Annotated in this window: 54 protein-coding genes, 2 pseudogenes and 1 riboswitch (1 of these 57 running past the window's edge); of the genes and pseudogenes, 31 read left to right on the top strand and 25 right to left on the bottom strand. The window is 63.8% G+C overall.

Annotation, left to right across the window (positions count from 1 at the left end; translation table 11 throughout):
- A protein-coding gene (locus HMPREF9006_RS10650) for a hypothetical protein (RefSeq protein WP_156794404.1) crosses the window boundary here: on the bottom strand, window positions 1–246 show its start. It extends 1,062 nt beyond the left edge of the window; the window shows 246 of its 1,308 coding nt (coding positions 1–246); it begins with the start codon at window positions 244–246; its stop codon lies beyond the left edge, outside the window.
- A 554-nt stretch (window positions 247–800) separates the two neighbouring features.
- Here HMPREF9006_RS10650 and HMPREF9006_RS07090 point away from each other — a divergent pair.
- From HMPREF9006_RS07090 to HMPREF9006_RS10905, 3 genes are all read left to right on the top strand, one after another.
- The gene (locus HMPREF9006_RS07090) at window positions 801–1,154 is read left to right on the top strand and encodes a hypothetical protein (RefSeq protein WP_009212910.1); all 354 of its coding nucleotides are present in this window, start codon (window positions 801–803) and stop codon (window positions 1,152–1,154) included.
- Between the two features lie 450 nt (window positions 1,155–1,604).
- A complete protein-coding gene (locus HMPREF9006_RS10910; RefSeq protein WP_009212909.1) occupies window positions 1,605–1,916 on the top strand; it encodes a hypothetical protein in 312 nt (103 codons plus the stop codon).
- A gap of 56 nt (window positions 1,917–1,972) precedes the next feature.
- Window positions 1,973–2,518: a hypothetical protein gene (locus HMPREF9006_RS10905; RefSeq protein WP_009212908.1), complete on the top strand. Its 546-nt coding sequence runs from the start codon at window positions 1,973–1,975 to the stop codon at window positions 2,516–2,518.
- A gap of 132 nt (window positions 2,519–2,650) precedes the next feature.
- Here HMPREF9006_RS10905 and HMPREF9006_RS07075 read toward each other — a convergent pair.
- Window positions 2,651–3,244 (bottom strand): annotated as a pseudogene (locus HMPREF9006_RS07075) (ISL3 family transposase); the annotation flags it as partial.
- Window positions 3,245–3,320: 76 nt separating this feature from the next.
- Here HMPREF9006_RS07075 and HMPREF9006_RS07070 point away from each other — a divergent pair.
- From HMPREF9006_RS07070 to HMPREF9006_RS07035, 8 genes are all read left to right on the top strand, one after another.
- A complete protein-coding gene (locus tag HMPREF9006_RS07070; protein WP_009212906.1) occupies window positions 3,321–3,824 on the top strand; it encodes an Imm61 family immunity protein in 504 nt (167 codons plus the stop codon).
- A 152-nt stretch (window positions 3,825–3,976) separates the two neighbouring features.
- Window positions 3,977–4,444, top strand: coding sequence for a hypothetical protein (locus HMPREF9006_RS07065; RefSeq protein WP_009212905.1), 468 nt, complete (start codon window positions 3,977–3,979; stop codon window positions 4,442–4,444).
- 152 nt (window positions 4,445–4,596) lie between these two features.
- On the top strand, window positions 4,597–5,043 hold the full coding sequence (locus HMPREF9006_RS07060; protein ID WP_009212904.1) for a hypothetical protein: 447 nt from the start codon (window positions 4,597–4,599) through the stop codon (window positions 5,041–5,043).
- A 69-nt stretch (window positions 5,044–5,112) separates the two neighbouring features.
- A complete protein-coding gene (locus HMPREF9006_RS07055) occupies window positions 5,113–5,559 on the top strand; it encodes a hypothetical protein (protein WP_009212903.1) in 447 nt (148 codons plus the stop codon).
- Between the two features lie 69 nt (window positions 5,560–5,628).
- Complete coding sequence (locus tag HMPREF9006_RS07050; RefSeq protein WP_009212902.1) at window positions 5,629–6,087, top strand: hypothetical protein; 459 nt, start codon at window positions 5,629–5,631, stop codon at window positions 6,085–6,087.
- 45 nt (window positions 6,088–6,132) lie between these two features.
- Window positions 6,133–6,636, top strand: a complete 504-nt coding sequence (locus HMPREF9006_RS07045; protein ID WP_009212901.1) for an Imm61 family immunity protein — start codon at window positions 6,133–6,135, stop codon at window positions 6,634–6,636.
- A 262-nt stretch (window positions 6,637–6,898) separates the two neighbouring features.
- A complete protein-coding gene (locus tag HMPREF9006_RS07040) occupies window positions 6,899–7,450 on the top strand; it encodes a hypothetical protein (RefSeq protein ID WP_009212900.1) in 552 nt (183 codons plus the stop codon).
- Complete coding sequence (locus HMPREF9006_RS07035) at window positions 7,447–7,776, top strand: DUF2185 domain-containing protein (protein ID WP_009212899.1); 330 nt, start codon at window positions 7,447–7,449, stop codon at window positions 7,774–7,776. The genes HMPREF9006_RS07040 and HMPREF9006_RS07035 overlap by 4 nt, the downstream gene beginning before the upstream one ends.
- A 20-nt stretch (window positions 7,777–7,796) precedes the next feature.
- Here HMPREF9006_RS07035 and HMPREF9006_RS07030 read toward each other — a convergent pair whose 3' ends face one another.
- From HMPREF9006_RS07030 to HMPREF9006_RS07005, 6 genes are all read right to left on the bottom strand, one after another.
- Window positions 7,797–8,651: a class I SAM-dependent methyltransferase gene (locus HMPREF9006_RS07030; protein ID WP_034231390.1), complete on the bottom strand. Its 855-nt coding sequence runs from the start codon at window positions 8,649–8,651 to the stop codon at window positions 7,797–7,799.
- Complete coding sequence (locus tag HMPREF9006_RS07025; RefSeq protein ID WP_009212897.1) at window positions 8,648–10,150, bottom strand: phospholipase D-like domain-containing protein; 1,503 nt, start codon at window positions 10,148–10,150, stop codon at window positions 8,648–8,650. The genes HMPREF9006_RS07030 and HMPREF9006_RS07025 overlap by 4 nt, the downstream gene beginning before the upstream one ends.
- Before the next feature lie 4 nt (window positions 10,151–10,154).
- Window positions 10,155–10,763: a 4-amino-4-deoxychorismate synthase gene (locus HMPREF9006_RS07020; protein WP_009212896.1), complete on the bottom strand. Its 609-nt coding sequence runs from the start codon at window positions 10,761–10,763 to the stop codon at window positions 10,155–10,157.
- Complete coding sequence (locus HMPREF9006_RS07015) at window positions 10,760–13,207, bottom strand: ATP-binding cassette domain-containing protein (protein ID WP_009212895.1); 2,448 nt, start codon at window positions 13,205–13,207, stop codon at window positions 10,760–10,762. The genes HMPREF9006_RS07020 and HMPREF9006_RS07015 overlap by 4 nt, the downstream gene beginning before the upstream one ends.
- Window positions 13,167–13,763 carry an ECF transporter S component gene (locus HMPREF9006_RS07010; protein WP_034232264.1) on the bottom strand — a complete coding sequence of 199 codons (597 nt, stop codon included), beginning with the start codon at window positions 13,761–13,763 and terminating at the stop codon, window positions 13,167–13,169. Before HMPREF9006_RS07010 ends, HMPREF9006_RS07015 begins: the two co-directional genes overlap by 41 nt.
- A gap of 31 nt (window positions 13,764–13,794) precedes the next feature.
- Window positions 13,795–13,896: riboswitch (TPP riboswitch) on the bottom strand.
- A gap of 28 nt (window positions 13,897–13,924) precedes the next feature.
- The gene (locus HMPREF9006_RS07005; protein ID WP_009212893.1) at window positions 13,925–15,397 is read right to left on the bottom strand and encodes an amino acid permease; all 1,473 of its coding nucleotides are present in this window, start codon (window positions 15,395–15,397) and stop codon (window positions 13,925–13,927) included.
- A gap of 207 nt (window positions 15,398–15,604) precedes the next feature.
- Between HMPREF9006_RS07005 and HMPREF9006_RS07000 the strand changes: the two genes are divergently transcribed.
- Window positions 15,605–16,087: a DUF2218 domain-containing protein gene (locus tag HMPREF9006_RS07000; RefSeq protein WP_009212892.1), complete on the top strand. Its 483-nt coding sequence runs from the start codon at window positions 15,605–15,607 to the stop codon at window positions 16,085–16,087.
- An 87-nt stretch (window positions 16,088–16,174) separates the two neighbouring features.
- On the opposite strand, the gene HMPREF9006_RS06995 is transcribed toward HMPREF9006_RS07000, so the two are convergent.
- The 6 genes from HMPREF9006_RS06995 to HMPREF9006_RS06970 form a co-directional block, all read right to left on the bottom strand.
- Window positions 16,175–16,654: a toxin gene (locus tag HMPREF9006_RS06995; RefSeq protein WP_009212891.1), complete on the bottom strand. Its 480-nt coding sequence runs from the start codon at window positions 16,652–16,654 to the stop codon at window positions 16,175–16,177.
- A 136-nt stretch (window positions 16,655–16,790) separates the two neighbouring features.
- A complete protein-coding gene (locus HMPREF9006_RS06990) occupies window positions 16,791–17,231 on the bottom strand; it encodes a DUF2249 domain-containing protein (RefSeq protein ID WP_009212890.1) in 441 nt (146 codons plus the stop codon).
- Window positions 17,232–17,336: 105 nt separating this feature from the next.
- Entirely contained in the window at window positions 17,337–17,792 is a 456-nt protein-coding gene (locus HMPREF9006_RS06985; RefSeq protein WP_009212889.1) for a RidA family protein, read from the bottom strand.
- Between the two features lie 191 nt (window positions 17,793–17,983).
- The gene (locus HMPREF9006_RS06980) at window positions 17,984–19,918 is read right to left on the bottom strand and encodes a carbohydrate-binding domain-containing protein (RefSeq protein ID WP_009212888.1); all 1,935 of its coding nucleotides are present in this window, start codon (window positions 19,916–19,918) and stop codon (window positions 17,984–17,986) included.
- Window positions 19,919–20,014: 96 nt separating this feature from the next.
- Complete coding sequence (locus HMPREF9006_RS06975) at window positions 20,015–20,836, bottom strand: polyphosphate polymerase domain-containing protein (RefSeq protein WP_009212887.1); 822 nt, start codon at window positions 20,834–20,836, stop codon at window positions 20,015–20,017.
- Between the two features lie 57 nt (window positions 20,837–20,893).
- On the bottom strand, window positions 20,894–21,436 hold the full coding sequence (locus HMPREF9006_RS06970; protein WP_009212886.1) for a DUF4956 domain-containing protein: 543 nt from the start codon (window positions 21,434–21,436) through the stop codon (window positions 20,894–20,896).
- A gap of 145 nt (window positions 21,437–21,581) precedes the next feature.
- On the opposite strand from HMPREF9006_RS06970, the gene HMPREF9006_RS06965 reads away from it, so the two are divergent.
- The 11 genes from HMPREF9006_RS06965 to HMPREF9006_RS10740 all read left to right on the top strand — a co-directional run bounded on the left by HMPREF9006_RS06965 (window position 21,582) and on the right by HMPREF9006_RS10740 (window position 29,758).
- Window positions 21,582–23,186, top strand: coding sequence for an MFS transporter (locus tag HMPREF9006_RS06965; RefSeq protein ID WP_034231385.1), 1,605 nt, complete (start codon window positions 21,582–21,584; stop codon window positions 23,184–23,186).
- Window positions 23,187–23,884: 698 nt separating this feature from the next.
- The gene (locus tag HMPREF9006_RS06960; protein WP_009212884.1) at window positions 23,885–24,640 is read left to right on the top strand and encodes a hypothetical protein; all 756 of its coding nucleotides are present in this window, start codon (window positions 23,885–23,887) and stop codon (window positions 24,638–24,640) included.
- Between the two features lie 9 nt (window positions 24,641–24,649).
- Entirely contained in the window at window positions 24,650–24,799 is a 150-nt protein-coding gene (locus HMPREF9006_RS10745) for a hypothetical protein (RefSeq protein WP_009212883.1), read from the top strand.
- Between the two features lie 131 nt (window positions 24,800–24,930).
- Entirely contained in the window at window positions 24,931–25,824 is an 894-nt protein-coding gene (locus HMPREF9006_RS06955) for an SDR family oxidoreductase (protein WP_034231382.1), read from the top strand.
- A gap of 244 nt (window positions 25,825–26,068) precedes the next feature.
- Window positions 26,069–26,260 (top strand): SAV_915 family protein, encoded by a 192-nt coding sequence (locus tag HMPREF9006_RS11035; RefSeq protein ID WP_083806954.1) that lies wholly within the window; start codon window positions 26,069–26,071, stop codon window positions 26,258–26,260.
- Window positions 26,257–26,550: a hypothetical protein gene (locus HMPREF9006_RS06950; RefSeq protein ID WP_009212880.1), complete on the top strand. Its 294-nt coding sequence runs from the start codon at window positions 26,257–26,259 to the stop codon at window positions 26,548–26,550. Before HMPREF9006_RS11035 ends, HMPREF9006_RS06950 begins: the two co-directional genes overlap by 4 nt.
- Complete coding sequence (locus HMPREF9006_RS10635) at window positions 26,550–27,734, top strand: WXG100 family type VII secretion target (RefSeq protein ID WP_009212879.1); 1,185 nt, start codon at window positions 26,550–26,552, stop codon at window positions 27,732–27,734. The genes HMPREF9006_RS06950 and HMPREF9006_RS10635 overlap by 1 nt, the downstream gene beginning before the upstream one ends.
- Before the next feature lie 2 nt (window positions 27,735–27,736).
- Window positions 27,737–28,633: a hypothetical protein gene (locus tag HMPREF9006_RS06945; protein ID WP_232209857.1), complete on the top strand. Its 897-nt coding sequence runs from the start codon at window positions 27,737–27,739 to the stop codon at window positions 28,631–28,633.
- Window positions 28,630–28,761 (top strand): hypothetical protein, encoded by a 132-nt coding sequence (locus HMPREF9006_RS11005; protein WP_009212877.1) that lies wholly within the window; start codon window positions 28,630–28,632, stop codon window positions 28,759–28,761. Before HMPREF9006_RS06945 ends, HMPREF9006_RS11005 begins: the two co-directional genes overlap by 4 nt.
- A 59-nt stretch (window positions 28,762–28,820) precedes the next feature.
- Window positions 28,821–29,612 carry a hypothetical protein gene (locus tag HMPREF9006_RS06940; RefSeq protein WP_009212876.1) on the top strand — a complete coding sequence of 264 codons (792 nt, stop codon included), beginning with the start codon at window positions 28,821–28,823 and terminating at the stop codon, window positions 29,610–29,612.
- Complete coding sequence (locus tag HMPREF9006_RS10740) at window positions 29,609–29,758, top strand: hypothetical protein (protein WP_009212875.1); 150 nt, start codon at window positions 29,609–29,611, stop codon at window positions 29,756–29,758. The genes HMPREF9006_RS06940 and HMPREF9006_RS10740 overlap by 4 nt, the downstream gene beginning before the upstream one ends.
- 18 nt (window positions 29,759–29,776) lie before the next feature.
- Here HMPREF9006_RS10740 and HMPREF9006_RS06935 read toward each other — a convergent pair whose 3' ends face one another.
- Entirely contained in the window at window positions 29,777–31,099 is a 1,323-nt protein-coding gene (locus HMPREF9006_RS06935) for an ROK family transcriptional regulator (RefSeq protein WP_009212874.1), read from the bottom strand.
- 406 nt (window positions 31,100–31,505) lie between these two features.
- Here HMPREF9006_RS06935 and HMPREF9006_RS10395 point away from each other — a divergent pair, with 406 nt between their 5' ends.
- The 5 genes from HMPREF9006_RS10395 (at window position 31,506) to nhaC (ending at window position 38,094) form a co-directional block, all read left to right on the top strand.
- Window positions 31,506–32,525 (top strand): endonuclease domain-containing protein, encoded by a 1,020-nt coding sequence (locus HMPREF9006_RS10395; protein ID WP_009212873.1) that lies wholly within the window; start codon window positions 31,506–31,508, stop codon window positions 32,523–32,525.
- A 261-nt stretch (window positions 32,526–32,786) separates the two neighbouring features.
- Entirely contained in the window at window positions 32,787–33,959 is a 1,173-nt protein-coding gene (xylA, locus tag HMPREF9006_RS06925; RefSeq protein WP_034232261.1) for a xylose isomerase, read from the top strand.
- Between the two features lie 28 nt (window positions 33,960–33,987).
- A complete protein-coding gene (locus tag HMPREF9006_RS06920) occupies window positions 33,988–35,415 on the top strand; it encodes a xylulokinase (protein WP_009212871.1) in 1,428 nt (475 codons plus the stop codon).
- On the top strand, window positions 35,408–36,589 hold the full coding sequence (locus HMPREF9006_RS06915; RefSeq protein WP_009212870.1) for a MalY/PatB family protein: 1,182 nt from the start codon (window positions 35,408–35,410) through the stop codon (window positions 36,587–36,589). Before HMPREF9006_RS06920 ends, HMPREF9006_RS06915 begins: the two co-directional genes overlap by 8 nt.
- 47 nt (window positions 36,590–36,636) lie before the next feature.
- Window positions 36,637–38,094 carry a Na+/H+ antiporter NhaC gene (nhaC, locus tag HMPREF9006_RS06910; RefSeq protein ID WP_009212869.1) on the top strand — a complete coding sequence of 486 codons (1,458 nt, stop codon included), beginning with the start codon at window positions 36,637–36,639 and terminating at the stop codon, window positions 38,092–38,094.
- 238 nt (window positions 38,095–38,332) lie between these two features.
- Here nhaC and HMPREF9006_RS06905 read toward each other — a convergent pair whose 3' ends face one another.
- The 6 genes from HMPREF9006_RS06905 to HMPREF9006_RS06880 form a co-directional block, all read right to left on the bottom strand.
- Window positions 38,333–39,025 (bottom strand): DAK2 domain-containing protein, encoded by a 693-nt coding sequence (locus HMPREF9006_RS06905; RefSeq protein WP_009212868.1) that lies wholly within the window; start codon window positions 39,023–39,025, stop codon window positions 38,333–38,335.
- Window positions 39,026–39,027: 2 nt separating this feature from the next.
- Window positions 39,028–40,029, bottom strand: coding sequence for a dihydroxyacetone kinase subunit DhaK (locus HMPREF9006_RS06900; RefSeq protein ID WP_232209856.1), 1,002 nt, complete (start codon window positions 40,027–40,029; stop codon window positions 39,028–39,030).
- Between the two features lie 2 nt (window positions 40,030–40,031).
- Window positions 40,032–41,126: an ABC transporter permease gene (locus HMPREF9006_RS06895; RefSeq protein WP_232209855.1), complete on the bottom strand. Its 1,095-nt coding sequence runs from the start codon at window positions 41,124–41,126 to the stop codon at window positions 40,032–40,034.
- Between the two features lie 5 nt (window positions 41,127–41,131).
- Window positions 41,132–42,196 carry an ABC transporter permease gene (locus HMPREF9006_RS06890; protein WP_232209854.1) on the bottom strand — a complete coding sequence of 355 codons (1,065 nt, stop codon included), beginning with the start codon at window positions 42,194–42,196 and terminating at the stop codon, window positions 41,132–41,134.
- Between the two features lie 2 nt (window positions 42,197–42,198).
- Window positions 42,199–43,743: a sugar ABC transporter ATP-binding protein gene (locus HMPREF9006_RS06885; protein ID WP_009212864.1), complete on the bottom strand. Its 1,545-nt coding sequence runs from the start codon at window positions 43,741–43,743 to the stop codon at window positions 42,199–42,201.
- A gap of 90 nt (window positions 43,744–43,833) precedes the next feature.
- A complete protein-coding gene (locus HMPREF9006_RS06880; protein WP_009212863.1) occupies window positions 43,834–44,880 on the bottom strand; it encodes a substrate-binding domain-containing protein in 1,047 nt (348 codons plus the stop codon).
- 392 nt (window positions 44,881–45,272) lie between these two features.
- Between HMPREF9006_RS06880 and HMPREF9006_RS06875 the strand changes: the two genes are divergently transcribed.
- The 3 genes from HMPREF9006_RS06875 to HMPREF9006_RS10630 all read left to right on the top strand — a co-directional run bounded on the left by HMPREF9006_RS06875 (window position 45,273) and on the right by HMPREF9006_RS10630 (window position 52,119).
- Window positions 45,273–46,022, top strand: a complete 750-nt coding sequence (locus tag HMPREF9006_RS06875; protein ID WP_009212862.1) for a DeoR/GlpR family DNA-binding transcription regulator — start codon at window positions 45,273–45,275, stop codon at window positions 46,020–46,022.
- A gap of 170 nt (window positions 46,023–46,192) precedes the next feature.
- A complete protein-coding gene (locus HMPREF9006_RS06870) occupies window positions 46,193–51,292 on the top strand; it encodes a DEAD/DEAH box helicase (protein WP_009212861.1) in 5,100 nt (1,699 codons plus the stop codon).
- Window positions 51,293–51,294: 2 nt separating this feature from the next.
- Window positions 51,295–52,119 (top strand): hypothetical protein, encoded by an 825-nt coding sequence (locus HMPREF9006_RS10630; protein ID WP_156794403.1) that lies wholly within the window; start codon window positions 51,295–51,297, stop codon window positions 52,117–52,119.
- Between the two features lie 231 nt (window positions 52,120–52,350).
- Here HMPREF9006_RS10630 and HMPREF9006_RS10390 read toward each other — a convergent pair.
- The 4 genes and pseudogenes from HMPREF9006_RS10390 to HMPREF9006_RS10385 all read right to left on the bottom strand — a co-directional run.
- Window positions 52,351–53,561 (bottom strand): annotated as a pseudogene (locus HMPREF9006_RS10390) (transposase).
- Window positions 53,562–53,810: 249 nt separating this feature from the next.
- On the bottom strand, window positions 53,811–54,737 hold the full coding sequence (locus HMPREF9006_RS06860) for a hypothetical protein (protein ID WP_198002547.1): 927 nt from the start codon (window positions 54,735–54,737) through the stop codon (window positions 53,811–53,813).
- 16 nt (window positions 54,738–54,753) lie between these two features.
- Window positions 54,754–55,779, bottom strand: a complete 1,026-nt coding sequence (locus HMPREF9006_RS06855; protein ID WP_083806953.1) for a ParB/RepB/Spo0J family partition protein — start codon at window positions 55,777–55,779, stop codon at window positions 54,754–54,756.
- Window positions 55,763–56,353 (bottom strand): DNA adenine methylase (locus tag HMPREF9006_RS10385; RefSeq protein WP_232209853.1); only part of this gene is annotated, 591 nt, incomplete at its 5' end. The genes HMPREF9006_RS06855 and HMPREF9006_RS10385, both read right to left, overlap by 17 nt.

Below are 56,353 nucleotides of genomic sequence, written 5' to 3'. Positions count from 1 at the left end.
AGCGAGACCACCAAGAAGGACGCCGACCCGAAGTCGAAGGACCACTCCGCCAACGACAAGGCAGACGACGCCGACGATTCGGCGCGCCGCAGCGACAAGTCCGAGACCGACAAGGCCGAGGCAGATAAGCCCACCTCGGACAAGTCTCACCAGGCAGACGACGCCGCACACCACGACGACGCCGAGCACCCCAAGGACACCGACGGCGACGCCAAGTCCGACAAGGACGCCGACAACTCGAAGCACTCCAAGGAAGAGAACACACCCAAGCACGACAAGGACGCGGACCAGCAGAAGGGTACCGACTCAACAGCAGACAAGCATGCCCGCAACGGGCGGTCCGACGACGCTGCGGATGCCAGGCCGCACCGCGACAAGGAAGAGACAGGTTCATCTACCAAAGACCCCGACAGCGAGCATCCCGATGATTCTTCTCGAAAGAACAGCGAGTCCGAGTCCGCTGACGGCGACTCCGGCGATTCATCGCGCGATGAGCACGGCACGGAGCACGGAGATCGTGACGCCGACGGCGATTCGGGCGAGCACGAAAGCTCTGCGAGTGACGAAGGTGAGGAGAAAAAGGAGTACGAGGATCTGCACGATCACTCACACGATGGCGAGGTAGATCCCTCGTACGACCCCAGCACTGATCCTCACACCAAGTGCGACGAGGACTATGACACCCCACCAGACCCGTCCATCGACCAGACTGTCGGCTTCCCCGAGGGCGTCGACCCCTACACCACGCCCCCCGGACGCGCCGCCAGCTTCAGGAGGCGCTGGAGGCCTGGCCGGAATACATGCAGAAAGAACTCCCACAAGACGCAAAGGAATGGCACACGGGCAGGTTCGGCTTCGATGACATGGTCAATCCCGAGCGTGCCCTGGGCTTCAATCCCGACGGTTCTCCACGGTCGATGAAGGACTTCATGGATACCTTCTTCGACAAGGAGAAGGGCCAACCCGTGTGGCCATTCGATGTCGCTGGTAAACGAAAGAATGGCGCGCTCCTCAATGCGGGCTACCATGAGTACGACTCGATTCAACCTTTCATTGACAAGCACGGGTCAGACCTGTGCCGACTCGGAGACCCCGAGGGCAAGTTCGCGGCCGCAATGCACAAGGACGGCACGCTTCCATCGTTTGGCGAGTGAGGATTGTTCCAGCCCTTCTCGCTGGGCGCACCGGATATGCGCGCACGCCTGACCGGAGAACTTCCCGAGGGACACATCGTCAAATACGGCCAGGTCGCCCCCGCTTTTGGCCAACCCGGAGGAGCTATACAGTTACAAATTTGGGGTCCAGACTTGGAAACGGGTACAATTAGAGAGTTGAAACTGAAAGAGTGGGAAACGCGAGGTATCATTCGCTATGTTAAGAGAGATTGACGAAGATGAGTTCATCCGCACTTTCGTTGCCTTGCTTAAGCGAGAGCCTTTTGTCGTCAGTGAGGATCACGTGTAGTTTTCGACCAATGATCCCGCCATCATGACCCACGTGTGGCGCAGAGGCGACTTCTACTTGGGCGGATCAAGCGAACGCACCCCTGACCCCGGCACCTACGTGCGGTCAGGCTCTCTTACCCCGGTGAAGCAGTGCTCGTCATGGACAACTTCGACCTACTACGGATCCGCCTTGGCCTCAAGGACTTTGGTATCACTTATCGGCACGTGCTGATCGCACCGAACTGGTCCCACAGGCCCGGCCCCAATCAATACTCCCTTGAGCTGTGCCACAACGATCAACCCACCGGCACCATCGTTGGCAAATGGTCCGACGAAGCCACCAAGCTGACCTGGTTCCTCAACCACACGCCCGAACGCCTCCTCGACATCGCCCACATCGAGGACGTCGAGGAGGCCTGCCAGGCCCTCTTCGGAACCACACACATCCCCTACAGCAAAAAATACGACTAAGACACGGCAGACCTGCTACCTATTCAGAGAAGCAGACGCCCCCGGGACCATTGACTATGACGAACACAATTGCGGACGATGAGTTTATCAAGACCCTCGTCCCCTTGCTTGACCGAGAAATTTACGTTGTCAGCGAGGATCACGTGTGGTTTCGGAGCAACGATCTTAATGTCATGATCCACGCGTGGTACGAGGACGGTTTCTACTCGGGCGGGTCAAGCGAACGCCTCTCTCCCCCTGGCACCAGCATGTGGGCAGATTCTCTTACCCCCGTGAAGCAGTGGCTGCTCATGTACAACTTTGATCTACTGCGCTATTGCCTCGGCCTCGAGTATTTTGACATCAGGTTTCGGGAGCTGCTGATCGCGCCGAACTGGTCCCACAGGCCCGGCCCGAATCAATACTCCCTTGAGCTGTGCCACAACGATCAACCCACCGGCGTCTTCGCAGGCAAATGGTCTGACGAAGCCACCAACCTGACATGGTTCCTGAACCACACGCCCGAGCGCCTCCTCGAGATAGCCCACATCGAGGACGTCGAGGAGGCCTGCCAGGCCCTCTTCGGAACCACACACATCCCCTTCAACAAAGAAGACGACTGACACCGGATAGCCCTGCTATCTATTCAGAGAAGCAGACGCCCCCGGGACCATTGATCATGACGAACACGATTAGCAAAGATGAGTTCATCCGGACCCTCATTGCCTTGCTTAAGCGAGAGCTCTTTGGGCTCTTCATAATTGGGGGTGTAGTTGGGTTCTGAATCCTCCTGTTTCGAGGAGTGCTCGGGTGATGTAGTGGGTGAGGTTTCGAAATCCGAGGGCGGATCCGCGTAGGTGTTCGAGGCGGCCTTTGATGGCTTCGGTGGGTCCATTGCTGGTGTCGGGGTGGTCGAAGTAGGCCAGGATGTCCCTGGCTCGGCGTTTGAGTGTCCTGCCCAAGGTGGTGAGCTCCGTGAGGGAGCGAGGGACGCCCGCGTCGCTGAGACGGTCTATTTCGGCTTGCATCAGGGCCTTACCCGCACTCGTGTCGGGCGCCCGGTAGGCGTCGATGATGTTCTGGTAGACGCTCCAGGTGACTTCGAGTGCGACGTGGCAATCGCTGGCGAACAGGTCGAGTATCTGGTGTTGCTGGAGCGGCGTGAGCAGGCATGAGCGGGTGTATAACATCCTGCGAGCCTTATACAGGGGATCCGTGGCACGCCCGCGCCGATGGTGAAGTTCTTGCCCGGTAGGTTTGCAGCACTCATCGAGAGCATCACCGGCGAGGTGTACGACGTGGAAGGGGTCCATGACCGCGGTTGCATCTGGGAGCTCGTCAGCGGCTGCGTTTCCCGCCCAGGATTCACCAGGGCAGTAGAATCGAGGCAGTCGATACCTCGCCTCGAGGAGGAGCAACCGTCACATGAACGAAGAACTCGCCGCATACATCACGCGTCTGTGCGAACTCTCCGGGCACACAACGCGGATCGATGATGATTTGATCCTGGTCGAGCCGGGTGAAGACTTTATCTACGACGCATTCACCATGGTCAAGGAGTACTACGCCTACGGCGAGGTCGATAAATACTCATTCGGCGGGTCACGCTTCGGCTCCGCGTCCTTCGAGATCTTCAAGAAGTTCGCGGTCATGCACTTCGCCGCAGACATTCGCGCAGCACACCAGCTCCCACCCCTGAGTGTCCCAGCAGTGACCGACGTTCACCCCAGCTTTTCCATCGAATTCCTCGAACCAATCGCGTACCTGCTAACAAGCAAAGCCTCCCCCATTCCCACGACATACACAAGCTTCTCGCCAACTGCGCTGCTCTCATTGTCATACCTGATGGGCACGCCAAGCGACGACCTGCTCTCCCTCGTCTTCGAACCGTCGGGCGCCGGATACGCCGCGCTGTACCAGCAGAGCTAACACTCCCCGCTCCCGGTGCTAGCTCACGGAGCACAGGACGAGAGCGTCGGTCACACCTCCTCCCCTCGTACGACGGGAGGAGGTGTACCATTTCGCGCTCGCCCGTCAGTTGCGATGTCCGCAGAGGCAATGACCCGAAGGAGTGAGTGCCCATGCTGAAAGAATTCGACGATCTCATATCCACGCTCTGCGCGAACTCTTCAGTCGTGCGCAAGGAACGAGACGGCAGACTGTTCTTCACTGTCGATGGAATTCTCTTTGATTCTTTCTGGTACTCGACAGACAACTACCGCTTCGGCACGAGCGAACGCCCAAGCCGCGTCGGCGCAACGCTGCGAACCCCGAGTTCGACAGTTGCGAGATATGAGTTGGTGCGCCTTCTGGGCGGCTACAACCGATGGTCGCATGGGCGGCAGGCAGTCGAGCTAGCGGCTGACCCGGATTCCCTCCAAGCAAGCTGGACGATAAGCCCCGGACAACTGTTCGGCGAGCAGATCCTGTCAATGCGCAGTTGCCCCGACGTAGAGTTCACCTCGTTCGACGAACAACGCGCGTACAAGCTCGCACATCTCATGCAGTATCCCTTTGAGGACGCACTACAGCTGTATCTGGGTGAGTAGAACCAACGCACCTAACAGGGGCTGCGTGCGCGGCTTCGTAGTCGATCGCTCTCGCGACCACCGCTTCAGCACACCGCACGTAGGTAGGATTGGGGAAGCCTGCCTCGATGGCACAATCGGCGCACGCCCCAACCTAGCGAAGGGAGCCAGTCATGTGGGAAGAGTTTCGTAGCCTCGCGCTCCCACTCCTCGGCGAGCACTTTCCCCCGAATCTCGTCAAAGATAACGGTGACCGTCTCGTCTTTATCGATAGGCGTAGTCTGGCAAGCTTTTTCGTCACCGAGAACGCACGAGGACTTACCATCGGCCGCTACGAAGAACGCAATACCGTCGGTACGTTCTTCACGAGCCCTTCCATTGAGTTGGCGACCATAGCACTGACACTCCTCGCACGCGAGGGGCTGGGCAAGCTCGTCGATATGCACTATCCTACGGACGAGCTTCTAGGCCCCGTGCCGGGCACCGACTACAGCATCGCTGATGAAGGTACCGATGGTTATTATCTGACGCACAAAACTGACAGCACACTGAGCGCAGATTGCGACTATTTTACATACGCCCGCGCAATTGCACTCGCAGCTTCGGCACGCGGTGCGTAGGTAGGATGGGGGTGGCCTGCCTCGATGACGCAATCGGCGCAGGCCCCAACCTAGCGAAGGGAGCCAGTCATGTGGGAAGAGTTTCGTAGCCTCGCGCTCCCACTCCTCGGCGAGCACTTTCCCCCTGAACTCATCGAAGACAACGGTGACAGTCTCACCTTCGTTGATAGACGAGAACGTCTACGTTTTTTTCTCACCGAGAGCGCACAAGGAATTACGATCGGTGACTACGAAGAACGCAATACCGTCGGTACGTTCTTCACGAGCCCTTCCATTGAGTTGGCGACCATAGCACTGACGCTCCTCGTACGCGAGGGGCTCGGCGAGCTCGTCGATATGGACTATCCTCCGGACGAGCTTCTAGGCCCCGTGCCGGGCACCGACTACAGCATCACGGAAGACAGATCCAGCGGATTTCACCTCACCCACAAAACTGACAGCACACTACGCGCATACTGCGACTATTTTACATACGCGCGCGCAATTGCAGTCGCTGCTTCAGCACGCGGCACCTAGGTAGGATGGGGATAGCCTGCCTCGATGACGCAATCGGCGCAGGCCCCAACCTAGCGAAGGGAGCCAGTCATGTGGGAAGAGTTTCGCAGCCACGCACTTGCGCTTCTCGGCGAGCACTTTCCCCCGGAGCTCATCGAAGACAACGGTGACAGCATCTCCTTCACCAGCAGGCGTGACTTCAGAAGCTACGTTCTCACCGAGACTGAGAGGGGAATCATCATTGCCTACGAGGGTGAACGAAACACCGTGGTCCCGTTCTGCATAACCAAATCTCCCGAACTCGCCACCACGTGTCTCACTCTGCTCGCACGCGACGGGATAGCCACGCTCACGGACATGTCGTACACGCCTCGGGATCTCTTAGGACCCATCCCGCACACGGCATTCACCATTTCGAAGAAGTTCCCACCGTTCTTCGATCTCAACTCGACTATCGATCCCGCGGTATCCGCGAAATGCCGATCATTCGCATGCGCTCGAGCTATCGCCGAGGCCTCGGCCCCCTCCCCGGACTCACCGCGGCCGTAGAATCAAGACAGCCGATAGCGCACGCCGAGGAAGAGAAGCCGTCACATGAATGAAGAACTCGCTGCATACATCACTCGCCTGTGTGAGCTATCCGGACACACAACGTGGATCGAGGATGATTCGATCCGCATCGAGCCGGGTGAAGACTTTATCTACGACGCATTCACCATGGTCGAGGAATACTACGCCTACGGTACGATCGATAAGTACTCATTCAGCGGGGAACGCTTCGGAACCGCGTCCTTCGAGATCTTCAAGAAGTTCGCGGTCATGCACTTCGCCGCCGACATTCGCACAGCACACCAGCTCCCACCCCTCACCCTCCCGCCAGTGACCGACATTCACCCCAGCTTTTCCATCGAATTCCTCGAACCGATCGCGTACCTGCTGACAAGCAAAGCCTCCCCCATTCCCACGACATACACAAACGTCTCGCCAGCTGCGCTGCTCTCGTTGTCATATCTGATGGGCACATCAAGCGACGACCTGCTCTCCCTCGTCCTCGAACCCTCCGGCACCGGATACGCCGCGCTGTACCAGCAGAGCTGACACTCCTCTCTCCCGGCGCTAGCTCACGGAACACGAGACGAGAGCGTCGGTCACACCTCCTCGCCTCGTAGGACGGGAGGAGGTGTGCCATTTCGCGCTCGCCCGTCAGTTACGATGTCCGCAGAGGCAACGACCCGAAGGAATGAGTGCCCATGCTGGAAGAATTCAACGATCTCATATCCAGGTGGCGGCAACACCCGGTCGCCCACACTCAACACGGAAGAGCCACGAACCGCAGCCACAAGTACGAAGGCCTCGACAAATGAACATCTTTCTCACGGCGAACATGAAGACATACGATGAGTTTGCCGCTCTCTACTCCGAGGGGGACGAAAAGCGCGTGCGGTGGGGCAAGAGCCTCTTCATCGAGGCGCTCAGCAACACCGATCCCGCGCAGCGTTACCCGATGTGCGACTTCCTGCTAGACCGCGATTGCGTTCTCGATGCCGGTACCACGGACGGAACGAACCCGTTCCATATTCTCTTCGCGCAAGGCGCGCGCGACGTCGACCGGGACGTCGCGCTATGCCGCCGCCTCCTGGATCGACGCGTAGCGCTCGGTCAACCGGACAAGAACGGGTGTATCCCCCTCGTCCACCTGATCTCCACGCAGGAGTACTCCGACGAAGAGCTCACCCCCCTGTACGACCTCGTCTTCGCGTCTCCCGACCCCGGTTTCGACATCGAGCTGACGGGCTCACACGACACCATGTACGACGTCGCTCGCCGTTGGCCCCATCGCCAGGCCTTGGCTGATCGCATTGCACGCTACCTCGCGGCCGGAAGCGAGAAACACACAAAGGAACACGCATGACCACATTCATTAACAACGCCGGCGCCGCCATCGTTTCGCGCAAAATTGTCGAACGAACCGGCAACATCAAGTGGCTGACCCGCGAGGAACCCTTCGCCCCTCAGGACTCCGGCTGGCGCGTGCTATCCGACCGCGACACCGCCGAGTACCTGGACGATCCAAAAAATATGACCGTCGTTGACTTCAACGATCTGTGCGACATTGAGCCCGCCTGCATCGGCATCTACGACCTGCCGATCGGCTCCGACATTCAACTCGTCGTCGAGCCTGACGGCCGCCGACGCTGGTTCGATAACAAGACCGAAAAAGAGATTTCCTTCCGCTGACTGAAGCAGCGGCCCCGCCTTCACAGGTGAGTGAGCCACACGAGCGTCGCGTACGGGATGGTGACCTGCTCCCCCGGCGCATACCCGAGGTGGTCGTACAGGTACCAGCGCAGGTTCTCCTGCATGCGCGCCCTCCCCGCCTCCGACGAACGGATATACGAGGAGCGGGTCGTTCCCAGGGTAAGGATCTCCTCGGGGGTCATACGGTCCTCCCACGCGACCTGCGTGAGGGTCATCGGCGCGAAGTTGCCACCGGGCGTGGGCGGCCTGTCGGGGCGGTGCACGTCGCCCGAGCGCATGATGCGGGTCAGGCGATGCACCCACGGAATCGACACAGCCATCTGATTCCACACGATCCCAAGCACCCCTCCGGGCGCCAGGATTCGGGCCGCCTCGAGGCCCGCACGCTCGGGATCCATCCAGTGCCAGGACTGTGCAAACACGACGATGTCATACAGGCCGTTCGGTAACCCAGTGTCTTCCGCGACACCGTCGTGCCACCTCACACCTTCGACAGACGAGGCCTGGGAGCGCATCGCATCGGAGGGTTCGACCGCGTCCACGAGGAGACCGCCGCGAACCAGGAGCTCGCTCATCTTGCCGGTGCCCGCACCGATGTCGGCGGCGCGCAGTGGGCCATCCCGACCTGGAGCGTTCACGCCCCGCCCGCTCCGCGCGGCGTCGATCAACGCGGCCACGGCCTCGTCCGGGTAGGCCGGGCGCACGGAGTTGTAGGCACCGCCCTCCCCGACGAAAGGATTCGCGTCGAGGGAACCGGACATGCTGTTCGGCATCGTGTCACGATCCCCGTACTGAGGCCACGAATGAGTGGTAGCCGCACGCCCGGCCACGGCCTCGTTATTGGGCGCGCTCACAGGAGCGAGCTCCCCAGTCGGCACACGTTGTCGACGTAGTGGACGTACCACGGCTGGCCGCGCCACTCCTCGTAGGTCAGCTCGCGAGAGCGCTCGCGCGTGCGCTCATCGTTGGCGAGCAGCAGCTCAACCAGACGGGAGCTGTCGGCGACCAGCGTGATCTCGTAGTTGAGGCCGAAGGAGCGCACGTCCATGTTCGACGAGCCGATCGCGCACAGGCTCCCATCAACGACGACGTACTTGGAGTGCAGCATCGTGGGCTTGCGGTACAGGTGGACGCGCACGCCCGCCTTCAGGAGGGGCCCGTAGTAGGAGCGCTGCGCGTGCCCCACGAGGAACTGGTCGAACTGCTCGGAGACGAAGAGATCGACCGTGACGCCGGATAGGGCCGCGTTCGTCAGGGCGGCCATGAGGGCCTCGTCGGGGATGAAGTAGGGGCTCGTGATGGACACGTGGGTGCGCGCCGAGGACACCATGGCCACGAAGGCGCGCAGGTTGGGCTCGCCCCTGTAGGCCGGCCCCGACGGGACGATCTGCATCGACGAGGCCTCGATCTCCTCCCGCCGGGCCTCGGCCCGCGTCTCCGGAGGGTTCAGGAGGGCGGGCGTCAAGACCTCCTTGCACGCGTAGTACCAGTCGACGGCGAAGACCGCCTGAATCTGGGCCACGATCGCTCCCGTGACGGCCACGCTCGTGTCCTCATACGTGATGCCCGCCCGCGCGAAGGCGGGCGTGTCGTAGTCCGGCGCGACCAGGTTGTGGGAGCCGACGTAGGCCTCGCGCCCATCGACCACGAGGAGCTTGCGGTGATTACGCAGGTCGGGGCGGCGTATCTGCCCGCGCAGAGGCGCGAAGGGCAGCATCTCGTGCCACTCGATGCCCGCCTCGGCGAGGCGCCGACGGAAGTCCCGATGCCCGGGGATCGTGCGCATGCCGTGGTGGTCGACCAGGAGGCGCACCGTGACCCCGCGCCCCGCGGCGCGCGCGAGGGCCTCGTAGAAGGGAGCCGTGTACTCGTCCCACGAGGTCTGGTAGTACAGGGCGTTGACGTGGTGGGTGGCGCCGTCGACGCTGGCGGCCATCGCACGGAAGGTCTGTGCCGTGTCGTTGTAGAGGCGGGTGACGCGGCCGCTGGAGGCCGGGAAGCCGCTGAGCTCACCCGTCATGCGCATGAGGGCGCTGGCCGGGCCCTCGACGCCGGGCGACGCCTCGTCGGACTCGGGTTCGGGGGGAACCGAGGCGGCGAGGATGCTATCGACGAGGGAGCGGGCCTCGGGATCGTCGTCGAGGCGACGCCCCATCGCCCACCACGAGCCGAACACGACGTAGAGGGGAACGCCCACGAAGGGCATCAGGAAGATGAGGAGCAGCCACGCCGTCGACGTGGCGGCGCGCCGGTGCTTCGGCACGACACCGAGGGCGACGACGCGGATGGCAAACTCGACGGCCCCGAGGAGGAGCCACGCCCACAGCGGCGGTTCGGGGGGTGGCGCAAACATGTGTCTATGGTACAAAGCGCGCCAGGTCCTGGGCCGCCCAGCGCTGCCAGTGCGGCGCGTAGGTCGCGCCATCCCGGGCCAGTGCCCGGCGGCGGCGCTCGGCCTCGCCGGGGTCGGCCAGCCAGATCATCAGGTCCGCGTCCGCCTCGACGGCGCCGCAGCCCTCGATGATCGTGGGCCTGGCCGGGACCCTCCTTGTTCGCCCCACCGCGTCCGCCTCCCAGTCCCATGCGACGTACGAGGAATCCCTGCCCGCGCGCAGGTCGGCCGCGATGGCGCGGGCGACGCGCGCGCCGGCGTCCAGGCCGTCCCAGCCGGGGTACCAGTCGTCCATGTGGAGAACCTGCCACGTCGAGTCGGCGGCGGCAAGGGCTCGGGCGAGGGTGCTCTTGCCCGAGCCCGAGTATCCGTCGACCGTGACGACGGGGACGCGCGTCACGGGCCCGGACCCGCCCGCAGGCTGCTTTTGCGCGACCTGGGCGCCGAATCGGCGACGGAGCGCGCGCAGGAGCGGGGCGAGGCGGCGCGAGGCCTCCTCGGGTGCGACACCCACCGGGATGGTGATGGCGCGCCTGCCGTCGGTGCGCGAGCTCGTCCACGCCTGAGGTGTCATCGGCCTACCGGGGCGAAGGTGCCCGTCCAGATGCTCACGCCGAGCGCGATCACGGGAATGGCGAGGGCGACGACCATGAGGACCGCGTCGGCGCCGCGCATGCGGGAGGGGCGCGCCCACGTGCGCGCGCCCGCCGCGCCGAAGCCTCGGGCCTCCATGGTGGTGGCGAGCTTGCCGGAGCGGCGCAGCGCAAAGACCAGGAGCGAGAACGCTCCCCTGAGGAAGGAGCGGACGCGGGAGGCGTCCCCGACGCCGCGGGCGCGCCGCGCACGCTCGAGGGCCTTCCAGTCGGCGGCCATGAGGGAGGTCATGCGCGCACCCGCGAGGGCGGCGAGCACGGGCCGGGCGGGCAGGTGGAGGATCTGCGCCAGCCCGTCACCCATGTCGGTCGGGTCGATGCGGTCGAGAAGCCCGATCGCGGGAACAACCATGGCGCACATGCGCAGCGCGATACCCAGGGCCAGCCAGGCGGAGTGCTCGGAGACCACGGCGGGCCCACACTCCCAGAACACCCGTCCTCCCGGCGCCCCATACAGGAGCATGGAGAGGGCCGCGAGGGGCGCGGCCACCAGGAGCGGCGTGGCCTTGAGAGCGAAGCTGCGCAACGAGACCCCCGACAGGGGGAGCAGGACAAGCTCAAGGGCAAGGGCGACGCCCGCGCTGACCGGGTCGATCGAGGCGAGCAGGGGCGTCGTCGCAACCAGGAGGGCGAGCACGCGGGCCACGGGGTTCGTGTGACGCAGCAAGCCACGAAGCCCGCTCCGCCGAGTCTTCGCCGATTCTGCGCGCCCACCACGGGCGTTGTCGGCGCGGGAGGCATCGGCCTCGTCCCCGGAATCCTTGGACGCGCCACGGCGTCCCAGTTCACCCAGGTCAATGACTCGGTCACCCATGGCCGCCACGAACGCGGGATCGTGGGTGATGGACACCAGGGTGACCCCGCGGGCGAGGGCTCCGCGCAGCAGGCGGACGAGGCCCAGCCACGTTCCCCGGTCCTGCCCGAAGGTGGGCTCATCCAGGATGAGCAGCTCGGGGGCGCTGATGAGCGCGGTTGCCACGGAGAGGCGCCGCTTCTCGCCTCCCGACAGGGTCATGGGGTTGGCGCGGGCCAGGGCGGATAGGCCCAGGGCCTCCAGATGTTCCTCGACGAGGGGGCCGATCTCCTCCTCGTTGAGGCCCGCCGCGCGAGGCCCGATCGCGAGCTCGTCGGCGACCGTGGAGGCCAGGAACTGGTACTCGGGCTCCTGAAAGACCATGGAGACACGCCCGAGGAGGCGGCGGCTGGTCCACGCGTGCGGGTCGCCGCGCTCTCCGTCAGCGGTTGCTATCTCGACGGCGCCCGCGATGGGGGGCAGCAGGCCGGCGAGGGTCAGGGCGAACGTCGACTTTCCCGCGCCGTTCGCGCCGACGATGCAGGTCGACACCCCGCGTTCAATCGACACGTCGATCCCGCGGCGCACGGGGGCGGCAGGGTCGTATCCGATCGTCAGATCGTTCGCGCGCGCAATCGTGCGTGCGGCCGCGGACGGCGGGGGCGCCTCCCGATCCCTCGATTCCGGGGAGGGCAGCGGCCCGGCCTGGGCGGCGACGTCATCGCCGGGAAGCCAGATGCCGCAATCGCGCAGCTCCCGACCGCGCTGCTTGAGGACCTCGTCCAGGGGTCCGTCGGCCGCGATCGCACCGTCCGCGACCACGATGACACGATCCACGAGGGATGCCCACACGTCGACCCGGTGTTCGACGACGACCAGGGTCGCGCCCGTGCGCTCCACGACCGACTCGACGGCGCGGCGAACCTCCGCAACGCCCACCGGGTCGAGGTTCGCGGTCGGCTCATCCAAGAGGAGGAGGCCCGGCCCCATCGCCAGGATGGACGCCAGCGCGAGGCGCTGCTTCTGGCCCCCCGACAGCTGCGTCGTCGGATGGTCGAGGGCGACATCCAGGCCGACGGCGTCCAGCGCGTCGCTCACGCGCGGCCAGATGTCGGCGCGAGCCACCCCCAAGTTCTCCATGCCGAAGGCCACGTCGTCGCCGACACGGGCCAGGACCACCTGGGCCTCGGGGTCCTGCATGAGCAGGCCGACGCGTCCGCGCGCACGCTCCGGAGCGACGCCGTCGACGGTGAGCGTGCCGGTGGCCTCGCCCTCCTCGGCGCCCCCCAGGAGCCCGGCCAGGCCCCCCATGAGGGTCGACTTTCCCGACCCGGACGGTCCCAGCACGAGGACGCGCTCGCCGGGCGCAATGTCGAGGTCGACGCCCGATAGCGCGGCCCGCTTGCGCCCCGCGTGACGCCACCCCCAGCCGCGTGCGCGCACGCGCGCGCCCTCCCCGGGCGCGGCCGACGCGTCGAGGGAGGAAAGGCGCTGGGCGGAGGCGTCCACGGCCTCGTCCCCGGGCCGAGTGTCAGACAAGCTCGCGCGTCCCCCGACCGGAGGCAAAGGCATTGAGTGCCCCCGTGGCAGCCAGCGCCCTCGTCAGCGCCCAGGCGAGAACCCCGGCGAGGAAGACGCCGGAGACAACTCCGCACGCCAGGTAGGAGGCGTTGTAGAGGGCGCCCTTGGCGAGGTGCCCGGCGGTGAAAAGCTCGAGGACCCACTCCAGCGCGAAGGACGCAGCGCCGGCACCGGCCACGACCCCCACGTTGTAGCGGCGGTAGGCGACCAGGGCGAAGACGATCTCGGCGCCCAGGCCCTGCGCGATGCCCGAATACAGGGTCTCCACCGCCCACTGGGAGCCCAGCCCCATGGACACGGTGGCGGCGAGCACCTCGACGAAGAAGGCGGCGCCCGGCTTGCGGATGATGTAACCGCCGAGGGTTCCGCCCAGCAGCCAGATACCGGTGAGGAGACCGCCCAGGCCGGGGGCGATGGCCTTGAGGAACTCGTAGCCCGCGTAACCCACCTGGTTCCAGGCGACGAAGATGAGGCCGCACGCGACGCCGAGGACGGCGGCGGTGACGATGTCGATAACCCTCCAGCGGAAGGAGGTGGTGGTAGCCATGCGAATGTCGTTCCCTTCGTGTTGCACAGCGGCCACGAGGAAAGAGCCTTCCTACGCCGGTACGACCCGGATCAGGTTCTACGGTCGGGGCCTATCCCCTCTCAGCTCCCGCGGAGCTCCCGTGGCACGAACGCGAGCATAGTCACTCGCCATGTGTTCCGCTACTCATGCAGGTGAGGGCCGGTATGGGGACCCTCGCCCGTGCCGCCGTCGCCGAGAATACCGCGGGATGCGCGACGCAGGAGGTAGTGACGATTCGCGAACGCCGCGCCGACGATGAAGACAATCCAGATGATGGAGTAGATCAGGCCGGGCCGGGTGTCGTCCCAGGCCGCCAGGATGACGCCCATGGCTCCCATGAAGGCCAGGACCACCCAGGCGCTCAGCGCGCCGCCGGGTGCCTTGAAGTGCGACGTCGCGTGCAGCTGGGGACGCTTGCGCAGGTACACCAGATAGGACACGACGATGACGACCCACACGCCCATGAAGAGGGTGGCGGACACGGAAGTCACCAGGGTGAAGGCCCCCGAGATCGATCCGCCCATCCCCATGATGACGATGCCCGACAGGAGGCACACGCAGGACAGGAACAGGGCGTTGAGGGGGACGTGATGCTTGGACAGACGCGAGAACACGCCCGGGGCCTGCTCCTGGCGGGCAAGGCCGTAGAGCATGCGCGAGGTCGAATAGATGCCCGAGTTCGCGCTGGAGGCCGCCGAGGACAGCACCACCAGGTTCACGATCGTCGCGGCGGCGCCGAGGCCGGTCAGGGAGAACATCGTGACGAAGGGGGAGGACTCGGGACTCACCTGGTCCCAGGGGGTCACCATCATGATCGCGGCCAGGGCGGCGACGTAGAAGAGCATGATGCGCACGGGAATCGAGTTGACGGCCTTGGGGAGCGTGCGGTCCGGGTCGTCGGTCTCGGCGACCGTGGTGCCCACCATCTCGATCCCGATGAAGGCGAAGAGGGCGATCTGGAAGCCTCCGAGGAATCCCGTGAAACCCTGGGGGAAGAACCCGCCGTGGGACCACAGGTTCGAGACGGCCGCGCTGGTGCCCGCCTCGTCAACGGTGCCCATGGCGACCATCGTGAAGCCGACAATCACGAGGGCGACAATGGCGACGATCTTGATGAGGGCGAACCAGAACTCCGTCTCCCCGAAGGCCTTGACGGTCATCGCGTTGAGGCCAAAGAGGAGCAGCGTCGTGGCGCAGATGGGGATCCAGGCGGGCAGGTGCGGCCACCAGAAGCGCGCGTAGCCCGTGATCGCGACCATGTCGGCGACGCCGGTGACGACCCAGCACGCCCAGTACGTCCACCCCGTGACGAACCCCGCCCACGGGCCGATCAGGTCGCGCGCGATGTCCGCGAAGGTCGCGTACTTGCGGTCGGAGAGCAGGAGCTCGCCGAGGGTGCGCATGAAGAGGAAGAGGACGACGCCGATGATCGTGTAGACCAGCAGGATGGAGGGACCCGCGACGGAGATCGTCTTACCCGATCCCATGAAGAGACCCGTGCCGATCGCGCCGCCGATGGCGATCAGCTGAATGTGGCGGTTCTTCAGCGTGCGCTGAAGCTTCTCCCCGCCGCCCCTGTCGGTATCGCTGTGCTCGACGTGCTCACCAGTCATCGTTTCCCTTTCCGCCAGGTTCCACCCACCGGGGGTGTTTTGCGCGGCCTTTGCGCGCTCTCGCGAAGTGTTTGACCCTCCAACGCTACCCTACCGGTCCGGGCGGGACCGTATCTGCCACCCCATAAGACGCGCCACTGCCCCGCCCTGTGCGGCGAGCGCGGACCTCGCGTGGCACTCCCCGACCATTCAGGTTAGGTTGACCTTATGACACGAGATCGAAAGCTCGCCACCACCGAGGAGGCCTCCGCCTCCTTCCCCCTCATCTCGACGGCGACGGTTCCCACTGCGCGCCCCACCCGCTACGGCAAGCAGCTCGTGACCCACATGGCTCACAAGATCACGGGAGCATGGGACGAGGCGTCCTCCACCGGTTACCTGCTCTTCGACCGGGAGGGACCCGCGGTGGGACGCGTCGATGTTTCGTGCTCTCCGGACTCGCTGCTCTTGCGCCTGGCTTCGACGAGCGAGCGGGCGCAACACCTCGAGCACGTCGTCGGGATTCACCTGGCTCGCTTCGGCGCGCGCGACTCCCTGGCCGTCTCGTGGCAGCGGATCGACGGTGGAGAGGGGACCCACCAGGGGCCCCTCACACTCGAGGAGGTCGAGGCGCACGCCCGCGCGCGAAAGGCCGCACGCCGGGCGCCGGATGGGATGCCCGAGCGGTCCGCGGGCTCGGAAAGCAACTAGGGCGAGGCGCACAGACCCCCGCGACGTCGCGGCCGCGAGGGTCTCATTCCGGCGGGGATTCCCGCGGGAACTGGCGCGGGGGGAGGGCTAGCGTCCCTCCAGGTAGTTCTTGGCGGCGACGAGGACCTGGTCCCACATGCCGATCGCGTCGTCGTACGCCTGGGAGGCCACGGCCTCGTCGTCGGACACCGACGCAAGCCCAGACTCCTCGACGTGGATGCCCACGCCGCCTCGCTCGTCCGACAGGGACACCTCGACGCGCGTCGCGTGCTCCTCCGGCAGCTCGTCGTCGGCCAGCGGATACCAGCGGAAGGCCACCACGTCCATGGGGTCCTCCTCGGCCTTTTCGATCAGCCAATCCCCCGCGTCAGGGTCGCTCACTCGGTACAGGCCGTCGTCCCCGAGGCTCACCTCGTGGTCGCCGAGAGGCCCTTCATTGACCCACCAGCCCGGCTCCGACACGAGCGCCCACGCGGCCTCGATGTCGCAGTTCACGACCACGTCGGCCTCGACGCGATCCCGGTCGTCCTCTACGTCGGCGTCGGACGTCACACCAAAGATGCTCATGCATCAACGGTACCTTTTTGTGCGCTCCCCGTCACGCGAACAACGCGGGGAAAACCACCTCACGCCACGCGGAGCGCGCGAGGCCGCGGCCGACCCAAGGGAGGGGAATGCTGGCCGCGGCCTCGCGTGAGAAGGGTCAGGCAAGCCGCGTGATGCGGTAGCGCCAGTCGACGGGGCCCACCTCGAGGGTCTCCACGCGGTAGTGCTGCTCGGAGTCCTGCAGGTGAGCGAACAGTGGCTCAGGCTGGTGGGGCGCGCAGATCTGCAGGTTCTCACCCACGGGCAGCGCGTCAACCGCCGCGAAGAGGACGGCGTGCCGCACGACGCGGGGGATCGAGTGGATGACCAGCTCGTCGGCTCCGGGGGCATGGATCACTCCGGCTCCGCCCGGGTGCGCGTTGCCCTCGGCGTGTCCGCCCCCGCCGCAGCCGCAGCTTCCCGCCGTGGAGGCGATGGGTTCCGCGGCCATCTCGTGGGCGCGCTTGCCGTGCCCGTGGCCGTGGCCGCCACAGCCGCAGCCTCCCTCGGTGGGAGTAGTGTTCGCGTCTACCAGTTTGAACGTCTGGCGGTCAGTCATGTCTCTTCCTTCGCTCGTGCGGCCCCCGCGAGGCCATGTGGGTAAACCTCACCCAGTGTAGGGTCGCCTCATGGGCGGGCGCATGTTCTTTCCCGCGGCGCACGGTCACCTGATGAGGAACTCAGCCTCCACCTCGACGCTGACGTTGAGCGGCAGGGCAGCAACGCCGACGGCGCTGCGCGCGTGCTGGCTGCCGAAGACCTCTCCGAAGAGCTCGGAGGCGCCGTTGATGACTCCGGCCTGCCCGTAGAAGTCGGGGCGCGAGGACACGAAGCCGACGACCTTCACGACGCCGGCGAGGTTGTCAACCCCTCCCGCGACCGCCGCCGCCGCGGCAAGGGCGTTGAGCGCGCAGACGCGCGCCGCGTCCTTGGCGTCCTCGGGATCAGCCCCGTCCTCGCCGACCGCGCCGATGCACACGGGTTCGCCGTCCACGACGGGAATCTGGCCGGATGTGCGCACGACGCCGCGGTCGATGACGGCGGGAACGTAGGCGGCGACGGGCGTGGCGACGGCGGGCAGCTCGATGCCGAGTTCGGCGAGCTTCTCGGAGGGGAGCATGGAGGTCCTTTCGTTGTCCGTGACGAGGCTCGGGCCTCGTCCGTTGCATCCAGTGTAGGTGCGCTCTTCCCGGGGGGGGCGATCAACTGGGGTGCGGGCGTGAGATCACGGAGCGGGCCTCGTCGGTGAGGACTCACCGCGCGTGCCCCGCGTGTCGACAATCACGCGGGGCGCACTCTATTCAGGAGGCTTCAGCCCTGGGGTGCGGCCGGGGGTTGACCACCCTGACCCGGACCGCCCGCCGGGGGCTGTCCGCCTGCCGGGGGCTGTCCGCCTGCCGGGGGCTGTCCGCCCGCCGGGGGCTGTCCGCCCATCCCCATGCCGCCCTGGCCTGCGGTCGCCTCGGTGGCGTTTCCATCGACGCTCACCGTGTAGGTGGCACCGTTGGTCATGCCCGAGGTCGAGTAGATGACGTTACCGAAGGCCTTGAGCGAGGTGTACGCGCCGAGCGTTGTGCCCGACGAGTCGGTGATCGTCACCGTGGATCCTGCGGAGCCGGTCGCGGACGCGGAGACCCACCCCTGGCCGTCGGTCGTGGTTGGCATCTCAACCATCTCATTGGTGGCGAAGGCGATGACCGTGCCACCCGTGATGCTCATGGTGCCGTTGCTGTCGAGGCTGGAGTTCGCGCCGGATGCCGGACCGTACACGGTGGTCTCTCCGCCGCTGATGGTCAGCGACCCGTTGGAGTCCAGGCCGTCCCCGTTCGCGTTGACGGTGATGGTGCCGCCGGTGATGGTCAGCTGCTCGCCGGTATCCTCCATGGTTCCGCCGCCGTCACCCATGCCACCGGGGCCCGCCTGTGCGGCCGCGTCGCCCGAGGTCGTGGCCTCGCTCGTCTCCGCGCTCGCCGTGTCCGAGGCGGTCTCGGCCGTTGCGGCCAGTCCCTCCTCGACCGTGATCGAACCCGAGGCGTTGATGCCGTCGTCTGTGGAGGTCAGGTCGATCGTGCCGCCCGCGATCGTGATGAGTCCACCTTCGAGGGCCTCGTTCGACTGCGTGACGGTGACATCCGCGCCGTCCAGGACAGCGGCGACCTCGGTGTGGACGCCGTCGTCTCCGGAGGCGGCAGTGATCGTGCCGGAGCTGAGGCGCAGGGCTCCGTTGGAGTGAATGGCGTCGTCCCCGGAGTCCACGTCAATGGTGCCTCCGTCGACGATGACGTACGTTGACGCCTTGATGCCCTTGGTCGAGCCCGTGGACGGCTTGCCGCTCGCCGCTCCCCCGCCCGAGGTGATCGACAGGGTTCCGCCGGTCACGATGGCGTCGGTGGAGGCGTCGATGCCGTCGCCTCCCGAGGTCAGGGTGAGCACCCCGCCCGAGATGTTCACGTAGCCCTTGGTGTCGTCGTTGTCCTGGTCGGACTTGAGGGCGTCGCCACCGGAGGTGACCGCGACGGTGCCGCCCGCGACCGTCAGAGAGTCCTTGCCGCGCAGGCCATCATCCGAGGCGGTCGCGTTGATCGTCCCACTCAGGACATAGAGGTCGTCCTTGGAGGTGACCGCGTCCGAGGCGCCGGAGGTCACGTTCAGGGTGCCGCTGCCGGTGATCGTCAGGTCCATGTCCGCGTAGATCGCGGCATTGGCATCCTCCGTACCGTCGTAGCTTCCGTCGGTGACCGTCGAGGTTCCCTCCAGGGCCAGGACAAGGTCGTCGCCGCTGGTCGTCTCGATCGCCGCGCCCGTGGAGGAGGTGATGGTCGCATTGTCCAGGATCAGGACAACCCGGTCCTTGGAGCCCGCGGCGACGACGACCTTTCCGTCGAAGGACCCGCTCAGGCGGTAGACGCCGGCCGAGGAGATAGTCAGGACGCCGTCGCTTGCCGACACTGCCGCCGACGACGACGCGGCGGTCGTGCCGCTCAGGGTCACGTCAACGGCGTCGGAGTCCTTCCAGTCGCTGTCTTCCACGTGCGAGGCCTCCGCGTTGGCCGCCAGCGCGTCGCTCGCCGTGGGGGGCGCGGTCGTGTCGCCGTTGCTTCCGGCGGCCGCGGCTGTGGCCGTGGCGGCGGCGTGCCTGGAGGAGGCCAGGCCGGAGGAGCCGCAGGCTCCGAGCGCGAGCGCGCCAACGAGGGCGATCGCGCCGATCGTCCGCGCGGGGGTCATGATTTTCTTCAGGGCTTTCATTGTCTGTCTCTTCCTTCACTCAATCGGTCTCGTGTCGTGGCAGCGGGGCTCGGGCCGGCAAAGGCTCGGCCGGATCGCGCGTCTGGGTCGCGCCGCTCAGGCGGCAGCCGCCAGAGGCGAGGGGCGGGTGGCCGCGCGGTCGATCACGTACTCCGGGAAGTAGCGCTCGAGGGTGCGGTGCCACTTGTTGGCGGGCAGATCATGCATGGCGGCCATCGCGGTGCCGTACTTGGAGATCTTCACGGGGCGCACTCCCTGATCCCACAGCAGGTGGTCAACGACCGATGGGGTGGCTCCCGACTTGGTTTCGATGATGACCAGGTCCCCTCCGCTCACGCGGGCGCCATCGGTGCGCAGGGAGTGCCACTCCAGGCCGGTATCCACGGTTGCCCGCCCCTCCCCGTTGGGTAGAAGCAGGGTGTTGCGCTCATACGAGCCTTCCAGGACCGGCTCGAGAACCGGGACGAGGCTGGCATAACCCGTTGGTTCGACCCTGTCGGTCACCCACCGGCGCCGCTCTCCCGCCAGCGGCGCCCCGGCCTCGTCGGGCGAGATCGTCATGCGCTTCTTAACGGTCGTTTTGCGAGCGCCGCGAGTCTTCACCTCCAGGAAGGAGGCACCCGAGGAGAGGTAGCGGCGGGAGCGGACCTTGAAGCGGCGGCGGCGCTTGAGCGCGGTCAGCAGGTAGGAGTCCATGTTCGGCGTGTCGTAGTAGGTGGAGGCGTACCCCTGGGAGACGCGCCCGCCGACCTGTAGGACCCGCGTGGCCTCGGGCAGGTGGCTCAGGATAGCCGAGGCACGGTCGTGCTCCAGCGCATACTTGCGGTCCACGCGGGTGAGCATGGAGGCGCGCTCGTTGAGTTCGGTCAGGCCGATTGTCTCCAGGCGGGCGAGGATCGAGTTCAGGGCGGCGTTCATCAGGTGTTCCTCTGCGGGTCGTCTTGGGGCGGGTTGTCTTGGGGGTGGGGTCGTGGGTCAGGCGACCTTGGATCGGACGTCCACGAGCGTCAGGTCATTCACGAGGTCGAGCTTGACCACCCTCACCGACGCGACGGACGCGCCCAGGCGCTGTGCGAGAACCTCCTTCAGCTCGTCGGGGTCGGCGATCGCCCGATCAAGCTGAACGGTCTGGGAGGTGTAGCGTCCGAACACGAGCTTCGAATCGCCGAACGCCAGGGCGGCCAGGATCAGCGCGATGAGCCCGCCCAGCAGCGGAGTGACCGAGGAGGACATGCCGGTGAGCAGGCCCAGGGCCAAGGACGCGAAGTAGTAGGCGACCTCCGTCTGAGAGATCTGGTCGGAACGCAGACGGATGATCGACAAGACGCCAAAGAGCCCGAGCCCCAGGCCGGCGCTCACGGTCGAGTTGGCAAGGATGATCGTCACCGCGAGGACGCCCACGTTGACGCCGAGGAAGGCGGCTACGAGGTCGGCACGCCTGTGCCGAGGGAAGTAGAGGCCGAACACGAGGGCGGCCATGGCGGCCAGGTCGATAGCGATGAGAATCGGGGCGGTCATTGGGATCTCCTTTTGTCGATGCCCCCATTTCCCCACGCGACCCTATGAACCACCTATGAACCCATCATCCATGCCTTATGACTTTCCTGAGAGGTTACTGAGTGTCGCGCTCGCGGCTTTCGCGGCGCGTTGCACAATGGGAGCTATGCGCACCCGACCCGAGGCGATCGGCACCCCCACCGACCGCGAACTACGCGAACTGATGGAATCAACCCCGGCCTCGGGACCCACGCGTTCCGTCAAGCTCTTGGCGGCCGTCGCGACCTTCGGCTCCCTCCTCTTCGGCTACGATACCGGCGTCATCGCGGGAGCCCTTCCCTACATGTACATGCCTCGCGTCGCCGGTGGCCTGGGCATCAACGAATTCGAGGAGGGACTCGTCGGCGGCATCCTCGCCATCGGGGCGGCCCTCGGCGCCATCGTCGGCGGCAGGTTCTCCGACAGGCGCGGCAGGCGTCAGGGCATTCTGCTCCTGGCACTCATCTTCATGGTCGGCACGATCGGCTGCACGTTGGCCCCGAACATCCACCTGCTGCTCCTCTTCCGCTTCGTCCTCGGCATCGCCGTGGGCGGGGCCTCCGCGACCGTCCCAATCTACCTGTCCGAGTCCGCACCCACCCGGATGCGCGGCGGGCTCGTCGCCCTCGACCAGTTCATGATCGTCGCGGGCCAATTCCTCGCCTACTCGATGAACGCCGCCCTCTCCCACGCGCACGGCGGACCCCGCGTCCTGGTCTCCGCCGACCCCTCCGGCACGCTCGCCGTCGGCCAGTGGTACTCGTGGGACGAGGCCTCCCGGGTCGCGACCGCAGTGGTGACGGACGGGGACGGGGCCGCGTGGCGGTGGATGCTGGTGCTCGCCACGATTCCGGCGATCCTCCTGTGGATCGGGATGCGCCTGATGCCCGAGTCCGGCCGCTGGTACGCGTCCAAGGAACGCTACTACGAGGCCATCGGAGCACTCAAACGAATCCGTGATGCCCGCGTTGACGACGTCGCAGCCGAGGTGCGGGACATGATCGCCGTGCGCGCCGCCGAAACCAGCCAGGGGCACTGGAGCCTGCGGCGCACCGTCTCCGTGAGGTGGACGCGCAGGCTCCTCCTCATCGGCGTCGGCCTGGCCTGCTTCGACCAGCTCACCGGCATCAACACGGCCATGTACTACCTGCCAAAGATCCTCGCCGCCGCCGGCTTCAGCTCCGCCGATTCCATCACCCTCAACGTGATCACGGGCCTCGTGGCGTGCGTCGGCGCGGCATTCGGCCTGTACCTCGTCTCCCGCCTGGCCCGCCGCCACGTCGGCATCTACCAGGAGAGCGGCGTCACCCTGTCCCTGTTCGCCCTCGCGCTCACCTTCGGGCTGGGGATCGCCCCCTACACGCTGGCCGACGGGACCATCTCCGACTCGATTCCGTCGTACCTGCCGTGGCTTGTCGTCGTCCTCGTGTCCCTGTTCGTCTTCGCCAAGCAGTCCGGCACGGTCAACTGGGTGCTCGTCTCGGAGATCTTCCCGGCCCGCATCCGCGGCGTCGCGCAGGGCTTCGCCGTTGGCTGCGGGTGGATCATGAACGCGATCGTCACCTGGCTCTTCCCCATCATGATCGCCCACCTGGGTGCCACCTGGACCTACGTGGCTTTCGGCGTCATCAACGTCGTTTCCCTGTGCTTCTACCTGTTCATCGTGCCGGAGACCCGCGGGGTTTCCCTTGAGCAGTTCGAGCGATCCTTCTCCTCCAGGCACGGGGCGTAGCGCCCTCTCGGGCTCGCGATTGCCGCGTTCCGCGAGCTGCTTTCCTGCGCGACCCTGGGCCTGCGGCACCCTGTCGCCGGGCTGCGTCCGCCGCGGCCTGTCCGCTGCTTCCATCCAGACGAGCACTCAGCCCTCCGGTTTCCGGCCGCCGCGTGGCGACCCCCACCCAGGAGCCCACACGCTGGCACTCGCAATGAAACCGACATCGCCCCGGCATGGGCACGCCAACGCTCACATGAAACCCGCACCACCCCAGCAGAGGCCAAACACCCCATTTTGTGGCCATCTCACCCAGGCAGGGGCGGCGGTAGTTTCAACACGCGGCAAGCCACCCCCGCACCGGGGCGTGCGCGGTTTCACGCGCGCCGCGCCCAACCGGACCAACCGCAGTCCCCTGCTTCGTAGCCACGACTGGCCACCGCCAACCAGCTGCGGAGGGCAATGACCGTGTTTGTCCCGGCCATCATTCCCCTGGTAGCGTCAGCACATGGACACCATGTCACGGAACACCCATCCACCGGTGCCCCCATCCACCCGACAGGTTCCAAACGACAAACGCGTCGACAACACCCTGCGACACTGGCCCTACTACATCGGAACGGGGCGGTGACGTGCGCTGGCATCCTTACGTCCGTTTTCCCCGTACCGAGGTATCGCCAGATCCTCTGAGCCAGGACAGACATGCTCGACGGTACTGGATGGGCGTCGTTATCCTCGTCCTTGTCAGCTTGGCGCTGCCAACAGGTGCCTACGCCTTCGGGCTCGCAGACCCCACCTACCCGCCTACCGTGATGCTCCTGTTGTCCTTCCCTGGCGCGGTGGCGGCATCGCTCCCGCAGCTCATCGAAAGGAGTATCCGCCCCTTCGCTTCCTCCCGGCCTCGATACATCGATAGCGCGATCGTCATACGAGGAAACCACGACTCGATCGCCCATATTATCAGCGTTTACTTGCTGGGAATAGCGGCCGCAGCACTACTGATATACGGCTTGATCACCCGATACCCCCTGCAGGCAGCGACCTACGCCGGATTGGTAGTCTTTGCGCTGTACTGGGATGGGATCCGACGCCCCTTCTCAGACCTGCCGATGACCCTGCGCGACAAGCAGACGACCACGCTCACACCCGAGGGAATCGTCTTCCGCTTCCCTCCGCGCCTATCGTTTGAAAGCCACAAGCGCGACGCGGAAGTGACGATCCTGTGGAAGCAAGGCATCCACATTGGGTCAGTCGAGGAACACATCATCTATCTCAGCAACATCTCGCGCGAAGGACCATGGGACCTCTGCGCCGACCACATCGGCATCACCTACACCGGGCTCGACGCCCTCATGCGCCACTTCAACGACCACCCCGAGGACCGCCCGCTTCTGGCCACACCCGAGGGCGTCGACCTGGTCAACCGCATCCTCACCGACGCCCACAAGACCCTCACCTCCTCCACACGCAGATAGGTCACCGCGTTGAGCACCAAGAAACGAGTCCTCATCGTCATCATCGTCGCGATCCTCGTCGGAGTCGTCGTCTTCCCGATGCTCCCCCTCGAGTACCGCGAGCGCATCACCGCGATCCTCGCCCACCCCCTTTACTACCTGGGCCTGGGGCGCTGGTAGGCACACCCACGCCCCAGGCGTGCCTTTTGCAAGCCCGGCAAGGACCTTTGGTCTCGGCGGGTCGCCTCATCTGTGCACTCACCTGGGCGTTTTTCTTGGAAGGGAGCCGGTCGCGGTGGGACACTGACGCCATGACGGACACGAACACGACCCACGCAGCCCCGGCCTCGCCCCTCCCCTCCCTCGCGGTCACCGGCGCCTCCGGCAACGTCGGCGGAACGGCCGCTCGCCTCCTCGCCCAGCGCGGCCTGCCCCTGCGTCTCCTCGCCAACACCCCGTCGCGCGCCCCGGAGCTGCCGGGTGCCACCGCGGTGAAGTGCTCGTACGAGGACACCCTCACGACGCGCGTCGCCCTCACGGGCGTTGACATCCTCTTCATGGTGTCCGCGCCCGAGAGCGAGGACCGCCTGGCCAAGCACCTCGCGTTCGTCGACGCGGCGGCAGCCTCAGGGGTGCGGCACGTCGTGTACCTGTCGTTCATGAACGCGGCGCCCGACTCGACGTTCACGCTGGCGCGCACGCACTTCCACACGGAGGAGCACATCAAGGCATCGGGCATGACATACACGTTCTTGCGCGACAACTTCTATGCGGACTTTTTCGTGGAGTTGCCGGACGAGGAGGGCCGCATCCTCGGGCCCGCCGGCGACGGGCGCGTCAGCGTGGTCGCGCGCGAGGACGCGGGGCGCGTGGCCGCCGGGGTTCTCGCCCGGCCCCACGAGTACGAAAACCAGACCCTCGACGTGACGGGCCCCGAGGCCCTGACCCTCGACGAGATCGCCGCAATCCTCACCCGCGTGCAGGGGCATCCCGTCACCTACGTGCGAGAAACCATTGAGGAGGCGTACGAGTCGCGCAAGAAGTGGCCAGCCGCCCAGTGGGAGTACGACTCGTGGGTGTCGACCTACACGTCAATCGCGCGCGGCGAGATGGACGTCGTGTCCACGACCGTGCGCGACGTGGCGGGCCGCCACCCGCTCTCCTTCGAGGAGGTCGCCCGGGCGGCGCTCGCGTCTGGCCGCTAACTGTCGCATTTGAGGCTTCGTGGGCCCCGGCTTCGCTTCTCTTCTCAGAGACGAGGACGGGGTCGCTTCATGCGCTCATGCTTGCTTGCATCCTTCGCCTATACTTGCGTCCCCGATCACATGCCTGCTAGCGTCAAGTCATGGAACACATGTCCGTGAACACACATCCCGAGGTCACACCTCCCGTCCTTTACGTCCCAATCGACCAACGGCCTGACGGCGAATACAGTTTTTCTTTGCCCACATGTTCAACGAAGCACGCGTACTTCTAGCGTACACGTCCCTCGATCGTCTCCTTGACGGACTGGGCGAGAAGCAACCATGGGGCCTCATCGAAACGAAGCGTCTCCCAGAACTCAAAGAAGAAATTGGATTTGACGCGATCGAAGTAGATCGATATTTCGAGCCCGAAGCGCGCGAACGGAAGCCACAATGACCGCAGACCTCGTCATCACCGAAGACATGATCTTCAACATGGCAAGGAAGTACGAGGAGTTTGCAGATTCATCTAAAGAAATCCCACCGAAACGGCCCATATCTATTGACGCCGGCATTGCCACTGACATCATCATCGACATATTGGGCACTCTTGACTTTGCTGCAACGACATTCGCCGAGAAATGTCAAGGCAGTGCGGACAACCTACGAATCTTGGTGGCACAACATAAAGAGGAGGAAGAAGAAGTAACAAACTATTTTCTGAATTTGGAACAGGAGCTCAGCTAATGGGAATGGTGGCAGGAAACGGAGGGCATCCACAGGACGCCGTCGGTCTCATTGACACTAGAATTTATGGAAACCCCGAAGAGATCCGCGAAGCTGCGGCAGTCATCGAAAAGCTCCATAATACCTTCTCCGATGCATTTATCGAGATGATGAATTCCCTCGTTCCAATGCCCGAATACTGGGCAGGAAAGAGTGCTGACGCCTACGAAGAAGCACTATTTGATTTTCGTTTAAAAACCGAAGAAAACTCCGATTTTGCATACAGGTCATGGGAAGCAATGCGCGCATACGCGCAACAGCTCGACTACCACTACCGCGACATGGAGACGATCCGCACAAATGCCAGAGCATGCGGACTTGACGTAATTAATGAATACGACATCGCTGCCCCTCCACTTCTTGGTCAAGAACCACCCATGCCAGCACCCAATGCGCCGATGCGAGAACATGACCTATACCGCGCCGACCTCTACGAATATGAGCAACACAAGCAGCGCTTAAGGGACTTTGCCGAACTCCGAGAGAGAGCTCGCCTCGTTCGAGACGATCTCGAGCAGTGGGTAATTAAACATCTACAGAGCGTGCAAGCCAATGCCCCAGAGCCTTTTATGAAAGAAACACAGGACGGAACACTGGAGAAATTGAAGACCCACTGGACCTTAGCTTCTATGACACTCGAAGGTTCAACGAGCGCACAGCAAAAAACAAGACTTAAAAAACTTGAAAAGGCTAATTCACGCTTCACTAGAGTAGCGCAGGATCCGTCAATGAAGAGGGTTCCACCCCTAATAAATAAGAGATTGTCAAAGGCTATGCAAGCAAGGAAAGACTACCGCACCGCTTCCAATGTTGCGTCTACAACCGCAAAGAACATCAACCGAATCAATAATCTATTGCTTGCGTACGAAGTAGCAACGAGCGACGAGCCATCTGCGACTGCAGTATCTGGTGTTGCTGGCATCGTTGGGGGATACATCGGGTCATCGGTTGCAGCAGAAGTTACCGTTACACTCACTGCTCCTGCTTTCCTTCTAGCTGGCGGTGAGGTAGTGGCTGCCGCGGCCGCGGCGGCCGGTTCCGCCTATCTAGCCGACGTTGCTTACAAACAGGTACCTCTTGAATATCGTGAACGCATCGACAACACTCTCTGGCATCTGCCGTACTACGTCGGATTAGGCTGGTGACCATGACTCGATCACGACGTTCGGGGATCAGCGGATTCCTCTCCAGCATCTTTTCCAATCGCACCGAGTCGCTCGTGGGTGAAGACAGATGGCGGCGCAACGAGTGGAAACGTGCACTAGTTTCGATCGTCATCGTCGCTCTCGGGATAGCGATCGTTGAAGGAATCTATCGCCTGACACACTACGGGGATTTCCGTTTCGCCGTCTATCTGGCTTCAATTCCGGTAGTAGCTGGAGTGCCCCAGGTGACATGCGACTCGATAGTTCCCTATCTGCGTCCCCATGTTCGATTCGTCAACAGCTACGTTGTCATACGAGGTGAGCGTCTCACCAACATCGGATACCTCACTAGCTACGCGATCCTCTGCATGACCGTCGTAGGAGCACTCATGCTCGGTTTCTTAACGCACGCCTTCAAGACAACTATCGGTATTGCGGTGGTAGCAGCATTTTTTGCCTATCATCTCTTTTCTGAGAATCCAATGGAAGACCTGAAAAACACCATCAAGGATCGTTCAATGACGGTGTTATCCCCAGATAGCATCGACTTTCACGCGGCTCCTCATCTGTCAATCCATAAGTATCTGGAGTCCGCCTCTGACGGATGCGGCAGCGACTCCTCCGTCCGGTGGGATCAGAACGTGCGAATATTTGACATCGACACCGACAGGCATCATGTTGATCTCCTTGCTGACCCCGACACGTATAACGGTCCATGGGGATTATGCTGCCGGACGATCGGCATCCCCTTCACCGGCCTCGACGCCCTCATCCGGCACTTCAACGAGCATCCCGAGGACCGTCCACTCCTGGCCACACCGCAGGGCGTGGACCTCGTCAACGACATCCTCGCGCAGGCCCGCGCAGCACTCACCACCCCACAAAGGAGGCGCCCATGAGCGGCAGGAAACAGGCTTTGGCACCTTCCGGTCTACCCGGCACGCTCAGCCAGGTTTCGCTCAACAACCGCGAGCATGTCTCTGCTCCATCGTGGCACTGGCCGTACTACATCGGCCTGGGGTGGTGACCGTGGCTCGCCCTTCCTCATTTTTGGCAAGAAAACCCCACGACAGTTCTCCTCGGGGCGTGGACTTGGCGGCGCGAGACTTCTGGAAGCTCACAGGTGTCGCCATCGTTTTCAACGTAGTCGTCGCTGTGTGCGCCTACTGGATCTTCTTGTTCATTCACATCGGCCCGCTCCAGCTCCTTTTCATCTGGTTCCCCCTGTACCTGGCCGCGGCGCTTCCCCACCTCATCGAAAAGAGTGTGCGCCCGTTCTGGTCATCGCGTCCCCGTTTCGAGGACGACTCCATCGTCATTCCGGGCAACCATCAATCCATCGCGCTCATCACGACCGGATTGCTGCTCTACGCCTTCGCGGGCGGCACGATGGCCGCGGGTTTCACGACCGGACAGCCCTTCCATGCCGCGATGTATGTTTTCGCCGTTGCATCCATGGCCTATCTTGAGTGCACACATAACCCCGGCAAGGACCTCATCATTGCCCTGAGTGACAAGCAGACGACAACTCTGACGCCTAAGGGAATCTCCTTCCACTTCCCGGAGCTACTGTCCGTCGAGGAAGATCCAAACGACCGGGACGTCACCATCCTGTGGACGGATAACGTCACCATCGATGACATCATCCATCCAACGATATTTCTTCACGCTGACCCCGACATATACGACGGACCATGGGGGATCTCGTCCGAGCGCATCGGCATCCCCTACACCGGCCTCGACGCCCTCATCCGGCACTTCAACGAGCATCCCGAGGACCGTCCACTCCTGGCCACACCGCAGGGCGTGGACCTCGTCAACGACATCCTCGCGCAGGCCCACGCAACACTCACCACCCCACAAAGGAGGCGCCCATGAGCACCAAGAAACGCATCCTCGTGATACTGATCGTCGCGGTCCTAGCCGCCATCGTCATCTACCCGATGCTGCCCCTCGAATACCGCGATCGCATCGTCGCGGTGCTCACCCACCCGCTCTACTACCTGGGCTTGGGCGACTGGTAGGACGAGGCGACGAAACGCTTAACTGAGGAACGCGGCGGGGTCATCCACGAGTGAATCCAGCACTCGGAATGCCGCACCCCGAACCGTCAGGGACGCAGAATCCGTTAATACTTCAACGATCGGCGACGACCACGGGGCCTGCAGCGTCCGCGTCTCAATTTCCTCGCGGGCCGGATCCAGCAGGGCGCTACTCAGTTCAGCAACCGCGCCACCCAGGACGACGTGTGGAATGTCCATCGCATTAATGACGCCCGACAACACGCGCCCGAGGGCTGCTCCGGCCTCCGTCAGCACGGCGCGCGCACGCTCGTGCACTGCCGCCTCGGCAAGATACTCGAAGGTCTCGAACTCAGCGTCGTCGACGAAACCCGCGCAGCGCAAAATATCACGTGCTCCGGACCCCGCGGGAGCGCCCACGTGCTCGGCAAGGGCGCGCACGCCCAGGTACGCCTCGAGGCATCCCCGCGCCCCGCAGCGGCACAGGGGCCCGTTCGGATCGGCACACATATGCCCAATTTCGCCGGACCAGGCGCGCGCCCCACTCATCGGGCGGTGATCGACGATGACACCCGCGCCAACGCCCACCTCGCCCGACACGTACACGAAGGTCGAGGGCCCGTCGGCCACACCCGGACGCGTGTAAGCGACCGCGTATGCCGCCAGGTCCGCTTCATTCGCGACGACTATCGGGTTGAGGTCGGCGAGGGGGGCCAGCAGCTGAGCGTGCGGGATGTCTCGCCACCCCAAGTTCGGGGCGAGCGCCAGCCGGGTCGGCGACACCAAGCCCGGCAGCCCAACGCCTGTCCCCAGGAACAGGGCACCGTCAGGCAGGGTTTCTTCGAGCAACGTGCGGGCCTCGTGGGCCGCGAACGCCATCGTCTCAGCCGGTGCACTGTCGGCGAGATCGCGCTCGATCCGGCGGTGCCCAAGCTCCCGTCCAGCAAGGTCAACGAGCATGATGTCAAGACTCGTAACGTCCACTTCGACGCCGAGGGCGGCTGCGCTTCCCTCGGCGGGGGTGAGGCGGTTGGCCGGGCGGCCTCGGCCGCCGCCGTCACCGGGTTCGACTTCTCGCACGAGGCCCGCACCCACCAGGTCGTCCACGAGACGCGAGATCGTCGCGCGCGTCATTCCGGTGCGCAGCGAGAGGCCTGCGCGCGTAACCTCTCCCGGCGAGACGAGGATGTTGCGCAGCACCGTCGACATGTTGGAGGCTCGCACGTTTTCCGACTTCACGCCGCGGTTATCAGCGTTCATCCTCCGCTCTGAGGGGTGCAGCGAGGCGACCGGGCCGCGACTGATGCGGCCGGCGTCGTTGGCGCTGTCGGAACGGGTCGGCATAGACCCAGGCTACCGTGTCGGGGCAATGGTTCCGCGAGTTTGACGAGTTGACAGCTGCAACTGTTACAAACGTCGTCAATCCGAAGCGTTGTCGGTCAATCTCTCGGGCTGCATGTTACAAACGTCGTCATTCCGACGCCAAAAACACCAAATTGAGCCGATTCTCGCCATAGAATGACGACGTTTGTAACACCGGCATACAGAGAGACGTTTCAAACGGTGCAGATTGACGACGTTTGTAACAACGACACGGCGAGGCGCCTCAGCAAACGCCCTTCACAGGCAGGTTTCCCCAGGACGCATCGGCTTTTCGCGTTATCCACAGGCAATCGCACACTACTTGCTCGAAAAGACATGACGCAACACAGTCAGATCATCGCGAGATTTCCAACCTTGGGAGCGCACCATGATCGACAACGAAGTACCGTCGCTGCAGGCGATTCGGGAGTCTCTCGTCACACCAGACCATGAACCGAATCGGATGCGCATCAGCCGAGCAGTTCGGAGCGGAACCCTCGCCAGGATCGCGCGGGGAATCTACCTCCCCACTTCAACTCTTGAGGGGCATCCTCTGTGGCTCCAAAAGACGATTGTTCGCGGGTCTCGCATCTGCGCCCTGAGCATGCGACGGCACGATCATATTCTGACTGGCGAGTGTGCGGGATGGATCCTCGGCCTCCCCGTCATCACCGACAAGGGGCCTATTACCGCCTATGCACCGATCAGCTGTGGCGAGCGGAGGCTCTCTTTCCATGCGGTTCACATCGGCTCCAAACTGATTATGCCGGCGGGACAAGCCTCAATCGTCCGAACATCTCTTCCTGCACACCAGATTGCAGAAGGCTTCGCCATCCCTTTCGCTCCGCGCATCGTGGTCGACTGCGCGCGGCTAGCTGCGAAGGAGCAGGCCTTTGCTCTGACGTGCGCCGGCATAGCTCGGCTGGCGAGCTACTCGCGCTTCGACCAGCTCGCCTCACGCGAACGAGCCGAACAGGCACGTCACGATCTCCTGCGGGAACTCGCGTCACTCCCCCGCTCGAGCCGCGGCACAAGCCAAGCGCGGTGGGTCATTTCCCACGCGGATGCCGGATGCGAGTCCCCCGGAGAATCTCGCGTTCTCCACGCTTTGATCCTGGCAGGAATCAAGGGAATCACCACGCAGGAAGAAGTACGCTGCAGCGGGCACACCTTCTTCATTGATATCGCGCTTCCCGGTCTGAAAATCGCCATCGAGTTCGATGGGCGCATCAAGTACGGCGACAGCGTTCAGGAAGTGCACGAGACTATCGAGGCGGAGCAGCGTCGAGCTCGCCTCCTCCAACTGGCCGGGTGGCGCATCATCCGCATTCGCTGGTCCGATCTGCGACGTCTCGACGAGGTTGTCGCGCAGGTTCTCGTTGCAATCCGCCAGCGCGCCGGCCGCTGAACGCCACATCTCACACGCCCGTCGAACGGACTTTTCGAGTGGCCTTGACGAGAGCGCGCACAGGTATTAAGTTTTACCCCACAACAAATAAATTGTGACGACGCAAACACGACGCGCAACGGCCGCACAGTCGGCCCGATGCCGCGCCCGCACGACAACAACCGAGACCCGCACCGCACGACAACGCACGGCTCCACCAGCGACGCCACGCACGACCACAACCCACTCCACCTGAACATCGACGTTCGAAAGGACCCCGCCATGACAACCACCCACGACAACAAGTTCTCCTTCGGCCTGTGGACCGTCGGATGGAACGCGGTCGACCCCTTTGGGACGGGGACCCGCCCAGTCCTCGACCCGTGGGAGTACACGGCGAAGCTCGCGGAGGTCGGCGCGTGGGGCATCACCTTCCACGACAATGACGTGTTCGACTTCGACGCATCGGACCAGGAGCGCCACGAGCGTGCCATGAAGGTGAAGGAGGCAGCCGACGCCGCCGGCCTCGTCATCGAGATGGTCACGACCAACACCTTCACCCACCCAGTGTTCAAGGATGGCGGCCTGACGAACAATGACCGTTCGATCCGCCGTTTCGGCCTGCGTAAGATCCTGCGCAACGTGGATCTTGCTGCGGAGATGGGGGCAACGACCTTCGTCATGTGGGGCGGGCGCGAGGGCGCAGAGTACGACTCGTCGAAGGACCTGAACGCGGCATTCGACCGCTACAAGGAAGGACTCGACACGGTCGCCGCCTACATCAAGTCGCGTGGTTACGACCTGAAGATCGGCTTGGAACCCAAACCGAACGAGCCCCGCGGCGACATCTTCTTGCCCACGGTTGGCCACGCTCTCGCACTGATCGCACAGCTGGACAACGGGGACATCGTAGGTCTGAATCCCGAGACCGGCCACGAGCAGATGGCCGGCTTGAACTACACGCACGCGCTCGCGCAGGCGCTCAACGCGGGCAAGCTCTTCCACATCGACCTGAACGGACAATCGGGCATCAAGTACGACCAGGACAAGGCATTCGGTCACGGCGACTTGGCCAGCGCGTTCTTCACGGTCGACCTGCTGGAGAACGGCTTCCCGAGCGGCGGCCCGCGCTACGAGGGGCCGCGCCACTTCGACTACAAGCCCAGCCGCACGGAGGGCATGGAGGGCGTGTGGGAGTCCGCGCGCGCAAACATGGAGATGTATCTGATGCTGGCGCGCAAGGCCCGCGCATTCCGCGAGGACCCCACGACCCGGGAGCTGCTGGAGGCAGCATCGGTGTCTGAGCTGGCCCAGCCGACGCTCGCGCAGGGAGAGTCCCTGGAGGACTTCCTGGCCGACCGCGGCGACGAGGAGTTCGACGCGACCGCGGCGGGGGCACGCGAGTATCACTTTGTTGAGCTGTACCAGCAGGCAATGCGTCACCTGGTCGGCTGATGTCTGTCGACGGTGAAGGAGCTGAGCGATGATTACGCGCCCCTATGTCGCAGGCGTCGATTCGTCGACGCAGTCGTGCAAGGTGGTTGTCTGGGACCCGGCTGAGGGCAGGGTTGTGCGTGAGGGGCGCGCCCCTCACCCGGAGGGTACCGAGGTGGATCCCGAGGCCTGGTGGCAGGCGTTTCTCGCGGCGGCGGAGGCGGCTGGCGGGTTCAAGGACGTGCGCGCTCTGAGCGTCGGCGGCCAGCAGCACGGCATGGTCGTCCTGGACGAGCGCGGCCGGGTGATCCGACCTGCGTTGCTGTGGAACGACACGCGCAGTGCGTCTGCGGCCCGTGAGCTGATAGCTGAGCGCGAGGCCGGGCGCCGCGACGCCGAGAACGCGGACGGCGCGTCGGGCGCGGCTTGGTGGGCCAACGCGACGGGATCCGTTCCCGTGGCATCGTTGACGGTCACGAAGCTGCGTTGGCTGGCGGATAACGAGCCGGAGGCCGCTCGGCGGGTGGCCGCCGTGTGCCTGCCTCACGACTACCTGACATGGAGGATCGCGGGAGGTTTCGATCGGGTCGGCCTGGAGGGCTTGGCGACCGATCGATCCGACGCCTCGGGCACGGGATACGTTGACCGGTCGGGTCGGACGTACCGGCGCGACATTGTGGCGCAGGCACTACGGTGCGACGCCGCCCGGGCCGAGCGGATCACTCTCCCGCGGATTGTTGGCCCGCACGAGGCCGTGGGCCGCGGGGACGAGGCGCGGGGCTGGGGCGAGATCACGCTGGGTCCGGGCGCGGGAGATAACGCGGCGGCTGCGCTGGGTGTCGGGTTGAGGCCGGGATCGGCGCTGCTCAGCCTGGGGACGTCGGGGGTGGTTGCGGCCGTCTCGGAGTGTCCGGTGTCGGACCCGTCGGGTCTTGTGACGGGTTTCTCGGACGCGTCGGGCCGGTGGCTGCCACTGGCGTGCACTCTCAACGCATCCCGGATCATCGACGCGATGATGCGGGTGACGGGCCTGGGTTACGAGGAGTTCGACGAGGCGGCCCTGTCGGTCCCGGACGCGGGCGGGCTGCGGCTGATCCCATACTTCGAGGGTGAGCGCACGCCGAATCTTCCGGAAGCAACGGCAAGCCTGGAGGGAATGACCCTGTCCAATTGCGACCGCGCGCACGTTGCCCGCGCAACGATCGAGGGGCTGCTCGCCCTGATGCGCGGGGCGCTGGACGCGGTGCGCGCGCAGGGGGTCGCGGTCGAGCGCGTGCTCCTGGTCGGCGGGGGCGCCCGGTCGAGCGCCGTACGCGCCCTGGCCTCGGAGGCGCTGGGGGCCACCGTCGAGGTACCCCATCCCGGGGAGTACGTTGCCCTGGGTGCGGCGATGCAGGCTGCCGCCGTGGAGGTTTCCCCTCCCGCGTTCCCGCAGGTCAAGGACGGATCCGCGAGGGCGGGTGAGACGAATGTTTGAGGAGTCAATCGTTCGCTGGGGCACGCACAGCGCGAAGTGGGACCTGCTGGCCGCCGACCTCGGACAGGACGCTCTGTCCCTGTCCGTGGCGGACATGGAGTTCGCGACGTGCCCCGCGGTGTCGCGCGCGATCACACGGGCGTGCGAGCCGGGCATCTTCGGCTACACGGAGGTCTTTGATGACTTCCGCGAGGCCGTGCGGGGGTGGCAGGCGCGTCGCCACGGGTGGAGTCCCGCGGTAGGCGACGTGCATTTCTTCCCTCGCATCGTCCAGTGCGTGTCGGCCCTGTGCGCGATCGTCTTGCCCGGGCAGTTGGGACGCACGCCCCGGGTTGTCACTCTGGATCCCGCGTATGGACCCATCATTGAGGTCGTCAAGCGCGCCGGCTGCGAGCTGCGTCGGGTCCCCCTGGACCTGTCGGAGGGTCGCGTCGTCATCCCCGAGCAGCGCTTCGCGGAGGCCATGCGGGACGCGGACCTGCTCCTGTGGTGCAACCCGCACAATCCGACGGGCCGGGTGTGGACATCGGAGGAGCTCGACATGGTCTCCGCGCTCGCCCTCACCTATGGCGTGACGGTCCTTTCCGACGACATTCACGCCGACTTTCAGCGCCCGGGTCGAAACGGCTACCGGCCGCTGGCCATCCACTCGCAGCAGCTGTGGGAGTCCGGCCGGCTCATTCAGTGTTGCTCTCCGGGCAAGACGTTCAACAGCGCGGGTCTGGAGGCCTCGGCAATCGTCGTTCGCGGGGTACTCGGTGCGCGCCTCGAGGAGGCCAAGCGCCTCATGGGCCTGCACAACCCGAATTTCTTCGCGATTCCGGCGGCGATCGCCGCATGGAACGAGGGTGATGAGTGGGTGGACCAGCTGCGTGAGCGGATTGACGCGAATCTTCGCGTCGCGGTTGCTCGTCTGAGGGAGGAGCTTCCGCTGGCTCGGGTCGTTGACCCCGATGGGACGTATCTCGTGTGGGTGGATGCTCGCTCGTATCTGCCCTCCGCGACGCTTCTGGCCGAGGCGGTGGCCCGCTCGCGGGTTGCCGTATCTGCCGGGGAGGACTTCGGGGAGCAATACGAGGGATTCTTCCGCATCAACGTCGCGCTTCCCGAGCGCGATCTCGAGCGCGCACTCGAGCGCCTGTGCGAGGCGATCCTCGCTCTTTCAGTTCACTGAACGGTCGCGCACCGTCGCGGGACCGCAACTATTCGAAAGGAACGTACATGTCAGAGACTCAGTCGGGCAAGCGCGCTCACCGCGCTCCTTCCCTGCTGATCGCGGCCATTCCCGCGGTCACACTGATCGCGCTGTTGGGGGGCGGCTACATTGCGGCCAGCCTGCCGGTGGAGCCGCTGCTGATCGCCTCGGCGGTTGTCGCGGGGCTCGTTGCCCTCTACCTGGGGTACACGTGGGATGAGATCATCGGGGCGATCGCGGAGAAGATCGCGAAGACCATGCCGGCGATCCTGATCCTGATCGTCGTCGGCGCGCTGATCGGCACGTGGATGGCCGGCGGGACCATTCCGATGCTCATCTACTACGGGCTGAAGATCATTAACCCTCAGTTCCTCGCGCTGATCGCCCTGGTGGTGACCGCCATCGTGTCGCTGTGTACGGGCACGTCGTGGGGCTCGGCGGGCACGATCGGCGTGGCGTTCATGGGCGTTGCGGTCGGCGTTGACGCGAACCTGCCGATGGTGGCGGGAGCCATCGTGGCGGGTGCCTACTTCGGCGATAAGCTCTCTCCCCTGTCGGATACGACGAACATCGCGTCGCTGGCAACGGGCGTCAACCTGTTCACTCACATTCGGCACCTGATGTGGACGACGGTGCCCGCATTCCTGACGTCGGCCGCCGTGTACCTGATCTTCGGCCTGCAGTCCTCGGGTGGAGCGGTGCCCGAGAAGGTGGGGACGATCCTCGCAACCCTGGATTCTGCGTTCAACTGGAACCTGCTTCTGCTGGTTCCCGTGGTGGTCGTCCTCGCCGGGTCCGTGATGAAGCTGCCGACGGTTCCCGTCATGCTCGTCTCGTGCGCGACGGCTATGTTCAACGCGGTTGTGTTCCAGCACGTCTCTTTCAAGGATTCCGTGGTTGCCTCGGTGGATGGGTTCAAGATCAAGATGGTCGGCAAGGCGGGCTTCGCGGCCGACTCGGTGATTGAGGACGTGACGCGCCTGCTCGAGCGCGGCGGCATGAACTCGATGATGAGCGTCCTTCTCATCTGCTTCTGCGCGATCGCGTTTGCCGGCGCGGTGTCCGTGTCGGGCTCGTTGGACGTGCTCATTTCCCGCCTGCTTGCGCCCGTGAAGTCCACGTTCAGCCTGATCGCGTCGACGATCATCACCGGCCTGGCGGTCATTGGCATCACGTCGAACGGTCAGGTGTCGCTGCTGATTCCGGGTGAGATGCTGCGCGGAGAGTACATCAAGCGCGGCCTGCACCCGAAGAACCTGTCTCGGACCATCGAGGACGCGGCCACCGTGTGGGAGCCCATCCTCCCATGGACATCGGCGGGCGCCTACATGGCGGGGACGCTCGGCGTTGCGACCCTGTCATACATGCCGTGGGCGATCTCGAACTGGATCGCCATCTTCTTCGCCCTCCTGTGGGGCGCAACCGGCATCGGCATCGCGAAGCTGACTCGGGAGGAGCAGAAGGCTCTCGAAGCGGAGGGCTGAGCGCTCGCGCGCGGGGGTGGGGGTTCCGTCCGGGACCCCCACCCCTTTGTCATCGCCCCGGCCTCGGCGCGGAGGCCGCCACGACGCGAGGTGGCGCGCCCGGCCGGTCCCCCGCTCGCCCGTCAGTACGCGAGCCCCTTCGGCTGCTCGGCGGGCGGCGGGCACCGACTCGCAGACGGCGGCTGGGGGCGAACTCTCGGTCGCCCCCAGCCTCGGGTGTGGTCGCGACGGCGCGGCCTCAGAGGTTGCCCACGACGGCCGCGCGAGGCCCCCTCTCTCCGGTGGCGGCATCTCGCCAGGCCTCAAGCGCACGTAGGAAGGCTGTCGCGCCGGGATCTTGCAGGCCGATCGACCGGTCCTGCAGCCACGAGGCTCGTCCGCGCTGGGACTGCAGGTCTCGGGTGGCCACGACGGCTGCGGCCGAGGACGAGATCGCGCTTTCGAGGGCTCCCAGGGCGAGGCCGCTGTCCGTGGCCACCTGCGGATTCGCCGCGAGGCTGTCGGCCAGCGAATCGACGGCGGGCACCATCGCGTCGAGGATCGTCTTGTCTCCCACCTGACTCTTGCCACGGTGCGAGATCGAGTTCGCGGCCGCGCGGATAAATGCCTCCGCTTCCGCCGCGGTCACGTCCTCGCATCCGACCCAGACCTTCGAACCGGCAAGCAGTCCTCCGGCCACGAGCGCCGCCATCGTCGACGGATTCGCGTTCGCGAATGCTCTCGCGCAGGCTCGCGCCACGTCGGAGGGGACCGGCTCGGGCTCGGTGGGCATGGCGTCGAGGGCCTCGATCACCGCACGCGCACCCGCGGAGATCGTGATGCCCAGGTCGCCGTCGCCGAGAACCTGGTCGAGGTCGCGCAGTTCGTCCGAGGACTCGATCAGCAGCGACATCGAGGCCTGGATCTGGCGTATGAGTTCACGCGATCGCATGCTCACGCCTCCCTGAAGAACGGGGACTGGGCGGGAGCGTCGAGGAGCTCGAGGAGAGCGTCGTCAACCTTGAGGAGGGAGATGGAAGCTCCGGCCATCTCCAGGGAGGTCGCGTACTCGCCGACGTAGCGTCGCTCGATGACGACCCCCAGGTCGGTGAGACGGCGATGCGTGCGCCTGTACAGCAGGTACAGTTCCTCCAGCGGCGTGGCTCCCAGGCCGTTGACAAGGACGGCGACGCGGTCTCCCTCGCGCAGACTCAGGTCCGGGATGACGGAGTCGAGGATCCGATCCGCGATCTCGTCGGCGGTTCCCAGGGGTCCGCGGTGAATGCCGGGTTCGCCGTGGATGCCGATGCCGATTTCCATCTCCCCGTCGGGCAGCTCGAAGGACGGGGAACCGGTTGTGGGGAGAATCGTCGGGGACAGGCCGACGCCCATCGTGGCAGTGTTGTCGACGACTTTCTGGGCAACGGCGGCAACCTCGTCGAGCGAATCCCCCCGCTCGGCGGCCGCGCCCGCGGCCTTGTAGGCGAAGAAGATGCCCGCGACGCCTCGACGATCCCGAGCGCGTTCCTTGGGTTGAGAGGCCACGTCGTCGCAGCCGAGCACGGTGCGCGTCTCGATTCCGTCAAGTTCGAGCAGGTCGACGGCCAGGTCGAAGTTGAAGACGTCGCCGCCGTAGTTTCCGTAGAGGAAGAGCACGCCCGCGCCGCCATCGACCGCCTTGGCTGCATCCGCGCACTGCTGGACCGACGGGGAGGAGAAGACGTTGCCGATGGCGACGCCCGAGCACAGGCCTCGTCCGACGTAGCCTTTGAAGAGGGGGAGGTGACCCGAGCCGCCCCCGGTCACGATTCCCACCCTGCCCACGGCCGGGCTGTCGGCGCGGACAAGAACGCGGCGGTCGTCGCCGGGTGTCTTGACCTGATCGGGGTGAGCCAGGAGAATGCCCTCGACCATCTCATCGACGAACTGGTCGGGGTTGTTAATGATCTTCTTCATGATCATTTCCTTTCTGTTGAACCGCTGTCGTGAGCGGCTACCGAATCTGTGCGCCTGACGGCAATGGAGAGGCGCGATCGAACGTCTTTCCAGTCGATGCAGTCGAGGACGAGTACACCGATGAGGATGACTCCCTGGGCGATGGAGTATTGGAAGGCGGACAGCCTCATCGAGGTGAATCCGCTCTGGACGACCTGGAGGGTCAGGGCGGCCAGGAATACGCCCCCGACGGTGGCGAAGCCTCCGTTCGGGTTCGTCCCCCCGAGGACGGCGATGACGATGACGAGCAGGACGTAGGAGGCGCCGTAGTCGGCCGAGGCCGTGGGGTTTCGGGCGATGAACACGATTCCCGTCAGCGATCCGAGGAGGCCCGTGAGCAGGTAGGAGCTCATCAGGATGCGCGTCGAGCGGATACCCGAGAACTTGGCGGCCGTCCCGTTGGAGCCCTCGAGGGAGAGGGACAGGCCCAGCGGGGAGCGATTCAGGATGAAACCGACGAGCAGGGCGACGAGGCCGAAGACGATGAAGAGGAGGGGGACGCCCGCGACGGCCGTCTTCCCGAAGGCGGTGAGGGCTTCGGGGGATCCGTAGAGGGTCTTTCCTCCGGTCCACACGACGGCCAATCCGTTGAAGATCTGCATCGTGCCCAGCGTGGCCAGGATCGGGGTGACGCCCACGTAGGCGATGAGAACGCCGTTGACGAGGCCGCAGGCGAGGCCCACGACCAGGCCGATGAGGATGATGACCGGGCTCCACTGTTCGGCTCCCGCGCCGCCCAGGACCGAGGAGGTGTAGAGCGTGGAGACGGTGATCGCGCACAGGTTGGCGATGGCGACCAGCGACAGGTCGATGCCGCCGGTGACCATGGAGATCATCATCGCGATGGAGAGGATCCCGATCTCCGCGACCCCGAGGAGCATGTTTTGCAGGTTCAGTCCCGTGAGGAAGACGCTCGGGGACAGGACCGAGAACGCTGCGATGGCGACGAGGAGGATGAGGACCATTCGGCCGATGGACCTGTCGCGTCTGAGCCGAGACAGCAGGGAGGCGCTCAAGAGGTCGATGCGGGAGTTGGTTTCACGAAGTGTCGTATTCATGGCGCTCATCCTTCGACGGCCTGGGGGGCGGCGTTGCTGTGGTCGACCTGCGCGTTCTTGCTGCGCAGGAGCCTCGTTCCTCGTTTGGCGGCCAGGGCCTGAATGCCGACGCCGGCGACGAGGAGCAGGCCGACTGCGGCGCGTTGCCATGCGCTCGGAACTCCGATGAGGATCAGCGAGTTGTTGATCAGCTGCACGAGGAGGACCCCGAGGATCGTTCCCCGGACGGAGCCTCGTCCCCCGAAGATCGACGCGCCCCCGAGGACGACGGCGGCAATGATGTCGAGTTCGTGCCCGACCAGCTCCTGGGGGTTGGCCGAGCGCCCCAGGATCATGTAGACCATTCCTGCGGTCGCGGCCAGGGTTCCCGCGATGACGTACACGCAGATCTGCGTTCTCTTGACGTTGATTCCGGCTCGGTGCGCGGACTCGGTGTCGCCTCCGATCGCGTAGATGGAGCGGCCGAACATCGTCTTACTGAGGATCACAGCGATGACGATCGCCAGGACGATGGCCGGGATGATCATCGAGTGGAGCAGGGCGACGCCGGTATCGGTATCGACCGAGACGATGTTGGCGGTCGAGGCCGAGGCCATTCCCTCTGGCAGCTGGGCGATGTACGTGGAGCCGATGTAGGCCAGGAGGAAGCCCTGGAAGATGCCCTGGGTGCCGAGGGTGACGATGAGGGTCGGGAGTTTGAACCTCGAGATCAGGTAGCCGTTGAGGAGTCCCAGCACGGCTCCGATGATGAGGGCCATCGCGAAGGATCCGAACAGGCCGATGTTGATGCCTCGGCTCAGTTGGAACACGATGGTGGCGTAGGAGGCGAAGGAGGCGATCGCCGCGAAGGAGACGTCGATTCCGCCGGAGATGATGACGAGGAGGACGCCCAGGGCGTAGATCGTCGGGACGATGGAGGAGCGCAGGAGGGAGAAGAGCGTGGAGACCGTGAAGAAGGCGGGGCTGATCGCGGACATGACGAGCGCGAGCACCACCAGGACGGTGAGGACGATTCCCTCGCGGTTGGGTCCCCAGATCCAACGCAGCACGTTGCGAGCGACGGTACTCATGTTCATGACACGACCATCTTTCTAATCATTCGAGCATCGACGTCCTCTCCGGCCAGTTCGGCGGCGATGTGGCCGCCCTTGGTGATGAGTACGCGGTGGCAGCAGGAGACGAGTTCGGGGGCGTCGTCGGAGATGATGACGATGGCCATTCCGGCGGCGGCTTGCTCTCGTAGAATCTCGAGGATCTCGGCTTTCGATCCGACGTCGACACCGACCGTGGGGCCGTTGAGGATGAGGACCTTGGGCGAGCGCGCGAGCCACTTGGCGAGGACGACCCTCTGGGCGTTTCCGCCGGACAGTGAGCGCACGGGAGCCAGGACGTCGGGCGCTTTGATCCGGAGGGCCTCGAAGTAGTGCGCGATGGTGCGCCGAATCCGCTCCTTGCGGAGCGTGTGGAGCTTCGAGGTGTGGTGGTCGATGGACGCGGCGATGACGTTGTCCGCGATGGACTTGTCGAGGAAGAGGCCCTCGGTGAGGCGGTCTTCGGGGACGTATCCGATGTGGGCGTCGATCGCCTGCTTGATGGAGGCAACCTCGACCTGTTCGCCGTCGATGGACACCCGTCCACTGTCGATCGGAAGGAGGCCGAAGAGGGCCTGCGCGATTTCGGTTCGCCCCGATCCGAGAAGTCCGGTGATTCCGAGGATCTCGCCTTTTTTCACGGAGAAGGAGACGTTGTCGAAGCGGCCCGCGGAGGTGAGCGCTTCGACCCGCAGGCGTTCGGGGGCGTCGTCGTCGAGGGGTGGCACGCGTCTGCTCTGGTCGAGTTCCTTGCCGGTCATGTAGTGGGTGATCTTCTCGCGGTCGAGCTCCTCGACCGGGGAGTCGATGACGTTGCGGCCGGAGCGCATGATGGTGACGCGCTGGGAGATCGCCATGACCTCGTCAAGCTTGTGCGAGACGAAGATGAGTGCAACCCCCTCGGCGCTGAGTTTCTCGACCACCATGAAGAGTCGAGCGACCTCCCGCTGGGTCAGGGCGGTTGTTGGCTCGTCCATGATCAACAGTTTCGCGTTGCCTGCCAGGGCTCGGCAGATCGCGGTGAGCTGCTTGTCGGCGACGGAGAGCTGTTCGACGTCGGCGTCGAGGGGGAGGGCGACCCCCAGGCGTTCCACGATCGTGCGGGCGTGCCGGGTCGTGCGAGAGCGGCTGTAGAAGCTTTTCTTGTCGGTCACGGAGGCGGTCATCATGATGTTCTCGGCCACGGTGAGGTTGGAGAACAGGGAGAAGTCCTGGTAGATGACCTGGATTCCGGCTTTCATCGCGCTGAGCGGCGTGAGCGCCGTGACCCCTTGGCCCTCGATTGCGATGCTTCCCGAGTCCGGCCGGTGCACGCCGGAGATGACCTTGATGAGGGTTGATTTCCCGCAACCGTTCTCTCCGGCCAGGCACAGGACCTCGCCGGGCCACACGGCCAGGTCAACACCGTCGAGGGCTCGGACGCCACCGAAGTTCTTGACAATATGGCGAACCTCTAGGAAGGGGTTCTCGTGCGCGCTCGAGCCTTGTCCGTTGGGGCGCGGTGCTTGTTCCACATTGGTGCGCATGTGCTCTCCTTCGAGTGTCGTGTGGACTGCGCTGTCGTGGGACGCGAGCCCCGGCCTCGCCTTTCTTGCGCCGAGGCCGGGGCCGCCTCGTTAGAAGTTGTACTTCTTGGCTTGCTCGGCGTCGGCGGCGATCTGGGCGGAGCCGACCCAGACGTTGTCGTAGCCGTCGAGCTTGTGCAGGTTGTTGTAGCCCTCGATGCCCAGGTCCGTGCCCTCGGTGATGGTTCCGCCGTCAGCGAGGATCTTGGCGATCTGGAGCTGGGCCTTCCCGGCGAGGGCGGGATCCCAGAAGAAGATCTTGTCGATCGATCCGGTGGCGAGGTACTTGGCGGAGGCGGAGGGGATGGAGGTTCCCATGACGCAGACCTGGTCGGAGAGGCCGGCTTCTTCGATCGCGCGTGCGATGCCCGGGACGTCGTTACCTGCGGAGCCCTGGAAGGCCTTGATGTCGGGGTACTTGCCGAGCACCTCCTTCGCCTTCTCGTAGGCGGCGGTCTCGTTGTCGGTGGACTCGATGGGGGTCTCGACGCGCTCCATGCCTGGGAAGTTCTTCTGCTGGTAGTCGTAGGCTGCCTCGACCCATTCCATGTGGGTCTTGGCGGTCAGGCCGCCGACGAATTGCACGTACTTGCCGGTGCCGCCAGTGCATTCGCCGATGCTCTTCATGATGTCGACCCCATAGGAGGCGTTGTCGAAGGCTTCGATGTCAACGTCGACGTTCTTGATGCCGGTCGCCTCGTGAGAGACCACCTTGATGCCCTGGGCTCGGGCCTGCTCAAGGACCGCGGAGAGGGCCTCGGGGGAGTTGGGGACGACGGTGATGGCCGCGGGCTTTTGCGCGATGAGATCCTGGATGATCTGGATCTGCTTCTCGGGGGAGACGTCCGTTCCTCCTTCCGTTCGCGTGTCGTAGCCGTTGGCGGCGCCCCACTCCTTGACTCCGACGTCCATTCGATCAAACCAGGCGATTCCCTTGACCTTGACGACGGTGACCATCGTCTTGCTGGCATCGCCTGAGGCCGATCCGGTGGTGCTCCCGGGGTTCTCCCCCGCCGTCCCACCGACGGTCGAGCAGGCCGTCAGAGCCAGGATCGACGCAATGGACATCGCTGCCGCGCTCAGTCTTCCGATCTTCATGTCGTCACTTCCTCGTGATCTCGTTGGCCGACGCTGTGGGTTCGCCATCTCCCGCGATGACGCACGCAACATGGCGTGACCCGCGTCGCAATCACCAACAGTACACGCGCTTTCGCGCATGTGCAACTCTCTTTCGCGCATATCACATGCACTGAAGCAGCCATCAACGCGCGGTCCCCTCCGCTCATTTGCACGGTTACACGCAAATACTGAGCGAATAACTCCCCATAGACTGCGATTACCCGCGAGATCCCTCGTTGCGCGGTATCGCGCACATTCGCTCCGAAAGTTCGCTACAGTGTCAAGAGGGCGGAGTCCGCGATGCCCTGTTGCAGGCATCCGTCGTCGATTCCGCCGCCGTCCCCCGTCCGTAGCCAGCAGAAGGAAGCATCGTGACCCGGCAAGACACCATTGTTTCCATGATTGAGGCGACAGGCTTCGAGACCGTGTCCTCCCTGGCGGAAGCCCTCGAGGTCAACGTGTCAACCATCCGCAGGGACCTGGAGCACCTTGCCGAGGCGGGCCTCGTGCGCCGCACCCACGGAGGCGCGATCCCCGTCCCGCAGGACGAGGACACCGAGGAGTTCCTGCACGATTCGCCCAACCGAGCCGAGAAGCGCGCGATCGGGCCGGCGATGGCGGAGCGGATCCTGGACGGGCAGTCCGTCTTCCTCGACTCGGGGTCGACGTGCCTGGAGGTTGCGCGCGCGCTCAACGCCCGCCGCGTCACCGTGGTGACGCACGACCTGCTGGTGGGCCTGGAGATCCTCAAGAAGCCGTCGCTCAACCTGGTGTTCGTCGGGGGCGAGCTGCTGCCCAACCGGACGCACATGTGGGGGCCGACCGCGATCGATCAGCTGGACCACATCCGCGTGAACACCGCCGTGTTTGGGGCGAACTCGGTGATGGAGGACGGCATCTACGCCTCCTCCGGCTACTCGATCGAGCTACAGCAGAAGGTCCGCTCGATCGCGTCGACCGCCTACTTCGTCGCGGACTCCACCAAGTTCGGCCGCAACGCCCTCTACAAGGTCCTCGGCATCGACGCCTTCACCGCGGGCATCACCGACTCCTACCTCTCCCCCATCTCGGCCGCCGCCTACCCGATCCCCCTCATCCGGGCCGAGGTGAGTCAGGGGTAGGTCAGAGCCCTTGGGGCCGGGGAACCGAGTCCCAGGGTTCCTGTCGGCGGCGACATTCGCCGGTCAAACTCCCACCAGATCCGTCAAGGTTCTGAGCGTAAGATCCCTTGTAGTGTTGTCGCCGCGTCAAACAAGTTGTGTGTCGTAGATTACCCGCTATTCTTAGTCGCATGACTGTTGGGCGCGACGACGACTTCATGGCACTGCCCGGGATGGAGGCGGATTCCACCGCCACCCACCACCCCGAGAAACGTTTGTCAGATGACGCCGCCCCAGCCTCGTCAAAATCCGCCCTGGACGCTCTGCTGGACGAGTACCGTGCGCGCGCGAAGAGCGAGCGTGAGAAGGGCACGCTCTTCGAAGAGCTGACACGCCAGTTCCTACTCCACGACGCGCGTTTCGCGCACCAGTTCAAGGAGATCTACCTGTGGAGCGAGTGGCCGGATCGCCGCACGGGCGACACGGGCATCGACCTGGTGGCAATCCCCGCCGACCCGAGCGCGGGCCCGGTCGCCATCCAGTGCAAGTTCTACGCGCTGGGCCACCGCATTCAGAAGGCGGACATTGACTCGTTCCTGTCAGCGTCGGGCAAGGAGCCGTTCGGTCGCCGCATCGTCGTGGACACGTCAGGCGCGCCGTGGGGCAAGAACGCGCAGGATGCGATCGAGGGCCAGCAGATCCCAGTTTCCCGCATCACGCTGGCGGACCTGCGCGATTCGGACATCGATTGGCGCACGTATTCGCTGGGATCGACGCAGGCGCCGAAGACCCGCGAGCGCAAAGTTCCGCGCGACCACCAGGTGCGTGCGCGCAGCGCGGTGATGTCGGGCTTCGAGGAGCACGACCGCGGCACGATGGTGATGGCGTGCGGCACGGGTAAGACGTTTACGGCGCTCACGATCGCGCGCGAGTTCGTGGAGAAGGAGGGCGGCACCGCCAGGATCCTCTTCGCGGTCCCCTCGCTCGCGCTCCTCAAGCAGACGCTGGATGATTGGGCGGCCGAGGCCGACGGCGCGTTCACGGCGTGGGCAGTGTGTTCGGATACGAAGGTGTCCTCGTCGGCGCGTAACGACACTGCCGAGGAGTCGGCGGTGGACCTGCCGATTCCGGCGACGACGGACGGCCAGCGCCTCGCGGACTCCCTGAACGCGAACAACACGACGGAGGGCCTGCAGGTCGTCTTTGCGACGTATCAGTCGATTGAGGTCATTCACCGTGCGCAGGAGCTCGCGGGCGACGAGTGGCGTGACTTCGACCTGGTCATCTGCGACGAGGCCCACCGCACGACGGGTGCGACGCTAACGGGCGAGGATGAGAGCGCCTTCACGAAGATTCACAGCGACGAGTTCATCCGCCGCGCGAAGACTCTCTACATGACGGCGACGCCGCGTATTTTCGCGGACAAGACGAAGAATACCGCGTCGGAGAAGGACGTGATCCTGACGTCGATGGATGATCAGGAGACCTATGGTCCGGTGTTCTTCCGCCTGGGCTTTGGCCGGGCGGTGAAGGAGAACCTGCTGACGGACTACAAGGTCATCATCCTGACGGTCAGCGAGGAGGAGGTGTCGGGCCAGTATCAGGCGATCGCGGAGATGGGTGGCGAGCTGAACCTCGATACGGCGGCGAAGCTGACGGGCTGCTGGAACGCGTTGGCGAAGCGCAAGAACCGTGATTCGGACGTGGATTACGGCGAGGACCGCGCTCCGATGCGCCGCGCAGTGGCCTTCTGCAAGAACATCAAGGCCTCGAAGCAGGTGACGGAGCAGTTCCCGGACCTGGTGAACGGACCCCACGGCCTGAGCGACCTGAGTAACGACGACGCCTCGGACAACCTGCAGGTCGAGTGCCACCACGTCGACGGCACGATGAACGCGGCCGTGCGTTCGCGCGAGATGGATTGGCTGACGGAGGGCGCGGGCACGGATGAGGTCCCGGTGTGCCGGATCCTGACGAACGCGCGCTGCCTGAGTGAGGGCGTGGACGTGCCCACGCTGGACGCGGTGCTCTTCCTGGCGCCGCGCAAGTCTCAGGTGGACGTCATTCAGGCGGTGGGCCGCGTGATGCGCCGCGCGGAGGGCAAGGATTTCGGGTACATCATTCTGCCGGTTGCTGTGCCGTCGGGCATGTCGCCGGAGCAGGCGCTGGACGACAACAAGCGTTTCCAGGTGGTGTGGCAGGTCCTCAAGGCCCTGCGTGCGCACGACGAGCGTCTGGATGCGGCGATTAACTCAATGGAGCTGAACGGCCAGGGCCCGGAGAACATCATCGTCGAGCAGGTGTCCCTAGCGAAGGACAAGAAGCATGACGATCCGCTCGACGGCGCTGCACCAGATGGGGACGAGGCCGGGGCCGGGTCCGGCGCGGACGGGGTGGCCCAGGGCATCCAGGGCCAGCTCACGCTGCTTCCCTCGGATTGGAAGGAGTCGGTGTTCGGACGGATCGTGAAGAAGGTGGGCTCATCCCTGTACTGGGACGACTGGTCAAAGGACATCGCGACGGTCGCGGACCGCTACATTCACCTGATCGACCGGCTGTTGGAGGATCCGCAGCGTCAGGACGCGTTCCAGGAGTTCGTGGACGCGCTGCGCGCGACCCTGAACCCAGCCGTAGACAACGAGTCGGCGGTGGAGATGCTGGCCCAGCACATCCTGACGGCCCCGCTCTTCGACGCGATGTTCCCGGACCATTCGTTCTCGAAGCAGAACCCGGTGAGCCGCGCGATGAACACGATCCTGAACATGCTGGCCTCGCACTCGATGCTCGAGAACGAGCGCCGGGAACTCGACGCCTTCTATAAGGCGATGGTCGAGCGCATCGAGGCCGTGCACACCCTGTCGGGCAAGCAGGAGATCATGCGCACGCTCTACGATCGCTTCTTCTCGCAGGCCTTCCCGCGCATGAGCGAACGCCTGGGCATCGTCTTCACGCCCGTCGAGGTCGTCGACTTCATCATCCGCAGCGCAGACGATGCGATGCGCACGGCCTTTGGGCAGAGCCTGGGGGATCCGGGCGTGGCCATCATCGAGCCCTTCGCCGGGACCGGCACCTTCGTGGCACGCCTGCTCCAACTGGGGGTCATCCCGCCCGATGCCCTGGAGCACAAGTACAAGAACGACATCTTCGCGAACGAGTTCGTGCTGCTCTCCTACTACATCGCGTCGATCAACATCGAGCAGGTGTACCACCAGGTGCGCGCCGAGCAGGGCGTGGACGAGGGCTACGTCGAGTTCCCGGGCATGACCCTGACGGACACCTTCCAGCTCCACGAGGGCGACGGCACGATCACAGAGGACTTCGAGGGCCTGGCCGCCAACAATGAGCGCGCGAAGGCAGAGAAGGATTCCGCGATCACGGTCGTCGTCATGAACCCGCCGTATTCGGCGGGCCAAAACAGCGCGAACGACAACAACCAGAACCTGGCGTACCCGCGCCTGGATGAGCGCATCGCGGCAACCTACGCTGCCCAGTCGACGCGGGCAAACAAGAATAGCCTGTACGACTCCTACTTCCGCGCCCTGCGCTGGGCGTCGGACCGAATCGGGAATAGAGGCATCATCGCCTTCGTCTCCAACAGCTCCTTCGTGGACGGCAACTCCGCGGACGGCGTGCGACTGTCGCTGCAGGAGGAGTTCTCCCAGATCTTCATCTACGACCTGAAGGGAAATCAGCGGACCTCGGGAGACCGAAGCCGCCGCGAGGGCGGAAAGATCTTCGGATCCGGCTCGCGCACGGGCGTCGCCATCACCGTCTTGGTTAAGGACCCCGCCCACTCCGGTCCCGCCAACATCTTCTACGCCGAAGCCGAGGACTACGCAACACGCCAGGACAAGCTCAACCAGATCAGCGCCTACGCCTCCATTGAGGGAATCAGCGGGGCCGACGCATTCCGTTCCATCACGCCGAACCAGCACGGTGACTGGATCAGCTCCCGCGACGAGCGCTTCGCCGCTTTCCAGGAGATCGGGGACAAGCCTCTCAAGGGAAAAGAATCAACTCCGGCTATTTTCCGCCAGTTCTCTCGCGGACTTGCGACAAGCCGCGACGCGTGGTGCTACAACTTCTCCCGAGAAGCGGTGGAATCAAACATGCGACGCATGATCGACAACTACAACGCTGAGGTAGATTCTGGCCATAACAGCAAGACAGCAACAACGGACTCTACTTTACTTGCTTGGGGAGGTAACCTCCCCAAGGATCTCGACCGATCTATTCACCACGAGTTTGAACTTACAGGCCTACGCACCGGACACTATCGACCGTTCTACAAACAATCGGCATATTTTTCTGGGCCGATGAATGAGCGCACTTACCAGCTTCCGCAGATTTTCCCGACCTACATCCATCCGAACCTATCCTTTGTTGCGTCACAAGGCGAACCCACCAACATAGGTCCGCTCATGACAGATGCGCTTCCCGATCTGCATCTCGTCGGGGACTCACAAACCTTCCCCCTCTACACCTGGGAACCCCTCTCCCCCACCTCCGGGAGCGAGCCGGACCTGTTCGCCGACCTGGCGACCTCCTCGGAGAGCCAGACGGATGGGGCGGCCACAGCCTCGTCCCTGGATTTTTCGCGGCCGATCGGCGACCAGATCCCGGTGATCCTTGACGGCTATCGCCGCGTCGATAACGTCACGGACGCAACCCTGGCCTCGTACCGGGAGCATTACGGGGATGCGGGGATCACGAAGGAGGACATTTTCTTCTACGTGTACGCGCTGCTGCATCACCCGGAGTATCGGGAGCGCTACGCGGATGACTTGAAGAAGATGCTGCCGCATATTCCTCGTGCGGCTGGTTTCCACACGTATGCGAGCGTGGGCCGCGAGCTGGCGGACCTGCACGTGAACTACGAGCGGGTGGAGCCGTATCCGTCGGTGCAGGAGGAGGCGAGCCTGCACGCGCCCGTGGACCCATGGGAGCGCTACCGGATCGGGGAGCGGAAGATGCGCTTCCCGAAGGTGGGGCGCCGCGATAAGGATCTCACGCGCTTGCAGTACAACGACTACGTGACGCTCACAGGGATTCCTGCGGAGGCGCAGGGGTATTCAATTTCAGGCCGCAGCCCCCTGGAGTGGATCATCGACCGCTACCACGTGAAGACGGACAAGGCGTCGGGCATCGTCAACGACCCGAACGACTTCCTGCGCGAGCAGGGCCGCCCAGACGCGGTCGTGGACCTGATCAAGCGCCTGGTGACGGTATCCATGCGAACCCAGGAGCTCCTGGCGACGCTGCCTCCCCTTGAGATTCCGGAAGGAGAATAATCATGGGCGATTCCCATGAGGGAAGAAAGAGTGGCTTTGTAACGAGGCTAATGCGCGTATGGTCACACAATAGAGCAGCATGGATCTGTTTATGCGGTGCCCTCCTATGCTTGGTCATTATCCTAATGATGCGCCTCTATAATAATAGCGGCAACCTAGCGGATGTACTCAATCAATTACTTGAAAACATGCTGCTCACACTGTTTTCTGCTCTCACTATTGGCTTTGCATGGGAATTACTTGGGAAGGATGCGCTTTCAAGAGAACTCCAACAGCACACTGATAAGATTCTTCGACATACTGAACTCTCCAACACTCTAGCCGATCAGGGGATTCTACATACCACGGTAGATTTCACACACGACATTTCCTGGAATGATTATATTGCGAACGCTGACGCAATCGATGTCTGCTGGTGGGCTGGATCCGCATGGATCCGAGATAACATAAATGCCATTAAGACAGCAATTCAGACCAGACAGGTCCGAATACGTTACGCTATCCCTGACCCACATGATGAGAACACGCTCTTCCTGATGGGCGCTTTGTCCGGCATCACAGACAGAGAATTGGTGAGTGAATATGACAAAGTACCTCAGGAGCTCCGCCCGCTAGGAGAAGCAGTCGAATTATACAACCTTAAAACAATCCCACTGTACGGAATGGTCCGACTTGGCTGCCGCATTATATTTTTTCCGTATTCTCACCGTAAGGACCGCCCTAAGGCGAGACCAACCTTTGTTATCGATGCGAATAGTGAACTTGGGAGGCGCTTGCTCAGAGACTTTGAGGAACTCCTTCGGGCCAATGAAGAGAGCTCTTCATAGCTCGACATAGCAGCTCTTCGCATTTGAGGCTGTTGTGTTGGCCAGGGCTTGGAGCTAGAGTTCGAGGTCCTTGATAAGGCTCGGACTTCTAGCCCTCCTGTTGTCGAAGAACGCGAGCAGAGTCTCACCGGAGCGGTCGCCGGGTACCGACATGAAGTCGCATTCGCTGCCGTTCACGAGCCACACCAGCAAGACACTTCTCGACGTCCTAGTACCATCTCCGGCTCTTCATTATTGGGGGTGTAGTTGGGGTCTGAATCCTCCTGTTTCGAGGAGTGCTCGGGTGATGTAGTTGGTGAGGTTTCGGAAGTCCTGGGGCGGAGCCGCGTAGGTGTTCGAGGCGTCCGTTGATCGCTTCGGTAGGGCCGTTGCTGGTGTGGGTGTGGTCGAAGTAGGCCAGGATGTCCCCGGCTCGGCGTTTGAGTGTCCTGCCCAGCGTCATGAGTTCGGTTAGGCTCCTAGGCACGTCCGCGTCGCTGTGACGGTCTATTTCGGCTTGCATCAGGGACTTACCCGCACTCGTATCGGGCGCCCGGTGGGCGTCGATGATGTTCTGGTAGGCGCTCCAAGTGACCTCGAGCGCGATGTGCTCCTCACCGGAAAACAGGTTGAGTAGTTGGTGCTGCTGGCGTGGCGTGAGCAGGCAAGATCTGGTGTGTAACATCCTGCGGACCTTGTACAGGGGGTCGGTGGCACGCCCGCGCCGGGGAGTTCTTCAGTGGCTGCGCTTTTGAACCCGGTGAATCCATCCATCGCAACGATCTCAATGCGCTCACGCCACGTGTCGGGGCAGGAGGCCAGCCAGGTTTTGAAGACCTGCTTGGAGCGACCCGGGACCATGTCCAAGAGTCGGGAGGGACCGCGGCGTTCTCGGATGGGCGTCAAGTCCAAGATAACGGTGACGTATTTGTCGCCGTAGGGGGTGTGGCGCCACACGGGTTCATCCACCCCGATGACACGCACGCCATCGAACCGAGTTGGATCATTGATCAGTAGACGCTGGCCTTCACCCAGGACAGCGGTGTTGGCGGCTCTTCCAGGACACACCGAGGGCCTGGACGATATGCGCCACTGTCAACTGGTGGACAACCACGCCCGTCAGCGCCCAGCGCACCGCCGCCCGCGAGAGCTTCGCGCGCAGAGCGGCCGCTTGGCTCATATCCTGACTCCACACGTGAGCGCACTCCTGGGACCGGTAGCGGCGCACGCTACTTGCAAGATCGTGGGACGCCACCCGTAAGGCTCGTGCACGGGGCGCCTGACCACCGTGTCACGCGCCTCGCCCTAACATCCGCAGCGTCGACACCACCGATCCTCACCAGCGATCCAGCACGCCAACACCACATGGTCTGGCCAAATGCGCTGGCCCATCACCCCAACCCCAGGCCATCCAGGCGCGTGAATGCACTCAGCTCAGGGCGGCTAACGGTAGTATTGGGCATGTTGAGGTCTTTCAGATGGACGGTGTAGGAATCTCCGTCATCGAAAGACCTCGGCCCCTACACAACCACGACACGCCCAACGCCACCCACCACACTTACACCCCCAATTATGAAGAGCCTTCAAACACCAACTACACCCCGAATTATAAAGAGCCAGTTAAACCTCGTCTCTATTGCGCGGTATGGGCAACGCGAAGTGTCTGATACCCACTCACTACCGTGCGTCGCCTCAGAGGGGTAAAGAGGTCGTCACCGCATCAGCGCGTGACTGACCATGGTCTCAAGAGTATCGTCAAGATTGTCTGCTTCGATAAGCGATTCGAGCCCCTCGCGACCGATCATCACGACACACATTTCTTGGTTAGAGAACCGGAGCTCCTGGAGTTGTGCACTCTCAGTAAAACCAGCGAGAGAGACAAGGAAAGCAATACGCGAAGTACCTCGCTTTGTCTGAAGCTTGGTCAGCAGAACAGATATCATCTGCTGCGATGCCTTCTCCACTCGATTTTTCGCCTCAACCAATATGAACGGCACGCCCGACTTTTGCCACACGCGGGGGCTAAAATTGTCAATCTGAAGAACAAGGTCGATCTCTTCTGTCTCCGTTCTATAGTTCCGTTCAAGCACTTTCAGGTCGTTGACCTGCGCGAACAGAAATGCGAGTAGAGCCTCCAGTCGTCGGCCACGCTCTTGGGATGTCCCCTCTCCGATTTTCGCCCAAGCACCTCGGCCGATCTCGCGTCGGGACTCCGGAGACAAAGGTACGCCGACATCCGTTAGGGCAGTCAGAATATCTCGAGGCTTGAGTCGCCGATAGTCAACGTAGTCATCGACCACCAGCACATCGGCTTCGATACTAGCGAGAAAGGTAGTGACGTCCGGCTTATAGAGAGCGGCAATTGGCAGGGCAACGGTCACAGCAATACCGCACGGGGCAGCGAGCAGGAGACGATCCTTCACGAACCGAGGGAGCTCCTCTTGAAGGAAGACATAGAGGAGGCGCCTCCGGTCATTAGATACAGCGGATGGGCGCCATCTCTTGCTTCCCAGAATTACCTCAACATCACGCTCCCAGTCTCCTCCATCCGGCGATGCGCAAATCGCAGTGATGGTCGACTCAATATCTCGCAAATCGACCCGCTTGCCGACAACCGGGTCACCCAAAAGCTCCTCCATGTCGAACTCCTTTTGCTCAGGCGGACGTCTCATAGGCATCGAGGAGTGCAGCCAACTGGGTGATCAGATTATGCCCTAATCGCTTCACATCATCATTTTCCACGGTGCCAGCTGTCTGAGAGAGGAGTCGACTGAATACAGCAATCATTGACGACGTACGGCGACCAAGCTTGTCCACTTCAACCATCATTTGGACGGTGTCCTCGTAGGCATCATCAATGGTCGCGTCCGGCTTTTCGATGAGTTCGCGGATCGACGCATCAATAGGTGACCTGCCAGTGCCATTCGCTTCGGCGTCTTGGGCCGCAAAGTTAATGATTGGCGACACTTTACGCAAACTCACCGTGTCAGTGATGACCTGATCGAGTCTCTTCTGAACGAATGCCGCACTCACCCTGTCTTCACCGAACTCATCCAGAATCGCCGGACGCTTGCGCCTAAGAGCATCCACAACATTCTTCTTCAACTCCCAGAAGAAGTTCAGTGGGATCCTTTCTTCACGAATATACTTCTGCCACTCATCGGGCAGGGTCATGACATACCGCAACTGCCGAACTCTCTCCATTGAGAGACCCGTAAGATCTCGCAACTCGGAGTCATTGGCTTCGCGCCCTTCCTGCTCCTTGATCCCGTTCGCGAGGCGCTGCAGCGCTTTGGCTGTAGGAATGTCGCGCCAAGGCTCCCGGATCAGATGGATATTGAACATCTGTTGGAGGACTTCGCGCTCGCTACGCTCCTTCGTGATAAGGGCAGGGATCGTCTCATGCCCGAGATCACGCGAACAACGATAGCGGCGCTCACCGTCCACGAGTACATACCTGTCGCCCCGCTGGTAGACAACGATAGGGACAAGCACCCCTTCCTGGTCAATTGAACCCGTGAGACGATCAAGTTCATCTTGAGGAAAGTCAAGCCGCGGATTGGCATCATTCGGCTCAACGTCTGAGATCTTCAGTTGGCACAGTTCGGCAGTTGGGTTGAGTGACTGTTCAGCTACTACGCCGTCGGCCGACGCAACAGCTTCCTCAGAGCGTGCAGACATAGAGGTTCTCCGTTGCCAATTTCTTAGAGGTTCCTGTTGACCCACCCATTGTCGAGTGGTTTGCGTTAAATGACAAAGTTTCCACTTCCGAAAAATACTCACCCGCGATGTCAGCCACTGTGAGTTCACATGCTGCAAGCAGTCCAGCGGAAGGGTAACTGACCACAAGCGGCACGCGCATTCTGGCGACGTTCCGGCAGAGGTCATGGAATGAGGCGACAACTCCGCTCTTCAACGAGAATCCAGTCGTGAAACGGTCTGAGCGATTGCGCCCCATCCCACTCGCGTCTGGATAGTCATATCTATAGAGCGTTTCGTACACGTGGTAATAGCGGCTGTACTGATCTTTAGTATATGGGGGATCAGCGTAGACAACTCCGATATCGTCGAGCCAACCGGCACTCACTAGATCAAGCGCATCCCCCACGTACACCGAGTTTCCAGATCTCCACTCCTCCGACCCAACAAGCGACACGTTACACAGTGCCTCCGCAAACTCATCCCATACCGAGCGCTCCCAGACACGAACGATGCGGGCATGCGCTGAGTCGGAATTCGGACGAAGGTATTGGGG

The sequence above is a fragment of the Actinomyces sp. oral taxon 180 str. F0310 genome, from assembly GCF_000185285.1.
Classification (GTDB): Bacteria; Actinomycetota; Actinomycetes; order Actinomycetales; family Actinomycetaceae; genus Pauljensenia.
Note: the sequence above shows the minus strand (reverse complement) of the source record. Positions and strands in the feature narration are given on the sequence as shown.

Bases quoted from the DNA above. Each gene is read 5' to 3' on its own strand.
- HMPREF9006_RS07065 (WP_009212905.1), top strand. From the start codon at position 3,977: ATGCTGAAAGAATTCGACGATCTCATATCCACGCTCTGCGCGAACTCT.
- HMPREF9006_RS07090 (WP_009212910.1), top strand. From the start codon at position 801: ATGCAGAAAGAACTCCCACAAGACGCAAAGGAATGGCACACGGGCAGG.
- HMPREF9006_RS06995 (WP_009212891.1), bottom strand. From the start codon at position 16,654: ATGAGCATCTTTGGTGTGACGTCCGACGCCGACGTAGAGGACGACCGG.
- HMPREF9006_RS07025 (WP_009212897.1), bottom strand. From the start codon at position 10,150: ATGTTTGCGCCACCCCCCGAACCGCCGCTGTGGGCGTGGCTCCTCCTC.
- HMPREF9006_RS06935 (WP_009212874.1), bottom strand. From the start codon at position 31,099: ATGCCGACCCGTTCCGACAGCGCCAACGACGCCGGCCGCATCAGTCGC.
- HMPREF9006_RS06965 (WP_034231385.1), top strand. From the start codon at position 21,582: ATGCGCACCCGACCCGAGGCGATCGGCACCCCCACCGACCGCGAACTA.
- HMPREF9006_RS07060 (WP_009212904.1), top strand. From the start codon at position 4,597: ATGTGGGAAGAGTTTCGTAGCCTCGCGCTCCCACTCCTCGGCGAGCAC.
- HMPREF9006_RS06990 (WP_009212890.1), bottom strand. From the start codon at position 17,231: ATGACTGACCGCCAGACGTTCAAACTGGTAGACGCGAACACTACTCCC.
- HMPREF9006_RS10630 (WP_156794403.1), top strand. From the start codon at position 51,295: ATGGGCGATTCCCATGAGGGAAGAAAGAGTGGCTTTGTAACGAGGCTA.
- HMPREF9006_RS07015 (WP_009212895.1), bottom strand. From the start codon at position 13,207: ATGCCTTTGCCTCCGGTCGGGGGACGCGCGAGCTTGTCTGACACTCGG.
- HMPREF9006_RS06915 (WP_009212870.1), top strand. From the start codon at position 35,408: ATGTTTGAGGAGTCAATCGTTCGCTGGGGCACGCACAGCGCGAAGTGG.
- HMPREF9006_RS11005 (WP_009212877.1), top strand. From the start codon at position 28,630: ATGAGCGGCAGGAAACAGGCTTTGGCACCTTCCGGTCTACCCGGCACG.
- HMPREF9006_RS06885 (WP_009212864.1), bottom strand. From the start codon at position 43,743: ATGCGCACCAATGTGGAACAAGCACCGCGCCCCAACGGACAAGGCTCG.
- HMPREF9006_RS06975 (WP_009212887.1), bottom strand. From the start codon at position 20,836: ATGAACGCCGCCCTGAACTCGATCCTCGCCCGCCTGGAGACAATCGGC.
- HMPREF9006_RS06880 (WP_009212863.1), bottom strand. From the start codon at position 44,880: ATGAAGATCGGAAGACTGAGCGCGGCAGCGATGTCCATTGCGTCGATC.
- xylA (WP_034232261.1), top strand. From the start codon at position 32,787: ATGACAACCACCCACGACAACAAGTTCTCCTTCGGCCTGTGGACCGTC.
- HMPREF9006_RS11035 (WP_083806954.1), top strand. From the start codon at position 26,069: ATGTTCAACGAAGCACGCGTACTTCTAGCGTACACGTCCCTCGATCGT.
- HMPREF9006_RS07010 (WP_034232264.1), bottom strand. From the start codon at position 13,763: ATGGCTACCACCACCTCCTTCCGCTGGAGGGTTATCGACATCGTCACC.
- HMPREF9006_RS06900 (WP_232209856.1), bottom strand. From the start codon at position 40,029: ATGAAGAAGATCATTAACAACCCCGACCAGTTCGTCGATGAGATGGTC.
- HMPREF9006_RS07005 (WP_009212893.1), bottom strand. From the start codon at position 15,397: ATGACTGGTGAGCACGTCGAGCACAGCGATACCGACAGGGGCGGCGGG.
- HMPREF9006_RS06960 (WP_009212884.1), top strand. From the start codon at position 23,885: ATGGGCGTCGTTATCCTCGTCCTTGTCAGCTTGGCGCTGCCAACAGGT.
- nhaC (WP_009212869.1), top strand. From the start codon at position 36,637: ATGTCAGAGACTCAGTCGGGCAAGCGCGCTCACCGCGCTCCTTCCCTG.
- HMPREF9006_RS06955 (WP_034231382.1), top strand. From the start codon at position 24,931: ATGACGGACACGAACACGACCCACGCAGCCCCGGCCTCGCCCCTCCCC.
- HMPREF9006_RS06855 (WP_083806953.1), bottom strand. From the start codon at position 55,779: ATGTCTGCACGCTCTGAGGAAGCTGTTGCGTCGGCCGACGGCGTAGTA.
- HMPREF9006_RS07070 (WP_009212906.1), top strand. From the start codon at position 3,321: ATGAACGAAGAACTCGCCGCATACATCACGCGTCTGTGCGAACTCTCC.
- HMPREF9006_RS07055 (WP_009212903.1), top strand. From the start codon at position 5,113: ATGTGGGAAGAGTTTCGTAGCCTCGCGCTCCCACTCCTCGGCGAGCAC.
- HMPREF9006_RS06985 (WP_009212889.1), bottom strand. From the start codon at position 17,792: ATGCTCCCCTCCGAGAAGCTCGCCGAACTCGGCATCGAGCTGCCCGCC.
- HMPREF9006_RS06905 (WP_009212868.1), bottom strand. From the start codon at position 39,025: ATGCGATCGCGTGAACTCATACGCCAGATCCAGGCCTCGATGTCGCTG.
- HMPREF9006_RS07040 (WP_009212900.1), top strand. From the start codon at position 6,899: ATGAACATCTTTCTCACGGCGAACATGAAGACATACGATGAGTTTGCC.
- HMPREF9006_RS06895 (WP_232209855.1), bottom strand. From the start codon at position 41,126: ATGAATACGACACTTCGTGAAACCAACTCCCGCATCGACCTCTTGAGC.
- HMPREF9006_RS07035 (WP_009212899.1), top strand. From the start codon at position 7,447: ATGACCACATTCATTAACAACGCCGGCGCCGCCATCGTTTCGCGCAAA.
- HMPREF9006_RS07050 (WP_009212902.1), top strand. From the start codon at position 5,629: ATGTGGGAAGAGTTTCGCAGCCACGCACTTGCGCTTCTCGGCGAGCAC.
- HMPREF9006_RS10910 (WP_009212909.1), top strand. From the start codon at position 1,605: ATGGACAACTTCGACCTACTACGGATCCGCCTTGGCCTCAAGGACTTT.
- HMPREF9006_RS10635 (WP_009212879.1), top strand. From the start codon at position 26,550: ATGGGAATGGTGGCAGGAAACGGAGGGCATCCACAGGACGCCGTCGGT.
- HMPREF9006_RS06980 (WP_009212888.1), bottom strand. From the start codon at position 19,918: ATGAAAGCCCTGAAGAAAATCATGACCCCCGCGCGGACGATCGGCGCG.
- HMPREF9006_RS06920 (WP_009212871.1), top strand. From the start codon at position 33,988: ATGATTACGCGCCCCTATGTCGCAGGCGTCGATTCGTCGACGCAGTCG.
- HMPREF9006_RS06870 (WP_009212861.1), top strand. From the start codon at position 46,193: ATGACTGTTGGGCGCGACGACGACTTCATGGCACTGCCCGGGATGGAG.
- HMPREF9006_RS10740 (WP_009212875.1), top strand. From the start codon at position 29,609: ATGAGCACCAAGAAACGCATCCTCGTGATACTGATCGTCGCGGTCCTA.
- HMPREF9006_RS07020 (WP_009212896.1), bottom strand. From the start codon at position 10,763: ATGACACCTCAGGCGTGGACGAGCTCGCGCACCGACGGCAGGCGCGCC.
- HMPREF9006_RS07045 (WP_009212901.1), top strand. From the start codon at position 6,133: ATGAATGAAGAACTCGCTGCATACATCACTCGCCTGTGTGAGCTATCC.
- HMPREF9006_RS07000 (WP_009212892.1), top strand. From the start codon at position 15,605: ATGACACGAGATCGAAAGCTCGCCACCACCGAGGAGGCCTCCGCCTCC.
- HMPREF9006_RS10395 (WP_009212873.1), top strand. From the start codon at position 31,506: ATGATCGACAACGAAGTACCGTCGCTGCAGGCGATTCGGGAGTCTCTC.
- HMPREF9006_RS06970 (WP_009212886.1), bottom strand. From the start codon at position 21,436: ATGACCGCCCCGATTCTCATCGCTATCGACCTGGCCGCCATGGCCGCC.
- HMPREF9006_RS06950 (WP_009212880.1), top strand. From the start codon at position 26,257: ATGACCGCAGACCTCGTCATCACCGAAGACATGATCTTCAACATGGCA.
- HMPREF9006_RS06945 (WP_232209857.1), top strand. From the start codon at position 27,737: ATGACTCGATCACGACGTTCGGGGATCAGCGGATTCCTCTCCAGCATC.
- HMPREF9006_RS06860 (WP_198002547.1), bottom strand. From the start codon at position 54,737: ATGGAGGAGCTTTTGGGTGACCCGGTTGTCGGCAAGCGGGTCGATTTG.
- HMPREF9006_RS06890 (WP_232209854.1), bottom strand. From the start codon at position 42,196: ATGAGTACCGTCGCTCGCAACGTGCTGCGTTGGATCTGGGGACCCAAC.
- HMPREF9006_RS10905 (WP_009212908.1), top strand. From the start codon at position 1,973: ATGACGAACACAATTGCGGACGATGAGTTTATCAAGACCCTCGTCCCC.